The organism is Nonomuraea monospora (genome assembly GCF_039531895.1).
Lineage (GTDB): Bacteria > Actinomycetota > Actinomycetes > Streptosporangiales > Streptosporangiaceae > Nonomuraea > Nonomuraea monospora.
On record NZ_BAAAQX010000026.1, the window covers coordinates 1 to 57,290 of the forward strand.

A 57,290-nucleotide genomic window follows, 5' to 3' on the forward strand; every position below is an offset into this window, starting at 1 on the left:
GTGGGCGTGGTGGGTGGGCGTGGTGGGTGGGCGTGGTGGGTGGGCGTGGTGGGTGGGCGTGGTGGGTGGGCGTGGTGGGTGGGCGTGGTGGGTGGGCGTGGTGGGTGGGCGTGGTGGGTGGGCGTGGAAAAGGGTCGTGCCCGGGTTCAGGTGGAAACCCGGGCACGACCCGTGGGACTTCAGTAGTGCAGAACTAGCACTTGTTACGCAGCATCGCGGCATCCAGCTCGAACCGCAGCTTGTCGGCGGACTGCCCCCGCTTGGCGGCGGCGTCGCCGAGGGACTCAAGCCGCTTGGCGGCAGGCCCGTAGTTGGCGCTGCTCAGCGACTGCTTCTTGGCCAGCGCCGCCTGGGTGCCCAGGTTCACCTCGTCGGCGATGTCGCGGATCTTGCTCGGCCGGGCGAACGCCAAGTCGACCAACGCGGCCTGCACGGAGCGGGGCAGCTTGTCGAAGCTCTCGATGCCCCGGCGCGTGACCAGTTCCTTGGCCTCCTCGTACGAGGCGTCGAAGAGCGCGTTCACCTGCTCCTCGGTCAGCTCGCTCGCGCCCGCCTTGAGGTCGTCGAACGCCTTGCCGGACTTGACGTCGTCCAGCTCGGACGGCGCCGTGGTCTCCTTCAGGATGCCGTTGATGATGGTCCGCGCGTCGCCGCGGTCCAGGTCGAAGCCGATCCCGATGGTGACGCTGGTCCGGGTCTTGCCCTTCTTGGTCTTCACCGTGACGGTCTCGGCCTTCGTCCGCACGCCTTCACGCTTGATCAGCATCTGCTTGACGCTGCCCTTGTAGAGCGTGGTGAACGGGCAGCGGAGCTGCTCTTCGGTGAGGTCGGCCATGGTCTCCTCGGCGCCGGTCGCCGTCTCCTCCGTGCCTTCCTCGGTCTCGTCGGCGTCGTCGTCGGACGTCTCGGTGTCGTCGGTCTCCGTGGTGTCGTCGGTCTCGTCGGTGTCGGTCTTGTCCGTCACCTCGGTGCCGTCGGCCTGCTTCACGTCAGAGTCGGCGTCAGAGTCAGAGTCGGCGTCGGACTCCGTGGTGGTGGAGTCGTCGGACTCGGTGGTGGTGTCGTCCTCGCCGGTCTCCGAAGAGGTCTCCGAAGAGGTCTCCGAAGAGGTCTCCGAAGAAGTGTCGGAGGAGGTCTCCGAGGAGGAGTCGTCCGACTCGGCGGGGTCGTCGGCCTCGTCGGCGACGCTGATCTCCTCGGAATCCGCGTCCGCCGCCTCCGAGTCGGCGGCCTTGGTGGTGGTGGCCGCGGCCGAGGCGCTTTTCTTGGCCGCCGCCGCCTGAACCATGGCCAGATCCGGGTCGTCGGTCTGGAGCTGTGCCGTCGCGACCCCTATGGTGAGCCCCGTTCCGCCGAGCGCCAGCACGCCGGCCAGGGCGGCGTACGTGATGCGTCGCCTTGAGCGAATATGCATTTAGTGCCTCCGTGAGGGACTTGGTCCGTCGGACCTTCCTGAAGGCCTTGGTAGGGCCCCGCACGTTGACCAGCCAGGGGGTTTTGTCCGAGATCGTCCAGTGGTCGCCCATGGCGCTCCGCCACATGGCCAGAGGACGGCCGCCGGAAGCGTCCAGCCGCCGTACGACATGCGTGGACATCGCCGTACAGACGGGACAGCGCCGCTCTCCGCGGTCCCGTCAGGAACCGTGGGCGCCGGAGTGAGGGGTGTCCTGCTGAGAGGTCGGTGACGATCGCCCCGGCGGCGTGGAGCTGCCGCCACCAGGGGCGCCGGTCAGCCGTACGCCTTGGCGACGCCGTCGAGCAGGTGCTCCAGGGTGTCGTAGGACGGGATGTCGACCATGTCGATGAGGTCGGCCGCGACGCGTACGTCATGCTCCGCGGCCACCTCGGCGAAACGGGCGGCGTCACCCGAGCGGAACCCGTGCCCGGCGGCGAGCCGCTGCAGTTGCGGGTCGGTGCTCAGCAGGCGCCCGAGACGGTCGCCCGAGGGGCCGAACGGCACCAGCGTGTGCTTCGACAGCACCGTCGGCGACGGGTACAGCAGCACCATGCCCGGCTTGAGCTGCCCGCGCGCGGCGGCGTCCACGAACTGCGCCTCGTAGATCCAGACCAGCGGCGACGGGCCCATGCCGACCGTCAGGTACTCCTCGAACGGGCCCTCCGAGGTGTCGTCGGTGTATCCCTGGCCGGTGAAGAGCGGCGTCACCAGCGGCAGCACGGCCTTCTCCGCGGCGGCGCCGTGCACGACCTTGCCGCCGTTGGCGACGTAGCTGGTGGTGGCCAGGTACATGGCGGCGGAGTTGGAGGTGCGGGGGTCCGTGGTGGAGATCAGGATGTTCTTGTCCACCGGGTAGGTCGAGTTGCCCTTGAGCTGGTCCCACTTCTGGCCCGAGGTGACCAGGTCGAGGTGGCGGCTGACGTCGAACGTGGGGACCGGGGTCTGCTTGACGACGTTCGCCTTGGTGAGCAGGTCGGCGATCGGCTGGAACGTGGCGATCGCCATGGGTGAGGAGAACGGCGTGTACTTGGTGCCGGCCTTGCGGCTGCGCTGGATGTGCTCGGCCGCGGGGGCGCTGGAGGGGAAGGCGAAGTCGTAGCCGGTGAGGTCCATGGAGGTGGCGATCTGGCGGGAGCCCGCCGGCTGGATCTCGACCTTGAGGCCGTGGGCCGCGAGGGCCTTGACCACCTGCGGGTCCTCGAAGAAGGCCTGCTTCTCCGAGCCGATGACGCCTCGGACGGTGGTGAGGGGGGTGGCTGAGGTGGTCTCCTCCTGGCCGAGGTTCACGACGACGAGGACGGTGGCGAGCACGGCGACCGCGGCTACGGCGCCGACGGGGAGCAGCAGCTTGCGGCTGGGCGTTCCCGGTGCGGGTGTTTCCACCGTCGGCGCTTCTGCGGGCGCGTCGGGTTCCGCAGGCGGCTCGGCCGGTGCGGGGGCCTGGGTGAGTGCGGAGGCCTCGGTGAGTGCGGAGGCCTCGGTGAGTGCGGAGGCCTCGGTGAGTGCGGGGGCCTCGGTGAGTGCGGAGGCGCGCGTCGGGGCGTCCGTCTGTGGCGGGGCGCTCAGCTCGGCGCGGGCCAGGCGCTCCGCCAGGACGGGCACGAAGTCCCGGACGGGAAAACCGTCGAAACTGCGATATGCGGCCTGCATCACCCGCTCGACGTGCTCGGCGGGGTGGGTGTCCGCGAAAACCTCAACCAGGTGATCGGTGGTCCGGCGAATTGCCTGTTCCTCGCGGACGTTGTCGACACTCACAAATATCTCCCCGACGTCGCATTTGTCGTATTTCACGGCAAGCCATCAGGGCCTGCCCGAGCGCCGGGACCCCACCATATAGGCATTTTCGGTCATGTTGATAATCATGGCCACCCTTTATGTGAAGCCATAAAAGATGACATTGACTGTTCATAATCGGAAGCCATTTGTTCACGCCGACCTGTTGCCGCCTACGGTGAGGTGCGCGTGAGGGTGAACCAGTTGAGGTACCAGCCCGCCTCCCCCGCCGGCGCGGAGATGGTCAGGGTGTTCACGCCGGGCGCCAGCGTCAGCGCAGGTCCGGTCGTCACTCCCCAGCCGCCCTCGAACAGAGTGGTGGCGGGGTAGGTGGTGGAGCCGGCCCTGACGTGCACGCGGCCGGTGGCCGCGCCGCGCATGCGGGCCCGGTACGCGATCGTGTACTGCCCGCCGCGCGGCGCGAACACCTCGTACGTGACAGGCGTCCCCGGATGCCCGGCCGTGCCGGTGTCGTCGGCGAGCACCCGCCCCTCGGTCTGGTACGAGTTGTCCGCCCCCTTGTCGGCGCACTGGCTGGTGCCCCAGCCCCACATGCACTTGTGCACGTACGCGTGCGAGTCGACCTTGATCGTCGTCCCCTGGGTCAGGGTGGTGGCGGTGGTCGTGGTGTGCTCGGCCTCGATCGTGACGCGCTGTCCCTGCTCGACGGGCAGCACGGCCGGGGCCGGGTCGAACAGGGCGCCGGGGTCGGCGGTGACGAGCCACTGGTCCAGCTCGGCGTAGGCGTTGTCGCTGCGGCACGGCCCCTCGACGGGCGCGGCGCAGCTCGGCGCGACCCGCTGGCCGAGCCAGTAGAAGAAGCGGCCGGAGGCGTCGAAGCCGCCGAGCCGGGTGTCGGTGATCGACTCGCGGGACGGGTCGGCGGGGTTGGCGCCGACGGGCAGCCGGGAGCGTCCGGGGTCGGCGAAGGCGCCGATCGTGAAGGACATGGCGCGGCCCTGGCCGCTGGTGCGGATGGCGAGCATCTCGCCGCTCGCGCCGAGCGTGACGAGGTCGCCGTTGGCCGGGTTGTACGCGACGCCGGTGGCGGGGCCGGTCTCCGCGCCCTGGAGCAGGTCGTAGTCGGGCGGGCAGGTCAGGCCCCACACGGTGGTGCCGCCGGAGGTGGAGGTGTAGGCGTCCCAGGTCTTGGCGGGGTCGTAGGCGCAGCTCTGGCCGCCGATGTTGTGCTGCCCCGGCCGGCGGGCGTAGACGGCGAGCGGGCCGTTGCCGAAGCCGCGGCTGCGGCGGATCCACAGGTTGCCGTCGCCGTCGTAGGCGCTGGCACTGTAGCCCCAGAACTCGCCGCCGCCGCTGCGGTCGCCGGCGATGAGGGGCGCCGAGACGGGGGTGATCGTCCCGGTGGCGGCGTCGTAGCTGAACTCGATGACGGGGTTGTGCACGTTCCAGGCGTCGAAGACGGCGGTGAAGCGTTCGTCGCCGAGCGTGCCGGCGGGGTCGGCCTCGACGGCGAGCACCGACAGGTCGGCGTAGTCGTCCGGGGCGGCGGTCTGCGGGTTCGGGAAGCGGGGAAGCTGGTAGTGGCCGCGGATCCGGGCGGTGTACCGGCCGGCGGCGTCGGGCCCCTCCACGCGCAGGACGACGATGGCGCCGTTCTTGTTCTCGTCGCCGGTGCCGGAGGTGTACTGCGCGACCACGAGGTCCTGGGACGCGGGCAGGAGCGACATCTCGTTCATGCCGCGGCAGTAGGGTGCCGAGCCGCCGCACGCCGCCTGGCCGAGGGTGGCGCTGGAGTCGCGGAGCTGGGCCGCCGTCCACTGGTTGCCGTCCGCGACCTGCCAGTGCCCGCCGGTCTTGGTCAGGACGCCGAACGTCGGCCAGACGCCCTGCCCGTCGTGATCGCTCTGGTTGGGTGCGAAGACGGTGAACGCGATCGCCTCGCCGCCGTCGATGGCCTGCAGGTCGGCGATGGAGCTGCCGCCCGGCGAGGCGGGCGGGTACCTGCCGTGGGTGGCGCCGGTGGTGGAGCGGATCCGGATGTTCTCGTACGCGCGGCGCGCCGGGTCGAACGACATGATCACGCTGTCGTCAGCCGTCGGGAAGAAGAAGACCGCGTTGTGGTCGAGGCCCGCCGTGAAGATCGTCCCGTCGGCGGCGACGGCGGAGAAGAACGCGCTCTGCCCCGGCGGCACGTCCCATCCGGCGACCGGCGAGGCGCCGATGGGCTGGCCGGTCGGCGCCGTGCCGCCGTCGGTGAGCGTGCCGAACGTGCCGGGCGCGCCGTAGACCTGCACGGCCCGCGCGGGCGGGACCTGGCCGCAGCGCTGCGCGGCCTCGGTGATCTTGGCGGTGTAGACGAGCTTGCCCGCGAGGTTGAGGTGCAGGTTGTCGGTGTCGAACCAGGGCTGCGCGGCGTCGCGCTGATGCTGCTTCGCCTCGGCGGCGAAGTCGAGCAGGGTGAAGGAGTCGGAGCCGTCGGCGGCGGCGATCCAGCGCAGCACGTCGTTGAGCGGGGTGGCCGCGGCGGCATAGTTGGCGCTGTAGACGTTGCCGTGCTCGGGCGCGGTGATCGCGACCAGGCAGCCCGTGCCGGTGGTCATCTCGCCCAGCACGGCCAGGAGCTTGTCGTACACGGCCGCCCAGCGGGCGTCGCGCTCCTGCTGGGTGGCGCCCAGCGCGACGTGCAGGGCGTCGTTGGCGCCCAGCGCGACCACGAACCCGCTCGTCTCGTGCTCGGTGAGCCCGCGGAACTCGTCGAGCAGGTAGCTGCCCGCCTTCGCCAGGCCGGTGCCGCCGCCGTCGGTCCAGCGGCGCCCGCCCTGCCCCTCGACCTCCGCGAGCAGGCCCGCGGTGTTGAGGTTGCCCTCCACGTAGCCCTGAACGCCGTGGGCGGCGTTGTAGTCGGTGTCGTTGAGCTGCTGCACCAGGCTGTCCCCGAGCACCGCGATCCGCGGCCGGCCGGGCTGCCCGTGCGCGTTGGCGTACGGCGACAGGTAGATCTGGCAGCCCCCGTCGGGGGCGACCAGCCGCGGCGACAGGTACGTGGCGACCGGCTGGCCGCCGACGCCGGCGAGCGTGCCGGTGACCTGCTGGAACGGCGCCGCCTGCGGGGTGCTCGGCGGCCACTGGGCGGGGACGTTGTCCCAGCGCAGCTCCCACTGCGACCCGCCAGCGTCGGCCGTGCCTGAGCCGTCGGTCCTGGTCAGGCCGGTCACCCTGGCGAGCGGGCCGTAGACGGAGTCGGACACCGTCCACGCCGCCCGCCAGGTGACGCCGCCGGCCGTGCACGCGCTCGACCCCGCCGCCGTGTCCGCCCAGGCGGGAGCGGCTCCCGTGGCCAGGACGAGTAACAGGACGACTAAGGGCGCCAGGAATCGCGACGACATGGCCATCGACCGCCTCGGGACGGGGGTTTGACCGGGACTGTACGTCGCGTCCAATAGGTCGCCTAGACCTAACGGCGCCAAGCCCGCGTGTTGTACGGGGCGTAGGCGCGGTGGACGGCGGGCGAGAAGGCGCCGACGGCCGCGCCACGCGGGAGGGCCGTGCGGGAGGGCCGTGCGGGAGGGCCGTGCGGGACGAGCGTGCCGACGAGCGTGTGGGAAGGCCGCGTGAGAAGGGCGGGCGGGACGGGCTGCGGGACGGGCTGCGGGACGGGCAAGATCGGACGTGACCGTCCGCCTCCGGCAAGGGAGCCATGACCGTGACCGCCGCGTTCGACCCCGTCCGGCCCCTGATGGGGGTCGAGGAGGAGTACTTCGTCGTCGATCCCCGCACGCGCGAGGTGGCGCCGGGAGCCGGGCCGGTCGTCCGGCGGGCCGCCGGGGAGCTCGGCGACCTGGTGTGCACCGAGATCACCCAGTTCCAGGTGGAGGCCAAGACGCCGCCCACCGCCGGCCACGAAGGGCTGGGGCGGGAGCTGCGGCGCATGCGGGACGTGGTCGCCGCCGCCGCGCGGGCAGAAGGGCTGGCCGTGGTCGCGTCGGGCACGCCCGTGCTGGGCGACGCGGTGCCGCCGCCCATCACCGAGGACCCCCGCTACGACCTCGGCATCGAGAACTACCGGGCGCTCCACGACGAGCAGGCCATCTGCGCCGGTCATGTGCACGTGCACCTGCCGGAGCGGGAGCTGGCGCCGCTGGTCTGCAACCACGTGCGGCCCTGGCTGCCCGCGCTGATCGCGCTCATGGCCAACTCGCCGTTCTGGACGGGCCGCGACACCGGTTACGCGGGGTGGCGGGTGCTGTCCTGGAGCAAGTGGCCGGTGGCGGGGCCGCCGCCGTACCTGGAGAGCCTGGAGCACTACGAGAGCGTGGTCGCGGCGCTGAACGCGAGCGGCGCGCTGGTCGATCCGGCGACCGTCTTCTGGGACGTGCGGCCCTCGCCGCGGCTGCCGACCGTGGAGGTGCGGGTGACGGACGTGCCCGCCTCGGCGCGCGAGTCGCTGCTGCTGGCGCTGGTGGTCAGGGCGCTGGTCACGGTGTCGCTGGGGCGGGTGCGTGACGGGGATCCCGGGCCGCGGACGCCGGGCGAGCTGCTGCGGGTGGCGTACTGGCGGGCGGCCAGGGACGGGCTCGACGGGCACGGCGTCGATCCGCACACCGGGCGGGCGGTCCCCGTGGCGGAGATCGTGGCGGGGCTGCTGGAGCACGTGCGGCCCGCCCTGGTGGACAGCGGCGACCTGGAGACGGTCGCGCGGGAGTGGCGGTGGTTGCGCGAGGCCGGGAGCGGGGCCGCCCGGCAGCGCGCCGCGCTGAAGACGCGCGGCTCCTTCGAGGGCGTGGTGGACGATCTGGTGGAGCGTTTCCTCTCCTAGCCGGGCAGGTGCTCGGACAGGAAGGCGCGCAGCGGGGCGACGTGCCGTACCGGGTCCTGCCAGCGGGCTTGCAGATCCTCCAGCAGGTGCCGCTCGGCGATCTGCTCGCCGCGCCGCCAGACCCGGACGACGGGATGCAGGAAGGCGCACTCGTCGGCGCGGTCCGGCGTCGGGTGGCGTCGGATGGCGAACACGTCGGGGTGCCGGTCGCGCGGGCCCCAGCGCAGGGTGACGGTGAGCAGCAGGTCCTCGCCGGCGAAGCGGGAGACGGCGTAGTCCTCCGGCAGGTCCTCGTAGTGCCGCGCCGTCCGGCTCGCCGCGTCGATGACGTACGCGTCCGCCAGGTACTCGAACTGGGTCCACAGCGCCGAGCTGTGGTTGACCCGGCCGAGCACGTCGTCCGTGAGCGGGCCGGCGTCGGCGGGCAGGTCGCGCGAGCGCAGCGGCACCCCGTCGTAGCGTTCGCGCAGCAGCGCGGCCAGGGTGCGCAGGTTGTAGCGGAAGCCGTCGATGAACGCGGAGGAGGCGCGCTTGAAGTCGCGGGCCTGCATGAGGGTGCCCGCGAAGTACAGGCCGTCCACGTCGGCGGACTGGAAGTCGGGGCGGATGGCCGGGATGCGGCCGTTCGGCGCCAGCCCGGGCCGGCAGGACTCGCCGAACAGGCCGGTGTCCATGGTGAAGCCGGTGCAGCGCAGCACGGCGTCGTAGTCGAGCACCGCCTGCTCGCCGTCGGCCAGCGTGTACGTGATCGCGGCGCGGAAGCCGCCGTCCTCGCGCCAGATCCGGTCCACCGTGCACTCCAGCACGGCGTGCAAGGTCTTGAACCAGTAGCTGTCCAGCAGCGCGCCGTACTGGCCGCGCACGTGGCCGGGGTGCTTGCTGGTCCAGGTCAGCCGTACGGGGCTGGGGCTGGCCAGGTGGATGACCGACGCGTACGGCAGCAGCGCCTGGGCCGTCTCGAACGCCGAGTTGCCCTTGCCGACGATGAGCACCCGCTTCCCCGCGAAGCCCTCGCCGCCGGACGGGACGTCCTCGTAGCCGGTGGCCAGCTCGATGCCGGGGATGGCGGGCACGTGCGGGCCGCCGAACCCGGTCGCCACGATCACGCAGTCGGCGCGGTAGACGTCGCCGTCCGTGCGCACCGTGAAGCGGCCGTCCTGTTTCTCCACCCGCAGCACCGGCGTGGAGTAGCGCACCCGCAGGTCGTGCACGCGCTGGAAGTCGGCGAGGTAGCGCAGCAGGTCGTCGGCGTGCGGGAAGTACTCCTGCGAGTAGCTCGGGAACGTCAGCTCCGGGCCCTCGTTGAGCAGGGAGTTCCAGTCCCAGCGGAGCTGGATCTCGCGGTCCTTCTCGCCGGTGTGGACCTTGTTCAGCGAGATCAGCCGCCGATGGCGCGGGTAGCGGCGGAAGAAGCCGCCTGGCGACTCCTCCCGCTCCAGCGTGACGTAGTCGGCGCCGGCCCGCTGCAGGAAGTGGCTGAGCTGGAGCCCGCCGGGGCCCGCGCCGATGATCAGGTAGCGGTGGTCGTGCGTCACCCCAAGTGTCCCGCCTGCTGCGGGGCGGGCTGAGGGGCGGGGTGACCGTAGCCGTGCGTCACGATGCGCTCGGCGGAGGTGGCGTAGAAGGCCGGGTCGTCGGGGGCGTGCGTGGCCAGGCCGTCCACGTACCTGTTGAACATGCAGAACGCCGCCGCGATCAGCACCGTGTCGTGGAGCTCGCGGTCGGTGGCGCCCTCGGCCTTGGCCGCGTCCACCAGGTCGCCGGTGACCTCGCGGCCGCTCCTCTGCACGGCGGCGGCGATCGCCAGCAGCGTCTGGAGCTTGGGCGAGATCTCGGCGCCCGCCTCGCCGGCGCGTACCCGGTCGACCAGGTCCATGCCGCCGGGGAGCTGGGCGGCGGCGAACGCGGCGTGCGAGGCGGTGCAGTAGCGGCACTCGTTGAGCCCGGACACGTACGCGGCGATCAGCTCCCGCTCGCCGCGTGTCAGCGTGTTGTCGCCGCGCAGCAGCGCTTCGGCCAGGGCGTTGAGCGGTCCGGCCGTCTCGGGGCGGAAGGCGAAGAGGCCACGAATTCCGGGCTCACCAGAATCGATGGTGATGTGGGGCATTAATGCTCCTCATTTTCGGCCGGGTTGGGTCGGTCACCTCCTGCATGATCGGGTGGTCGCTCATCCACTGTCAACGTCCCCTTTTTCTCGATTTATGCGCCTATTCCGGACGCCTTCTTGTTTTGCGGATCTACGCAGCGTAGGGTCGCGAACGGCCCATAAGCCCTGTTTGCGATGGACGGAATCCATGACCGAACATTCCAGCATCACTGTCGCCAGCGGTTTCTACGACGCCCTCGCCAAGGGCGACTTGGACGTACTGCGAGACCTCCTCACCGACGACGTCGTCTTCCACGTCCCGGGCCGCGGCCCGATGGCCAAGGACTACCGGGGCAAGCAGGAGGTGCTCGGCTACCTGGCCCGGCTGGCCGAGGCCGCCTCGGGCGGGCTGCGGCTGGAGCCGGAGGACTTCCTGGCCGGCGGGGACCGCGTGGCCGCGGTGCTGTCGATCCGGGGTGAGCGGGACGGCCGCACCCTCAACGACCACGGTCTCCAGCTCTTCCGGTTGAGCGGCGGGAGGATCAGCGAGCGGACGAGCTACCCGTACGATCCGTACTCGGTGGACGAGTTCTTCGCCTGACGGAGGTCTCGGGCGCGGGCGCCGCACGGAGCCCGCGCCGCAGGTTTTCCCGGGGGTTCTCAGCAGGCCTCCTCCAGCGCGTCGTTCCAGGTGGCCACGTACCCGCCGGTCAGCCGGGCCCGCTCGGCGTAGTGCTCGGGGTCGTCGCAGGCCAGCGTGGCCAGGCCGTCCACGTACCGGTTGTACATGCAGAACGCCGCCGCGATCAGCACCGCGTCGTGGATCTCCTCGTCCGTGGCCCCCTCCTGCCTGGCCGCCGCCACGTGCTCGGGCGTCACCTCCTGCCCGCCGCGCTGGACGGCCGCCGCGATCGCCAGCAGCGCCTTGAGCTTGGCCGGGACGGGGGCGCCGCGCAGATCGTTCCGTACCTGGTCGACCAACTCCATGCCGCCGGGGACGCGGACCGCGGCGAAGGCGGCGTGCGTGTGGTAGCAGAACCGGCACTGGTTGAGCGACGACACGTAGGCGGCGATCAGCTCCCGTTCGCCCCTGGTCAGGGTGCCGTCGCCGCACAGGAGCACCTCGGAGAGCAGGTTCAGCGGTTGCGCGGCCTCCGGGCGGTAGCGGAACAGGCCTCGAATTCCCGGCTCGTCCGAACGTAACGTGATGTGAGCGGATCTGCCGCCGGCGTGATTGACGAATTCGCGCCAGCGCGGTGGCCCATTCACGGTATTGCGGTTATCCAAAAAAGTGACGTTCGTCATTTTGTGCCCTTCGTCGTCGGTCGGTGTCACGGCACTTTCAGTGTGCGGTGATCGGGGTGGCGGGTGTGGGGTGTGGGCGGCCAGCAAGGTGCAGGGCGGTGGCCGCTTCCTGCCAGGGCGCGGATCACGGCGGGCCAGGCGGTGGAGAGCGGGTCGATGAGGGCGAAGTGGCCGGCGTCGTCGATCTCGGTCAGCTCGGCACCCGCGCGGATCGCGAACCTGCGGCTCATGTCCACGGGCACGAGCCGGTCCCTAGCCCCGTGCACCAGCGCCACGCGCACCGCGAGGGCGGGCCGGTTTTGGGCGGGAGCGGGCCTTGCCGCAGGGGCGGGCCTCAGCGCAGGGGCGGGGCTCAGCGCAGGGGCGGGGCTCAGCGCAGGGGCGGGTCGGGGGGCGGGGGCGGGTGGCAGCAGGCGGGTGGGGTCGGTGCGGGCGAGAAGCTCCGGGCGGCCGTCCAGCAGGCGCGCCGCCGCACCGTCGCCCAGCCCGCGGGTGTACGCCTCCCCCAGGTCCGACAGCGCCGCCAGCCCCACCACCGCGTCGATGGCGGGCTCACCCTTCCACGGGCAGGAGGCGGGCAGCCGGTGGCGCAGCGCCGACCAGAGGGCCAGGTGCCCGCCCGCCGAATGCCCCGCCACGACGATCCCCCGCCGCTCCCGCACGACGAGATCAACGGCGGCGGCCACGTCGTCGAACGTGCCGGGGTAGCCGCCGCCCTCCTGCCCCAGCCTGCGGTACTCCGGCACGTACACGCGGTGCCCGAGGGCGGCCAGCGCGACGGCCATGGGGCGCGCGTGCGTCCTGTCGTACCGCGACAGCCAGAACCCGCCGTGCAGCAGGACCACCGCCGGCGCGGTCTCCCGTGGCGGGAGGTGCACGTCGATGACCTGGTCGGGGTGCGGGCCGAAGCGGATCACGCGGTCGGGGTCCCTGACGGTTCTGGTCAGCAGTTCGTGGAAGGACATGCGGCGAGCGTAGGTCGCGGCGGTGGCGTGGCGCCCTGGCCCGGCGTGGCAGGAAGGTGCCGTGCCGGTGCAGCAAGGGGACCTGGCGGGACGCTGCCCGGCGCGGCAAGGGTCGCGCACCATGGTCGGGAGCGTGAAGCCACGTCAGGGGAAGGCGCTGCCATGTCAGGATCTGGCACCTCAACGACGCCCGGGTGGGCGGTCCGCAAGGTCACGGTGATCGGGTGCGGGTTGATCGGCACGTCGGTGGCGCTCGCCCTGCGGCGGGCCGGCGTGCGCGTCGCGCTCGCCGACCGGGACCCGGGGGCGGTGGCGATGGCCGTGAACAGGGGCGCGGGGGTGCCACTGACGACGGGCGCTTTTGCACAGGCAGGCGCTTCGGCACAGGCAGGCGCTTTGGCACAGGCAGGCACGTGCGCGAAGGCAGGCAGGTGCGCGAGGACAGGGACGTGTGCAGAGGCAGGCAGGCGCACGGAGGCAGGCACGTGTGCGAAGGCAGGCGCGTGTGCGGAGGCGGGCGCCTCGCTGGAGGCGGGCGCGACCGTGCCTGCGGATGTGGTGGTGATCGCCACGCCGCCCTCCGCCGTCGTGCCCATGCTGCGGTGGGCGCAGGAGCGCAGGCTGGGCGTGCTCTACACGGACGTGGCCAGCGTCAAGGCGCGGCTGCTAGCCGAGGCCGAGGCCGCCGGATGCGACCTGGAGAGCTTCGTCCCGGGACACCCGATGGCCGGGCGCGAGTCGTCAGGGCCGGCCGCCGCCAGTGCCGACCTGTTCGAGGGGCGGCCGTGGGCGGTGTGCCACCATCCGGCGCTGTCACCGCACGCCGTCAGGGCCGTGACCACGCTGGTGACGGCGTGCGGCGCCCGGGTGGTGCCGATCGAGCCGGAGGATCACGACCGGGCCGCCGCCGCCGTGTCGCACGCCCCGCACGTGGTGTCGTCGACGCTGGCGGCGCGGTTCGCGGGGTCGGGTGAGGGGGCGCTGGTGCTCGCCGGGCGCGGTCTGCTGGACGTGACGCGGGTGGCGGGCGGGCCGTCCGGGCTGTGGCGCGACATCCTGGAGCACAACGCCGAGCCCGTCGCCGACGTGCTGGAGGCCGTCGCCGACGACCTCAACTCCGTGGTGGCGGCGCTCCGCTCGGCCGACCCGGCGCTCCTGGGCGCGCTCACCGACGTGCTGGGCGCGGGGAACGCGGGACGTTCGCGCATCGTCAGCTCGTGGCCGGGCACGGCGGGCGGGCCGCACGGCAGGCGCGAGACGGCCGCCACCGGTTGACGGGAAAGCACACGGGGCAACACACAGGGGAAGCAGCTTCGGCGCCCTCACACGTACAGCGTGTGCGGTGGCAGGCCGCACAGTGTGCGGCCGTACAGTTCGGCGCCCGTGGCCGGGTGGGTGAGGCTGTGCAGTGACAGCGTCCCCAGGTCGCGGGCGATCCGGTGCAGCGGCTCGTCGTCGCGCACGGACGTCTCGTCCCCCGCCGCCGCCAGCGTGTCGGCCGCCAGCCGCCCGAGCCTGCACACCTCCCCCGCCTCCGCCCGCGCCCTGGCCCGCTCGGCCAGGCTCCAGTCCTCGCCGCGCGCCGCCTTGCCGTCGAGGAGCCCGGCGAGGCGGCGCGTGTGGAACTCCGCCTCGTCGATCTTCATGGTGGCGTCGGCGACCCGCAGATGGGTGGTGGGCGCGGCGGCGCGGCTCTCGTAGTCGGTGTCGGCGAGCCTGCCGTACGTGACGCGCTCGGCGAACGCCTCACGGGCGGCGCGGGCCAGGCCGAGCGCGGCGCCGGCGGCGCAGACGGAGGCGAAGGGCACCAGCGGGGCGTGGGAGGCGGAGCCGCGCAGGGCGTCGCGCAGCGGGAGCACCCGGTGGGCCGGGACGAACAGGTGGTCCGCGACGATTCCGGCGCCGCCGCAGCCGCGCAGCCCGGGCGCGTCCCAGCCGTCCACGAGCTTGAGGTCGGACGTCCGCGCGAGGGCCAGGACGTGGGTGGGCCGGCCGTCGGCGCCCACCCGCATGGCGGCGATGAGCTGCCACTGGCTGTGGGCCGCGCCCGCGATCTGCCCCCACCGGCCGTTGACCTCGATGCCTTCGCCGGTCTCGAACGCCATCGCGGTGGGCCGCAGGGTGCCGCTCATGCGCACGTCGCCGCCGGAGAACACGTCCTCCTGCGCCTGGCCGGGGAACATCGCGCAGGCCCAGGCCGCGCTCCACGAGGCGGCGGCGGCCCAGGAGGCGGCGCCGTCGGCCCCGGCCAGCTCGGCCGCGACCGCCGCGACGGTGCCCGCGTCCGCCGCGTAGCCGCCGAAGCGGGCGGGCACGCACAGCCGGTACACACCGGCGAGCGTCATGGCGTCCAAAATCTCCGGGTGCAAGGTCTCGGGGTGCGGGCTCTTGGGGGGCGGGGTCTTGGAGTTGGGGGCGCTGTCGCGTTCGGCGCGGGCGGTCCTGCCGCGCAGGGCCCGCGCCAGGTCCGCGGCGCGGGCGACGAGCTCGGCTCCGCTGGGGGTCGGGAGCTTCAGCATCGCGCCTCCTCGCCGGGCGGCGTCCCCGTCGTCGACGGCGCCCGCCCGTCGTCAACGAGGCTCGCATCCCGCGCCCGCGGGGACATCTCCGAAATTGCTCTGTCCGGGGTGGGGCACGGCGCGAGAACTCCGCATTCCGGCAAGCGGTTACCGTCGCTGCAAGGGGAATCCGAACGGAGTTCATCATGCGACGTATTCGCGTTTCCAAGCCCACCAAGAAGCCCGCGCCCACCTCGCTCGACCTGCGCACACCGGCCGGCAAGAAGCTCCCTTTCTAGGCTGGCAAGAAACGGCGACAGGGAGGCAGCTTCCTGCCGCCGTACCACCTTTCGGCCGCATTCGCCCCAGGCGGATCATGAAGGAAAGCCGAGATAATACGGGTGAGCTGACATGACGATTGTTGCGGAATTCGAGCCTTATCCGATGCCGGACACGGGAGAGCTTCCCGGGAACACCCCGCCGTGGACGCCCGACCCCCGGCGCGCCGTGCTCCTGTTGCTCGACATGCGCACCAGCGTGCTGGACGCCTTCCCGCACGGCGAGGCCCCGCTGCGCGACCTGCTGAGGAACGTCGCCGAGTTGCGCGAGCAGTGCACGCGGCTGCGCGTCCCCGTGGCCTACGCGGCGCAGCCCGGTCTGATGACCGAGCGGCAGCAGGGCTTGCTCAAGGACTTCCAGGAGGAGCGCGGCCCGCGGCTCGACGCGGCGCAGCGGCGCTTCCCCGACTGCGTGGCGCCCAGGCCGCACGACTGGCTCATCGCCAAGCGGCGGCACAGCGCCTTCCACGAGTCCACGCTGCTGTGGCGGATGCGCGAGTCGGGCCGCGACCAGCTCATCGTCGCCGGCGTGTACGCGCACGCCGGCGTGCTGGCGACGGCGCACGACGCCTTCACCCACGACATCCAGCCCTACATCGTGGCCGACGCGATCGCGGACCGCACCGCCGCCGACCACCTGCAGACGCTCCGCTTCGTGGCCGGCTCGTGCGGGGTCACGATGACCACCAAGCAGCTGCTGTTCCAACTGCGCACGCTCTGAGATGCCGCGTACCGCGCCTCGATTCAGGCTGGGAAGAAAACTCCAGGTCAGAATCGAGGTACGCGCATGCGCACGGAAGCTCTGCCCACCGGTCTGAACGCGCGCCATCACAAGGCCGCGCTCACCGCGTTCATGGTCGTCGTGGTCGCCCACTGGGGCGAGCACCTCGCGCAGGCCGTGCAGGTCTACGCGCTCGGCTGGCCGCTGAAGGAGGCGCGCGGCCTGCTCGGCGTGCCGTTCCCGTGGCTGATCTCGTCGGAGTGGATGCACTACGGCTACGCGTTGCTCATGCTGACCGGGCTGATCATGCTGCGCGGCGGGTTCGTCGGCAGATCCCGTACGTGGTGGAACGTCTCGCTCGGCATCCAGGTCTGGCACCACCTGGAGCACCTGCTGCTGCTCGTGCAGGCGCTGGTGGGTGCGAACCTGCTGGGCCGTCCCGCGCCGACCAGCCTGATCCAGCTCCTCGTGCCGCGCATGGAGCTGCACCTGTTCTACAACGCGCTGGTGTTCGCGCCGATGGTGGTGGCGGTGATCCTGCACCGGCGTCCGCGCGTGTCCGAGGGCGCGCGCATGCGGTGCACCTGCGCTGTCGCGCCGAGTTGGTGATGACGCCCGCCAGGCGGGCCCGCCCGTCCGCCTTCTCCGTGGTGCTCACCCTCTTCGCGGGGCTGCTCGTCTATCTGGGGGCGCAGGACGCCGGTACGGTGCTGCGCGCGGCGTTCGCGGAGGGCGAGGCGGGCCGTTTCGTGCCGGTCGAGCTGAGCTGCGTCGAGCATCCCGGGCACGAGTCGTGCGTGTGGACCGGTGACTTCCGCGCCTCGGACGGGATGGTGCTGCGGCGCGGCGTGGAGTTGTACGGCAGCGACCGCGCCACCCAGCAGGCCGGGCGGTCGGTGCCCGCCGTGGACGTCGGCGCGCCCGCCCGGGTGTACAGCCCAGGCGGCTCCGGCGAGTGGATGTTCCGCGCGCTGCTGCTCGGCGCCGCCGCGGCCGTCCTGTGGTTCCTGTACGTGAGGCGGCCCCGCCGCGCCCCGGCCGCCTCTCGCTCATGACGAGGCCCCGCCGTCGTCCCGCCGCCACACCGTCGTGGCAGCAGGACGTGGCGGGGCCCCGGCGTCTCAGGCCGCCACGAGCAGGGCGTCGTCCGCCACGCGCGCCGTGCTGCGCCCCGGCAGCGCCCGCCGCTCGGCCACGGTGACCGTGCTCTCCCGCGTGATGACCGCCACCGCGGCGACGTACCCGTCACCGGGGTGCAGCGAGCGGAAGCGCACGTGCTCGGGGGGCACGTCGAGCGGCCAGCTCAGCAGCGCCGGCTCGGCGAACGGGCCGCTCACCTCCACCTCCGTCGGCGGGACCCGCAGGCCGTGACCGGTGGCCTTCAGCGCCGCCTCCTTGCGCACCCAGAGCCGGACGAACGCCTCGTAGCGCTCGTGGCGGGGCAGCGAGTCGAGCTGAGCCTGCTCCCACGGGGTGAGCGCGCAGCGCGCCAGGTCGTCCACCGGCTCGGCGGGAACGGCCTCCACGTCCACGCCCAGCGGCCCCTCCTCGGTCAGCGCCACCACGACCCGGTCGCCCGAGTGCGAGATCGACACGTGCAGGTGGGCGCCGTCACCCTTGAGCTCCGGCTTGCCGTGGTAGCGGTCGCAGTCCGGGCATGACCGGTCGACCGCCACGTCCTGCGGGCTGGTGCCCAGTTGGGCGGCGCTCGCCGTCCTCAGCAGCCAGGCTCCCGTGACGAAACGGCGGCGGTCGGCGGCGCGGCGGAACCTCGCCGCCCTGCCCAGCTCACGCTCGCTCAGCACCACGGCCATGCTCTCCTCGGTCCGGTCGTCCGGACCCGCCCACCAGATCTGGCACTGTCCCTGTGTCAGCACCGAAGCAATCATCTGTCGTCCTCCCTGGCGTTACGCGTGACAAGACGGTGGCAGCCCACCAGTTCCCAGCGGTCCACTTCCGGATTGGCGAGGATCTCCCGCACCCGCTCGCCCACCTGAGCGCTCGTGAGCGGCTCGTCGGGGCGCACGCGGATGACGATGGCGCCGGTGGCCTGGGCGAGGTCCTTGTGCCATCCGGAGGGCAGCAGCGCCATGATGCGGATGCCGTCCACCGGTGAGGCCGGCAGCGGCAGGCCGTGCGCCTGGCGCATCGTCAACTGGATCACCATGGCGGCATGTCCCTCCGGCCGTGGAGGAAAGTGCGCTTCATGTCGGGCCTCCCTGCTCCTGCGTCATGTCCTCACAGCTCCACTGTGCGGGGGCGGGGGGCGGCGATCGAGGCGTTGGGGAGGCAGGAAGCTGCATGCGGGGCACCGCATGTTGTCAGGGAGGGGCGGTGAGCACACGAAAAGCCCGGCCTCGGTCACGCCGAGGCCGGGCTGGGGGTGGGGGAAGGGCGGGGGCCGGTCGAGTGCGGGGTCAGGGGCGGGCTGAGCGAGGCTCAGGGGACGTCTTGAGGGGCTCAGAGGCGTCCCGAGGCGGGCTCAGGGAAGGGCTCCGGGAGGAGGGTCAGAGCGGGACGTTGCCGTGCTTGCGCGGCGCGCTGTGCTTGCGCTTGTCGCGGAGCATGGCCAGGCCGCGGGCGAGCGCCGCCCTGGTGTCGGCCGGGTCGATCACGTCGTCCACGAGCCCCCGCTCCGCCGTGTACGTGGGATGGATCAGCTCGCGCTTGTACCGTTCGAGCAGCTCGGCCCGCTCGGTGACGGGGTCGGCCGCCGCGGCGAGCTGCCGGCGGTAGATGATGTTGACGGCGCCCTCCGCGCCCATCACGGCGACCTCGTTGGTGGGCCAGGCGAGCGAGAGGTCGGTGCCGATGGAGCGCGAGTCCATGACGATGTACGCCCCGCCGTACGCCTTGCGCAGGATGACCGAGATGCGCGGCACCGTCGCCTCACAGTAGGCGTACAGCAGCTTGGCGCCGTGCCTGATGACGCCCTCGTACTCCTGGTCCTTGCCCGGCAGGAAGCCCGGCACGTCCACGAGCGTCACCAGCGGAATGGAGAAGGCATCACAGAATCTGACAAAACGCGCCGCCTTCTGGGCGGCCTTCGCGTCAAGCACGCCGGCGAGCACCGTCGGCTGGTTGGCCACCAGGCCGACCACCTCGCCGTCGATCCTGGCCAAGGCGCAGATCACGTTGCCCGCCCAGTTCCGGTGGGTCTCCAGGAAGTCCCCGTCGTCCACCAGCTCCGCCAGCACCTCCCGCATGTCGTACAACTTGTGCTGCTCAGCGGGGACGATCTCGGCGAGCCTGGGGCGCACGTCGGTGGCCGCGCCGCAGGTCGGCGCGGCGGGCGGCCTGCCCAGGTTGTTGCTCGGCAGCAGCGACAGCAGGTCCCGCACGGCGGCCAGGCACTCCTCCTCGTCGTCGTGCACGAACGTGGCCACGCCTGAACGGCTGCCGTGCACCTGGGCGCCGCCCAGCTCGGCGTGCGTCACCCGCTCGCCCGTGACGGCCTCCACCACGTCCGGCCCTGTCAGGTAGAGCTGCGCGGTGTCGCCGGCCATGAACGTGAAGTCGGCCAGCGCCGTGGAGTAGGCCGCGCCGCCGGCGCACGGGCCGAGCACCACGCTGATCTGCGGGATGACGCCCGACGCCTGCACGTAGCGCTGGAAGATGCCGCCGTAGCCGTTGAGCGACATGACGCCCTCCTGGATCCTGGCGCCGCCGCTGTCGTTCAGCCCGATGAACGGCGCGCCGGTCGACAGCGCCAGCTCCATCACCTTCTGGATCTTCAGGGCGTGCGCCTCGCCGAGCGAGCCGCCGTAGATGGTGAAGTCCTGCGCGTAGACGAACACGCGGCGGCCGTCCACGGTGCCGGAGCCGGTCACCACGCCGTCGGTGTGCGGCCGCTGCCGCTCCATGCCCAGGCCCTGCGCGCGGTGCCTGCGCAACATGTCCAGCTCGACGAACGAGCCCTCGTCCAGCAGCAGGTCCAGCCGCTCGCGGGCGGTGCGCTTGCCGAGCCTGCGCTGCCGCTCCACGCCCCGGTGGTCGCCGTCGGCGATGTCCTGGCGCAGCCTGCCGAGGTCGTCGCGGAGCCGGTCCATCGAGGGGGGCGCCGGCTGTACGGCCCGTTCGAGTTCTTCTGCGGTGATGTCCAGCTCAGAGATGCTCATCGTCTTCTCCTAACAGGCTTCTCCGATTCCTTCAGTGAAAGATCGGAGCCCGCTGGGTGTCACCTCTTGGTGTGCCGGACCGGGCCGTCAGATCCAGTTCTCCTCCTTCGCCCGCAGCGCCGCCTGGAAGCGGTTGGCCGCGCCCAGCCTGGCCATGAGGTCGGCCACGTAGCGGCGGTAGGTGCGTACGGAGATGTCCAGCTCGCGGGCGGCGATCTCGTCCTTGTCGGCCGTCGCCATCACGGTGAGGATGCGCTGCTCCATCTGCGACAGCGCCGGCTCCTCCTCCTGCGGGTCGAGGTGGCGGCGCAGGTCCACGGCGCCCTTCCACAGGCCCTCGAAGTAGATGTAGAGCTGCGAGATCAGGCCCGGCTCGCGCACCAGCAGCGCTCCGGCTGAGTGGTGCGAGGGGTCGATGGGCACGACGGCCACGCTGCGGTCGTACATCAGCATGCGGTCCATGTGCTCGTCGGTGATGCGGATCTCCGCGCCGAGGTTGACCAGCTCGCGCAGGTAGGACAGCATGCGCGGGTCCTCGATCGCCTTCGGGTGGAAGATCTGCTTGAGCGCCAGCCCGCGGCGCAGCGACCGCTGGTCGAGCGGCAGCGCCGACTCGATCATCACCTCGGTGAACGGGCCGCCGGGGTGCAGGCAGAGCGTCTCCTTGTAACAGAAGAACGCCAGGTCGTCCAGGCGCTGGCGGACGCGTGCGCCGTCCTCCACCCGCTCGATGTCGAGGACGGCGGCGCCCTTGTCGCCCTCCCGCTTGTCGTCCTGGAAGGAGGAGATGGCGTCGCGGGCGCTGAACACCCGTCTGATCTCCGCGTTCAGCTCCTCCAGTCGCTGCTCGACCAGGCGTTCGATGGCGACGCGCGGGTCGGTGGCGGTGACGCGGTAGCGGTCGGTGAGGTCGATCATGGACAGCCTGCTGAGCAGGTCCACGGCCTCCTCGACCGTGTCGGGGTCCATGCCGAGCGCCTCCGGCACGGAGCCGACGCCCTCGCCCTTGTGTTTGAGGAAGAAGCGGTATACCTGTTCCGCCTGCGGGGTGATGCCAATGACCGAGAGATCCATCGCGCACCTCCTGCCTGCACATGGAGCTCCTGGCACCATCATCGGTGGCCGGGGGCGGCGCGTCCCCTCGTATCGTGCGGTGTGTCAGGGGATCGGGCAGGGCAGCACGGTCGCCGATCGGGTGGCCCGGTAGCAGGCCGCGCCGGGGCAGACCACCTTGGCCACCTGGCCAGGCGTCCCCGGCTCCACCGCGACGGGCTCGTGGCCGAACCGGTGGGCGGCGATCTCCGGCCAGCTCGCCGGGCGCAGCCCGCCCAGCTCGTGCACCAGCGACGTGTCCGCCTCGACGGCCATGCCCTCCAGGTAGGCGGCGTAGTCGCCCTCGCGGTGCCACACCGCGAAGCGCCGCAGCGAGTCGGGCAGCGGCAGCGTGTGCCACGGCTGCGCCCTGGACGCCATGGCGAGCAGGAACGCCTCGCTCACCGCCGACTTCACGGTGCGGTCGGCGGCGACGGCCAGCGCGCCCGCGTCCCCGCCGACGGTCACCAGGGCGACGCTGGCGTCCTGCGCCGACAGCACGAACGCCGACACCCGCAGGCCCAGGCCCACCGCCGCGTCCATCACCCCCGGCGGCAGCAGCCGGTCGAGCTGCTCGGAGACGCGCAGCAGCGGGCGGTGCGGGCCGGCCCACCAGCGCGCGACCACGTCGTGGGCGAAGATCTCCGCGATCGCCTCCGGGACGCCGTGGCCGACCACCCCGCTGGTGGCCGGTTCGACGCCGGACTCCTGCCGGTCCAGCCAGACGACCTCGGCGGGCAGCAGGTAGCGGTTGCCGGTCAGCAGGCCCACGCCGGGCACCGTGCCGCCCGCGCTCCGGGGCGGGTCTTCGACGAAGTCGTCCAGCCGCAACTCCTTGGCGGCGGCACGCCCGCCCGCACTCCTGGACGTCCGTCCGGCCGGCTCGCACAGGGCGCGCATGGCCTCCGCGCGGGCTCGGGCGCGGGCGCGGGTGCGGGCCTCGTGACCGGAGAAGCCGGCCACGATCACCGCGACCTCCGCGCCCCCCTCGCCGGCGGCCTCCGCGTAGGCCAGGTGAACGGCGCCGCCCAGGCAGTCGACCACCTCGTCCACTCCGGCGGTCGACCACGAGCCTGCGGGCACGGACGCCATTGCCACTCCTCAGCCGGGAACAGGAAAGCCTGCGCCTTCAGTACAGGTGGCGCCCGCCACGGCAGTCAACGTGCCGCCCCTGATCGAGCAATCGCAGAGAAGCCCGCCGCTGACAGCAACCTGCCAGGCACGCCCAGCTTGCTGCCCGGCCCGAAGCTGTCCCCGCGCCGGTGCCCGCGTGCACCGTGGAGGCATGGACTCCTACAACATCACCACGCGGTTCCTCGGCGCGGGCCGGGCGGACGCGACCGCGCTCATCACCCGCGCGGGCCCGATCAGCTACGGCGAGCTGCGGTCGCTGGCCGCCCGGGCCGGGAACGCGCTGCGCGCGCTCGGCGTGCGGCGCGGCGACCGGGTCCTCATCGCGGCGGGCGACGGCGCCGAGTTCGTCGCCACCTGGTACGGCGCGCAGCAGATCGGCGCGATCACCGCCGAGGTCTACACCTATCTGCGCCCCAAGGACTACCGCTACTTCGTCGACTACACCAAGCCCAAGGTCGTCCTGGCCGACCCTGCCGTTCTGGACAACCTGCGCGCCGCCGGCGCGACCGACCTGCTGGTGACGGGTTACCCGCGCGGCGGGCTGCGCGCCGGTGAGCACCACTTCGACACGCTCGTCGGCGCCCAGTCCGACAGGCTCGACCCCGTCCACGTCGGGCCTGAGGACCCGGCGATCTGGAAGTTCACCACCGGCAGCACGGGCGCGCCGCGCGCCTGCGTGCTGCCCGCGCGCAGCCCGCACCGCAGCTTCGAGTGGTACGCGCGCGGCGTGCTGGGCATCGGCGAGGACGACGTCGTGCTGCCGGTGCCGAAGCTGTTCTTCGGCTACGCCCGCGACCTGGCCGCGCTGTTCCCGTTCGGCGCGGGCGCCGCGGGCGTGGTCTTCCCCGAGCGGAGCAGGGCCGAGACGATCTTCGAGCTGATCGCCGAGCACCGCCCGACGATCCTGGTGAACGTGCCGACCATGATGAGCGCGATGCTGGCCCACCCCGGCGCCGCCCGGCAGGACCTGAGCTGCCTGCGGCTGTGCACGTCGGCGGGCGAGCCGCTGCCTCCCGAGCTGCACCGGCGCTGGCTCGACACGTTCGGGGTGGAGGTGATCGACGGCATCGGCTCCTCGGAGGCGTACCACATCTATCTGTCCAACCGGCCCGGGCGCGTGCGGCCGGGCACGCTCGGCGAGCTGGTGCCCGGGTATCGGGCCAGGGTGGTGGACGAGCACGGCGCGCGGGTGGGCGACGGCGAGGTCGGCCGGTTGGAGGTGACGGGCGACACGGTCGCGACGGAATACTGGCAGGAGCCGGTCAAGTCGGCGGGCACGTTCGTCCGCGAGCGCACCGTCCTGTCCGGCGACCTGGTCAGCAGGGACGCCGACGGGTTCTACCGCTTCCACGGCAGGGCGGACGACATGCTGAAGGTGGGCGGGGTGTGGATCGCGCCCGCCGAGATCGAGAACTGCCTGCTGACGCACGAGGCGGTGGCGGAGTGCGTGGTGGTGGGCGAGCAGTCAGGGGGGTTGAGCAGGCCGCGCGCCTACGTGGTGGCCACCGCGCCGGTGTCGGCGGAGGAGTTGAAGGCGTACGTGCGGGGCAGGCTGGCGCCGCACAAGTATCCCAGGGAGATCACGCTCGTGCCCGGGCTGCCGCAGACGGCCAACGGCAAGGTCGATCGCCGTGCTCTGGCCGCCTAGAATCCGTCGGGGTGGCCGAGGAGGTCACCGCCGCCGAGCTCGACTCGATCTTCAAGGTGTCGGACGAGCACGACGGCCTTCAAGGTGTCGGACGAGCACGACGGCGACGTGGACGGGCGCATCTCACTGGCGGAGTTCCTGGTCGCCTGGCACAAGTGACGAGCGCCCGCCGCTGCGAGCGCGTCCCTCAGGCCGCGCTCCTGTGCGAGACCCGGCCGGGACGGACGCCTGTCAGGCCGCGCTCCTGCGCGGGAACTGGCCGGGACGCCGTCCGGCGCCCGCAGGGCCGCGGTAGGCCTGGGCGATGTCCAGCCACCGGTCGGCCTCCTCGCCCACCGCGGTGACCGCGACGTCGGCGCGGTGCCTGCGCCGGGTCACCAGCAGGCAGAAGTCCTCGGCGAGCCCGCTGACGCGCTGCTCCGCGTCCTCGGGCCCGTACGCCCACAGCTCGCCGCCAGGCCCGGTGATCTCGAAGCGGAACTCGGCGCCCGGCGGGGTCTCGCCCCTCGACAGGTAGCCGAAGTCCTTCGTGAGCACCGCGAACACCACCAGGTGCCGCAGGCTGTCGCCGCGCCGGAGTGACACCCCGAGCGCGTCGGCGATGTCCTGGCCGTGCGCGAACTGCTCCATGATGCCCGCGCACGCGAGCACGATCGGCGGCAGCGGGTTGACCAGCCACGGCACCGTCTGGTCCGCCGGCACCGAGGCGAGCCCGCTGACGGCGGCGGAGCGCTGGGCGCGCCACTTGGTCAGCAGAGTGGCGGGCGTGTCGTCGGCGAACGCCTTGAGCGCGGCGTTCACCGCGCCGTCGAAGTTGTGCTGCGCGTCCTTCGTCAGGTTCTCGAAGGCCGCCGCGTCCGTGGCCGCCGTGGCGGCCAGCCGGAACACGAACGTCAGGTGCGCGATCTGGTCGGCGATCGTCCACCCCGGCGCGGGGGTGGGCAACTGCCACTGGGCCGGTTCGAGGCCTGCCACCAGGCTGTCGAGCTGGTCGCCGTCCGAGGCCAGGTCGCCGAGTACGGCGTCGAGTTCGCTCACGGGTCCGTCCTTTCCACCGATGAAACGTTGACTGGGGTGAGCGCGGGGAGCCGGTCGGCGACGCGGCGCGCGGCCGACAGGCTCGCCCACGCGGTGAGCTCGATGAGCGCGCGGTCGTCGTGGCCGCCGCTCCGGGTGCTTCGGCAGGCCGCGATGGTGCCGTCGCCGACCTGGTAGGGGGCCAGCGCGGTCAGGAGGGCCAGCGTCGCGGCGGGGCGCTGGTCCGGCGGCAGGCCGGCCGCCGCCTCGGTGGCCCAGGCGCGGCTGGGAGGGCCGGCTGGCGGGCCGCCGTCCGAGGGCATGACGGGCGGGCCGCCGTCCCATGCCGCGAGACGTTCCGTGACCAGCTCTCGGACGGGGGCGGGCACCGAGCGCTGCCCTGCTCTCTCGATGGCGGCCGACGCTCTGGCGAACGCGTCGGCGAGGCGTCCTGTGCCCGTCCACGCCAGGAGGTCCGGCGGCGCGGGTGCGGCGGGCAGCAGCGGCAGCGACAGGCCGGGCGGCGGGGTCCTGCGGGCGGCCGGGCTCATGATCCGGCCGAACAGGCGCAGCGCGGGGCCGCGGGCGCGGCGGGGCAGCTCGGGCGGCAGCGGCGAGTCGCCGAGGAACACCGCCACCATGCGGTTGAGGTAGTGGAAGGTGACGGCCACGGCGACAAGGCTCGCGTCCGGTGCGAACGGCCGTCCCGCGTCCGGCGCGTGAGGCCGTCCCGCATCCAGCACGGGCGGCCGTCCCGCGTCCGGCGCGTGAGGCCGTCCCGCATCCAGCACGGGCGGCCGTCCCGCGTCCGGCGCGTGAGGCCGTCCCGCCGCCACTCCCCCGCCGCCCAGGGTGCGGGCCCAGGCCGCCACGGACGCGAGCCGGGGATCGTCGTGCCCCGGCAGGCCGCGCAGCGTGGCGCGGTGCACGTCCACGCAGTACGGGCAGGCGTTGGCGGCCGAGACCTCGCTCGCCACCACCTCCTTGACCACCCGCTCGGAGGCGCCCCCGCACAGCAGCGACTCGCGCAGCATCACCCAGCAGGCCGCCAGCACCTCGGGCGCGGGCGAGTGCAGCAGGACGGGCGGGGCGGCCATGCCGAAGTCCCGGACGAGCTGCGCGTACACCCGCGCCACGAGCCCGTGTGCCGCGCGCGGCGGCACCGGGGAGACGTGGCGCACCTGGGCGAGCACGCCGCGCGCCGTCGCGAGGGCGAGCATCCGGCCCACGTCACCCTCCCAGGGCGGGCACCAGCGGCGCGGTGCCGCGCCGGCCGGCGGTCGAGCCGCTGGGCGCGGGCGCGCCGTAGGTGACGTCCACCCCGCGTTCCCGGGCCGCGCGGACGATGGCGGGCACGGCACGTTCGGCGAGGGCGGAGATGGTCATGGCCGGGTTCACCGTGAGCGCGCCGGGCACGGCGGAGCCGTCGGTGACGAAGATGCCCGGGTGGCCGCGCAGCTCGTGCCGGTCGTCGAGGGCGGAGGTGCGCGGATCGTCGCCGATGCGGCAGGAGGCGAGCGGGTGCACGGTGTACGCGCCGACCAGGTCGTTGGTCCAGGGTGTGACGCTGGCCAGGCCGTCGCGTTCGAGGATGTCCTTGCACTCGGCGTCGGCCATCGCCCACGCGGCCTGCGTGTTGAGCGTCGGCTTGTAGCTGAGCGTGCCGAGGCCGAGCATCTGCTGGGAGACCCGGTCGGCGTTGCCGCGCGCGGGCGGTGGGCCGAAGACGCCCTCGTTGTCGTCCTCGATCATCTGGAAGATGATCAGCCACTTCTGCCAGTGGCTGAGCAGCTCCTTCTTCTCCAGGCCGAACCAGCGCGGGTCCTGGCCGCCGGTCAGCGCGAGGATGGTGCCGAGGCCGGGCGGGAAGTAGAGCTGTTCGAGGGAGAAGCGGGTGTATTCGGGCAGCGAGCCGTCCAGCCGGTCCCAGTTGGCCACCGTGGGCCCCTTGCCGATCTGGAACGCCGCCGGGTCGAGCTCCAGGCCGAGCACCTCGCGCACCCGGTCCTCGTTCAGCACGGCGGTGTTGAGGCGTTCGCCGTTGCCGGAGAAGTAGCGTCCGACGGCGTGCGGCATCGGGCCGAGCTCGGCGGCGCTGCGCTGCAGGATGACCGGCGTGGCGGCGGCGCCCGCCGCGAGCACGACGACCTTGGCGTCGATGCTGCCCTCGCCGGCCGTGATCCGGTAGTCCTCGGCGTCCACGAGCTTGTAGTGCACGCGGTAGCCGCCGTCCGGGCTCTTGGCGATGCTCTGCACCTCGTGCAGCGGCCTGATGCGCGCCCCGTGGGCGAGCGCGGCGGGCAGGTAGTTGAGCAGCAGCGACTGCTTGGCGTCGAAGCGGCAGCCGGCCATCATCCAGTTGCAGTTGACGCAGGCGGCGGTGTCCACGGCGGCGGGCACCGGGTTGGCGGTGCGGCCGGAGTGCCGGCAGGCGGCGGCCCACAGCCCGCCGGAGTAGGACACGTCGTCCCAGCCCTGCCGGGTGATCGCGATCGACTCGGCGACGCGGTCGTACCAGGGGTCGAGCGTGTCGCGGGTGATCGACGACGGCCACATGCGGCGGTTGATGCCGCCGCGCCGGTCGAAGACGAAGCGGGGCGCGCGCGGCATCGCGGCGAAGTAGACGACGCTGCCGCCGCCCACGCAGTTGCCGCCGAGCACGCTCATCCCGTCGCCGACCGTGAAGTCGAAGATCCGCGTGTAGGACGAGCCGAGCTTGAAGTCGTGGTCGTACTCGTCGGCGGTCAGCCACGGGCCGCGCTCCAGCATGACCACGTCGGCCCCGCCGGCGGCCAGGTGGTAGGCGGTGATCGCGCCGCCGAAGCCGGTGCCGACCACGAGCACGTCGGTGCGCTCGACGCTGTTCATGCGGGACTCCCTGTGTCGGTGGTGCCGGGGTGGAGGTCGGCGAGCTGCCTGCCGTAGGACCAGGCGCGGAAGCGCCACAGGCCGTCCGGGTCCGGCTTGGCCAGGCGCATGGAGGTCAGGCCCGGGTGGCCGGCCTCCAGCGCGGCGACGGTGCCGGTGTGCGCGGCCGAGTCGTAGGCCATGTAGCAGAACAGGGACAGCAGCACCCACAGCGCCTTGTCGGGGTGGCCGGGCGCGGTGAGCACGCGGACCAGGGCGGTGCGCTGCCCGAAGTCCAGCGCCACGAACGGCGGGACGTCCCCGTCCAGGTCGAGGCCGTGCTGCCCGGCGTGCTCGCGCGCGTGCTCGTTGAGTGCGCGGGCGTAGCCGTCCAGGCTCTGGCTGATGCCGGTGGCGTCCCAGGTGATCAGCTCCATCGCGCCCGCGGCCACCGCGCCGCCGGTGGGGCTCGCGCCGGCCACCGCCCTGTCCTGGCCGGAGCGCTTGGCGCCGGGAACGATCGTGTCGGCGAACGCCTCGAGCGTGGTGACCATCGTCTCGTGGTCCGTGGAGAGCTGTGCGCTCATGGGCCTTCCTTACGTGGATGAGGCGTCCAGCGCGTCCCTCAGGGTGTTCAGCGCGCGGACGGTCTGGCTGCGTACCGTGGATGACTCGTTGCCGAGGACCCGCGCGGTCTCCTCCACGCTGCGGTCCTCCCAGAAGCGCAGGAAGATGGTGGCGCGCTGGCGGGGGCCGAGCCTGGCCAGCGCGTCGCGCAGCATCATGCGCTGGCTCACCGGGACGTACGGGTCGTGGGCGGCGGCGGCCTCGGGCGGCACGCCGAACAGGACCTCCCTGGTCCACCGCGACGATCTGCGGTCGCTGATGAGCAGCCGCGTCATGACGCGGCGCGCGTAGGGCGCCATCCTGTCCCGCCGTTCGAGCTCCGGCCAGCGCAGGAAGATCGTCATGAGCGTCCGCTGGACCAGGTCGTCCGCCTCGTGCCAGTCGTCGGACAGCGCGTACGCGATGCGCCGCAGCGCGGGCCTGGTCCGCTGGACGAAGCGCGTGAATTCTTGTTCGCCCCGCCCTTCGGCCATAATGTTTCGCTCCCCGGTTTTCCGCCGTCGGTCGATATTCAGAGAATCGATCGGCGTACTTTGCGGCACAACCCCTATCCGCGCGCCCGGCGCCCTTATTCGAGGGGGCACCCCTATTCTCGGGCGCGGCACCCCTATTTCCGCCGCATCCCCGCCGGCTCGCGGCCGAGGCGCTCGTACGCTCGAAGGATGGCCGATTCCCTTGGTCGCCCGCGTGGCCCCCCGCGCGCTCCGGCCTCCTCACGACAGTTGACAACAATCAACAGGGTTTTGCAAGGAAAGCCGTCGCGACTTTTTTCGGAACAGTTTCGCGAACCGTGCAGCATTAACCCGGTCCCAGCACGTGTACCACCGAATGGAAATTTATCGACGGGGATCCGGAAAACGCGCATCGCCGGCCGATCCGGAAGCGGAGGGCCACATGGACGACGTCATCGAACGAGCGGTCATGCGAGTGATCGACGACATTCAGCAGAACTTCGGTGAGCAACTGACGATCGACGACATGGCGCACACCGCGATGTTCAGCAAGTTCCACTTCTCACGGGTGTTCCAGCGGGTCACGGGGCTGTCACCAGGCCGGTTCCTGTCGGCCGTGCGGCTGCGCGAGGCCAAGCGGCTGCTCGCCTCGACCTCGCTGAACATCGCCTACATCAGCCATCAGGTCGGCTACTCCAGCGTCGGCACGTTCAGCAGCCGGTTCACGCGGAGCGTCGGCCTGTCCCCCAGCCGGTACCGCCAGGTCCTGGGCGTGCCGAGGATGAGCCTGGCGGGCGGGGCCAGCAGGTCGCGGGGCGGCGGCACCGCCACCGTGCACGGCACGGTCACCTCGCCGCTGCCCGACCGGCCGGTCTTCGCCGGGATGTTCGTGGGGCAACTGCTGGAGGGCAAGCCCGCCAGCTACACCGTGCTCAGCCGGCCGGGCCCGTTCGTCATGGACGACGTGCCCGCGGGCCACTGGTACCTGCTGGCCCAGTCGGTGGCCGACGGCTGCGACGACGCCGTCAACCTGCCGCCCGCCAGCGACGTCTCGCTGTGCGTGGCGCGCCGCGGCCCCATCGCGGTCGGCGCCGGCGGCGGCAGCCACCGGGCCGACCTGGCGCTCAGGCCGATGGGCAGCTTCGACCCGCCGCACCTGCTCGCCCTGGGCGACGTGCTGGCCGCGTGGCAGGAGGACGACGGGTGGAAGCGGGAGGACACCGGGTGAAGGCGACCACGGACGCGCAGGGCCGCGAGCGGTGACAAATCACCGCTCGCGGCCCTTTTTTCCGCGCTTCCTACAGGACTTCGACGGTCATCGGCAGCCCGCCGCGCACCCGTAGCGACAGCATCGCCTCGGGCACCGCCGGCCGTCCCGGCAGGCTCGTCAGCCGCAGCTCGCGCGCCACCGACGCCAGCACGAACACGGCCTCCATCATCCCCAGGTGGCTGCCGACGCAGAACCTCGGCCCGGCGCCGAACGGGATGTAGGCGTACCTGGGCCGGTCCGAGCGCGCGCCCGGCGCGAACCGGCCGGGGTCGAACCGCTCAGGGTCCGGCCACCACGCCGGATGCCGGTGCAGCGTGTACGGGCTGATCAGCACGTCCGCCCCGGCGGGCACCCGGTACCCGCCCACCTCGTCGCCCGTCACCGCCACGCGGGTCAGCGCCCACACCGGCGGATAGAGCCGCATGACCTCCTCCAGCACCATGGTGGTGTAGGTGAGCCTGGGCAGGTCGTCCACGGCCGGCGGCCGGTCCCCCAGCACGGAGACGGCCTCCTCGCGCAGCCGCTCGCGCACGTCCGGATGGCGGTCCAGCAGGTGGAAGGCCCACGACAGCGTGCTGGCCGTCGTCTCGTGCCCCGCCAGCAGGATCGTGATCAGCTCGGCGCGCAGCCGGTCACGGCCCACCCGCGGGTCGGGCGCCCCACCGGCGGCGGCGATCAGGCGGGACAGCAGGTCGTCCCCGCCGGTCGGATGCTCGATCCGGTGGGCGACCAGCGCGTCCACGACCCGGTGCAGCTCGCGGCGCGACCGCCGGAAACGCAGGTGCAGCGGGAGCGGCAGCCACAGCGGCACCGCGCCCAGCGTCACCATCTCGAACATCGCCTGGTCCTGGACGCCCTCGAAGCCGTGCCCGATGGACTCGTACGCGCCGAGATCGGCCTCCAGCAGCGTCCGCCCCAGCACGCCGAGCGTCAGCGCGGTCATCTCGTGCGCCACGTCCACGGGCCCGCCGCCGGCGTGGGCCCGCAGCCTGGCCACCAGCCTGCCCGTCTCCTCGGCGACGGCCGTGTCCTGCCTGGCCAGCCGCTTGTTCTGGAACAGCGGCTGGATCGCCTTGCGCTGGTCGCGCCACACCTGGCCGTGGCTGGTCAGCAGCCCGTCGCCGAGCACCCGCCTGGCCTCGGACAGGCCGAGGCCCTTGCGGTAGCCGGCGTTGTTGTCGGCCAGCACGTGCTTGGCGTGGTCGGGATGGTTGAACAGGTAGAGGCTCTTCGGGCCGATGGTGAGCCTGACGGCGTCGCCGTACCTGGCGACGGCGTCGGACAGCATGCCCAGCCGGTCCGAGACGAGCTGCCTGAACAGGGCGGGCCCGGCCCACAGCGGCGGGCCCGGCGGCGTGGCACGCACGCGTGCCGGCGCCGCCGGTCGAGTCTGGACGGCCATCACGCCGCGACCTCTTCGAGCGAGGCGAACCTGCCCCGGTAGACCAGCAGCCCGTCGCTGCCCGGACGCTGCCGCATCGACAGCACCTTGCCGAGGAAGATCGTGTGGTCGCCGCCGTCGTAGGTGCGCCACAGCTCGCACTCGAAGCACACCGCGGCGTCCGCGATCAGCGGCACGTCCGTCAGCTCGCCGGGCACCACGTCCACCGCGGCGAACTGGGCGGCGCCCGTCTCGCGGTAGCGGTTGGCGAAGTGCCTGGCCTCGGCCTCCTGGTGGGCGGCCAGCACCGACACGCCGAAGAACGAGCCGCCGTCGAGGAACCGGTGCATGCTCGCCGACTTCGCCACGCAGATCAGCAGCAGCGGCGGGTCGAGCGAGACCGAGGTGAAGGAGTTGGCCGTCATGGCGTGAGGGACCGGGCCGCCCGTCGTCACCACCGTGACACCGGTGGCGAAGGCGCCGAACGCGTGACGCAGCGCCGCGGCGTCAGTCACACTTTCTGTCAGTGCGGTTGATGAGGAGACGTGCACGCTGACCTCCTGTGATCGGCGTCTAGGCGGCGTACGGTTCGAGCGCGCCCACCAGAGCGGGCGGCACCCTCGACGGGACGGTCCTGGTGTTCGGCCCCCGCATGCAGGCGACCCGCTGCCGGCCGCGGGCGACGAGCAACTCCCCGTCACCCGGGCCGACGCGCACGTAGTCGAAGCCGAACTCGAGCTGGGTCTGGGCGAGCTCGATCAGGCGCATCCTGATCGACAGCTCGTCGAAGGCTGTGATCTCGGCGAAGAACTCGCAGTCGACCTTCAGGGTGAACAGCTTGAGGTCGTCCTGGAGGTCGGCTAGCACCTCGGGGGCGCACTCCTTGAGGAAGATCTCCCTGCATCTGCCCTGCCAGCGCAGGTAGTTGACGTAGTAGACGTTGCCCACCAGGTTGGTCTCCTCGAAACCCACCGTGTGGCGATACTCGAAGTACTTGTCCATCTGTCATGACCGCCCTTCGGTGGTGAGAACCGCGACCACCACGGGGTCGTTCAGGCCCCGCACGGTGGTCGCGAGGGTCGCGATGCGGGCGCCGGCCGTGTCCAGCACCACCCAGCCGTCACCGGAGGCCGCACCCACTTCCGGCCCCGCCGCCGTGCTCGGGCTCGGTGCGCCCGCCGTGCTCGGGCTCGGTGCGCCCGCCGTGCTCGGGCTCGGTGCGCCCGCCGTGCTCGGGGCCGGTGCGGCGGCGGCGCTGAGGGTGGGGAGTCCGGCGTCGCGGAGGCAGGCCGCCGCGGCGCGGACGCGGGCGGTGGCGACGTCGCCGCTCTCCCCCGCCTGCGCGGCGATCCGCTCGGCGAGCGCCGTGTACGCAGCCTCCGCCGCGCCGCCGACCGGGGTGATGGCGCAGGCCACCGTCCCGGCACCGGCGACGCAGAGCGTCAGCCCCGGCACGTGGGCCAGCGCGCTGCCGCCGGCAGGGGCGTCGTGCAGCCGCTGCCGCGCCAGCTCCGTCAGCTCGTCGCCGGGTTCCGCGACGACCGCGACAGCGGCGCCGGCCAGATCCCCGAGCCGCCTCTCGACGTACGGCCCCAGCAGCGCCGCAGCCCACGGCCCGCGGCCGTCCTGCTTGCGCACGGCCTGCAGCCGCAGCCCCTCCCAGCGCTCCACGAGATCACCGGTCTTGGTGCGGACCGCGATGTCGTACACGTAGGTGTCACCGTCCCTGCTCCGCTCGGCCGCGCAGTACCGCACCTCGTCGAGGTCGTCCAGCGCGGCCCCGCCGGGGCGTACCCGGTCGATGCCGGTCGGCAGGAGCGTGGCGTCGGGCACGCACACCTGGTTGCCGTGCATGAGCGCGTCCCGCATGCCGGGGTCGCCGAGCAGCAGGTCGCCCGGCAGGTAGCCGGCGAACCAGGAGCCGTCCCGCTCCACGGCGAGGTCGGCGTCCACGTGGCGGGCCGCCGCCCGGTGGTAGCGGCGCAGCCGCTGGAAGCGGCTGCCCTGGAAGAGCACCTGCCCGTACAGGTCGGTGTCGGGGTCGAGGGCGACGGGGGGCAGCCCGTCCGGGATCTGGCCGGGCGGGCCCTCGGGGGCGGGCCCGGCGTCGAAGCGGAGGTCGGCGCTGAAGTGGTCGACCTCGAAGCCGGTCTCCGCGCTGCGGATGGTGACGGCGACCGTGTCGTCGCCGGTGGCGGCGGCGGCGATCCTGAGGGTGGTGCTCGACCCGGGCGGCACGATGATCGGCCGGGAGAACGCGGCCCGTTCGATGACGGGCGCCTCCTGGCGGCCGGTGGCGGCGCAGGCCACCTGGCTCATGGCCTCCATGCCGATCACGGCGGGGAACAGCAGGTTCCCGTCGAGCAGGTGGTCGGCCAGGTAGAGGTCGGTGCCTGCGTTCAGCTCGACCTCGCTGACCAGCTCGACCCCGTGGTAGCGGATCAGCGGGGTGCCGACGAAGCGCAGCAGCGGCAGCTCAGGCTCGTCGCGCCGGACGGTGCCGACGCCCTCGGTGCGCCCGCTGATCACCACGACGCCCTCGACGGCGGGGTCGGTGACGAGCCTGCGCATGATCCGCACGCCCTGCTCGACGGGGATCGGGGTGATGCCCTGCTCGGTCAGCTTGTCGACGACGGACAGGCGTTCGCCCATGCCGACCTCGGACCACACCGACCATTCCAGGCACAGGCACCTGGTGTCCGGGCTGGCCGCGCCCGCCTCGGCGGTGAGGTCGGCCAGCCACTCGTTGGCGGTGGCGTAGTGCGCCTCGCCCTGGAGTCCCGCCCTGCCGATGATGCTGCCCAGGGTGACCAGCAGCCGCAGCCTGCCGGGGTCCACGGCGGCGAGCACGTTGCGCAGGCCGTCCACCTTGGGGGCGAACGTGCGGGCGAAGGCTTCCTGGGTCAGGCTGCCGATGCCGGCGGGGGCGTTGTAGCCGGCGCCGTGCAGGATCGCGGTGACCTTGCCGAGCGCCCGCTCTCCCGCGGCGACGGCCTGGCGTACCTGGCCGGGGTCGGCGGCGTCGGCCCTGGCGTAGTGGACGGTCAGGCCGGAATCGGCCATCCGCCGCAGGTTGGCGGCCAGCTCCTCGTCCTGGGCGGGGTCGGAGCGGCCGAGCAGCAGCAGCTTGGCGGCATGGGGAACGTCTCCAGCCGGGCCGGTCGCGGTGCCGGCCGCCGCAGCGCCCGCCATGGCGATCGCGCACTCCGCCGTGATGCCCTTGCCGCCGCCGGTCACGAGCAGCACGTCGTCCGCCGTGAGCGGCTGCTCCTCGCGTTCCTGACCGGCGGGCATCGCGCGCAGGGTGGGCACCCGCCGCACCCCGGCGGCGTCGTAGTGCACCTCGGAGAAGTCCGAGGTGGCCGCCACCTCGGCGACCACCTGACCGATCAGCGTGCCGGTCAGCTCGGGCGCCTCCGGCAGGTGCACGACGGTAGTGCGCAGCCCGGCGGCCTCCAGGTGGAGCGTCTTGGCCAGCCCGGCCGCGCCCCTGCCGTGCTGGACGAGGACGAACCGGGCGCCGGACCCCGCCGAGAGCGCCGACTTGGCGCCGAGCAGTGCCTGCTCCAGATCCTCCACAGCGCAGCGCGGCGGTAGGCACACCAGCACACCTGAACCGACCTTCTCCTGTTCGAGAGCCTCCTTCAGCGGTCGGGCGAGCGCCGCTCCCGCGGGCGCGAACAGCTCCCACCGGCCCTGCCGCTCCTCGGCCGCCCGCCGGGGCACCGGCAGCTCGTCCAGGTCGACGGTGAACGGCCGCACCCAGGTGGCCGCGGCGGCGACGCCGTGGGCCCGCCGGTCGCGCGGCTGGGCCGCCAGCCGGTCGAGCGCCTCGCCCAGCTCGCCCAGGGTGGCGGTGGCCACGTTGGGCAGTTGCACGGCGGGCATGCCGAGGTGCTGGGTGGCCTGGTCGAGGATGTGCATGACGGTGACGGAGCTGAGGTGCAGGCCGTCCAGCGGCTTGCTGTCCGCGGTGACCAGCTCCAGCGGCAGCTCCACGCGTTCGGCGGCCAGGCGGCGCAGCAGGTCCGTGGTGGACTCGCCGTCGCGCTTGGCGCCCTCCTGCGGGGCCTGCCCGTTGGCGGTCTGCGCGGCGGGCTTGACGACCGCCTTGACGAAGGGCTTCGGCGCGGACTCCGCGGGGCTGGCGAAGAACGAGAACTCCGTCCCGATCTCCAGGGGGTGCACGAGGCGGCCGTGGAACAGCTCCTCGTGCGCGACGGGCACGCCGCTGACGTGGGCGGCGGCGACCACGGAGAGCAGCCCGGTGAGCGACTCGCCGTCGGTCTCCAGCGCGACCGCGGGCACGTCGGTCAGCTCCTCGGCCAGCCCGCTGAGCACCCGGCCTGGCCCCACCTCGACGAGCAGGTCGAGCCCGTCGGCGGCGGCCCGCACGGCCTGGGCGAACCGCACGGGCGCGGTGATCTGCCGCAGGAGCAGCGCGGTGACGTCGGTGCCGCCGTTCAGCTCGGCGCCGGTGACGGTGGAGACGACCCGGCGGGCGAGGGGGGTGAACCGCTCGCCGTCCAGGGCCTCGCCGAGCGCCTGCGCGGCGGGCGCCACCAGCGGCGAGTGGAAGGCGTGCGAGACGTTGAGCCTGGTCCAGGTCAGGCCCTGCCTGGCGGCGGCCTGCCCGACCTGCTCGATCGCGTCCACGGGGCCGGCCACGACGGTCTGGTTGGGCGAGTTGTAGCCGGCGATCACCACGGGCAGGTCGCCGATCAGCCGCTGGACGTCCTCGGGGCCGGCGCGCAGCCCGGCCATCGTGCCGGAGTCGCTGTGCCGTTCCATGGCCCGGCCGCGCTTGCCGGCCACGCGCAGGAGCGCGTCCTCGTCCATCGCGCCGGCCCAGCACAGGGCGGACAGCTCGCCGAGGCTGTGCCCGACGCCGACCTCCGCCTCGATGCCGAGCGCGGACAGCGCGCGCACCCCGGCCATGGAGCCGGTGGCGATGCGCGGCTGGGCCACCGAGGTGGCCACCATGTCGCCGGTGGCGGGCAGGTTCGCCGTCCGGTAGAGCTCGTCCACGCATTGCAGGCGCCTGCGCAGCGCGCCGCCGCCGGTGCCGCGGCCCGAGCCCTGGCCGGGGAAGAGGAAGCCGACGCGGGGCCTGGCCGAGGCGCGGCGCAGCCACGCCTTGCCGTCCGGGGTGAACAGCTCGTCCTCGCCGGAGTCCAGCGCGGTCAGCACGCGGCCGAGCTGCCGTTCGGCGTCCTCGGGCGAGGCGACGACGGCCGCCGCGCGGTACGGCAGGCCGCGCAGCCCGCCGCGCAGCGTCCCTGCCAGGTCGCCGAGCTGGGCGTAGGAGACGGCAGGCACGAACGCGGCCACCTCGGCCACGCGCCCGCGCAGCTCCTCGCGGGTGGCCGCGTCGAAGAGGAACAGCTCCGCGTCCTGCTGGGCGGTCGCCAGCGCCCTGGTCCTGCTGGACATCCTGCGTTTGGGCGCGTCGGCCTCCAGCACGACGTGCGTGTTGATGCCGCCGAACCCCATGGCGGTGACGCCGGCGCGCAGCGGCCGCCCTTCGGGCCACGGCTCCGCCTGGCGCAGCACGCGCAGCGCGGCGGGCTCCTCGGCGAGCACGGGGTGCGGGTCGACGCAGCCGATGGTCGGCGGCAGCACCTGCTCGTGGACGGCCATGGCGGCCTTGATGAGGCCCGCCACCCCGGCCGCCGCCTTGGCGTGGCCGATCATGCCCTTGATGGAGCCGACGGCCGCCGGCGGCGCCGACGGGTCGGCGGCGGCCCTGGACTGCGACAGCGCGGTCAGCTCCGTCGCGTCGCCGATGGCCGTCCCGGTGCCGTGGCCCTCGAACAGGGACACGGTCTCGATGCCGAACCCGGCCCGCTCGTACGCGCGGTCGAGCGCCAGCCGGTACCCCTTGATCTCGGGGCGCGTCATGCCGCCCTTGCCGTCGGAGGAGATGCCCCATCCGGCGACGGTGGCGAAGACACGGTGCCCTGCGGCCAGCGCGTCGGCCTCCCGCATCAGCACCACGATGCCGCAGCCCTCGCCGGGCCAGAACCCGTTGGAGTGCCGGTCGTAGAGCCGGAACTCGCCCTTGGCCAGCGCGCCGGTCTTGGCGAAGCCGATCACCTCGAACGGGTCGATGGACAGGTCGACGCCGCCGGCGATCGCCACGTCCAGCTCGCCGTCGGTGAGCGCCTTGGCGGCGGTGACCACCGACAGCAGCGAGGAGGAGCAGGCGCCGTCCACGATGTAGCCGCCGCCGTGCAGGTCGTAGTGGTTGCAGATGCGGCCGGCGATGGTGTTGGCCAGCCCGCCGGCGAGGGTGTCCTCGTCCACGGGCGGGAACGGGTCCTTGTAGACCTCCTCGTAGCCGGCCAGGAAGGTGGCCAGCCGGTCGTCGTCCCAGCCCTGCTCCTTCAGGGCGGCGGCGAGCGTGCGCCGCACGTACGGCCAGCGCAGCCGCATGACGTTGGCGCGGGTGAACTCGCCGGTCAGCGTGTTGCCGACGACGACGCCCGTGCGGGCGCGGGGCAGCCCGTCGCCGTCGGGGAAGCCGGCGTCGGCCAGGGCGCGGCCGGCCATGTCGAGGGCGAGCCAGTGGGTCAGGTCGGTGGAGCGGTAGGTGCTGCCCGCGATGCGGTGCGCCATCCGGTCGAAGGTGTAGCCCTCGATGACCGCGGCGGTCCTGGCGTAGAAGGTGTCGGGCGTGGCCGGGTCGGGGTCCCAGTAGTCCTCCAGCCGCATGCGGGCGTCGGGCAGCCGGCGGAAGGCCCTGCGCCCGGCGACGGCGTTCTCCCACAGCTCGCGGGGTGAGGCGGCGTCGGGGTAGCGGCAGGCCATGCCGACCATCGCGATCCTGGTCATGCCTTCGCGACCTCTCTGCCCGAGGCGGCGACCGCCTGCGCGGCCTCCGCGGTCACCCTGGCGGCGTCCAGCGCCCTGGCCTTCTCCACGATGTGCAGCGACCAGAGGAAGGCGCCGCGGATGAGGCAGACGGCCGCGGTGGCGAAGAAGATCCCGTACGGGATGTTCATGCCCATCAGCAGGCCGTACACGAGGGCGACGCCACCGCCGAAGGCCACCTGGGACAGCGGCCTGGACGGCGTGGTGCCGGGGTCGGTGATCATGTAGTTGGTGAAGAGGATGAACGCGACGCCGGTCATCATCGACAGGCCGCCCAGGATGGAGATGTCGTCGATGATGAGCCCGCGCACGACCGCCTGCAGCGCGTAGCCGCCGACCCAGGCGCCGATCAGCCACATCCGGTTGGTCAGCTTGCCGTTGAGCATGGTGCCGCCGACGATGATGATCGCGGGGATGATCCAGTCGATCGGGTTGTAGACGTTCTCTGTGAAGTGGTACGGCGGCGCGATGCTGGCCCACGGGAAGATGAGCAGGATCACCGCGATGCCGAGGTTGGAGGGGTTCATGAAGTGCCGAAGCCGGCCGCGGACGGGCGCTCTGAGCACCCACTTGGCGCCGACGGCGACGACGACGCCGAACATCATGACCAGCACCTGGTCGTTGACGTAGGTCAGCATGTTGAGGGCGATCGAGGTGATGTGCGCCGGCAGGAGGAACTCCATGAGGCCGCGCGGCCCGTTGCCGAGGAACCTGGGCGCCCTGCCCTCGGAGCGGGCGCCGATGACCTCCAGCACGATCTCCACGGTGTAGCCGGTGGCCAGCGCCACGAAGGGCCACGTCCACGGCTGCTCGAAGCCGAACCAGGTGTAGCCGAGGATGTTGAACACCGTGATGGAGATGGCGAACCTGCGCAGCGCGGTGATGACCTTGGGATCGTGACCCGGCTTGATGGTGACCGCCTTGTCTGCCATGTCGTCACTTCTCCTTCGCGGACGTGCCGAGCTGGACGGCGTGCCAGCCGGGGGTGAGCTGCAGATCCTGGCTGCGCGGCTGGCCGGTGCGGTCGCGCCAGGTCAGGTGCACCTTCAGCGGCCCTGTCACGTTCTGGCCCAGGCCGAGGTGGATGGCGTGCGCGCGCTTGCCGGAGTGGCCGCTGCCGCCGTCCACGCGGCCGATGTGGGTGCGCCCGTCGGGGGTGACGACGGTGGCCTGCGCGCCGATCACCGGCGAGCCGGTGCCGGACGCCGCAGCGGGATCCTCGTGGGTCAGCCGCAGCCCGAGGAAGGCGCCCTTGGAGGTGCTGGTGTTCCGGTAGAAGACGGGCGCGTCGAACTGCCGCGCCACGGCGAAGTCGAGCAGGCCGTCGCCGTCGGCGTCACCGGTCGCGATGCCGCGGGTGGGCACCGGCACGGCCAGCCCCAGCTCCTCGGACAGGTTGGCGTAGCGGCCGTTGCCGTCCGGCGCGAAGAACGCCAGGTACTGGCTGCCTGCGATGTCGCCGCCCTTGGTGACGTTGGGCCAGGACTTGGGGTTGCTGGTCACCTGGTCGTTGGAGGCGGCCAGCTCCTGCAGTGGCGGCCAGCGGTTGACGTCGCCCTTGACGAAGCCGGTGGCCTGGACGATCTCCAGCTCGCCGTCGTTGTCGAAGTCCTCGATCTTGGGGTCCCAGCCCCAGCCGGACCAGGCGGTGCGCAGCTCGGCGCTGAGGTCCTGCCAGGGCGCGGCGCCGTTCCTGAGCTGGGTCCGCAGCTCGGACTTGTCCTTGGCGGTGGAGATGAACTGGAAGTTGCTCTCCTGGATGCCGTACGGCGTGGTGATGTTGCTGACGAAGAAGTCGTAGATGCCGTCGTGGTTGAAGTCGCCGGCGTCGGAGCCCATGCCCTTGAACGAGTCGTTGCCGAGGATCTTCGACTTGGGCACGCCGGGGCCGCGGGCGGCCTGGACCCGGGTGAAGGAGATCGAGCCTGGCTTGGAGGTGTTGTAGAGCAGGTGATCGTGGCCGAAGTCGTTGTTCAGCATCAGCTCGGGCAGCGCGTCGCCGTCCAGGTCGACCGAGGTGGCGCCGAGCTCCCAGCCCGTGGACAGGTCGGGCGGCAGCACGTCGTCGAGCGTGGTGAAGCTCGCGGTGGGCTGGTCGCCGGAGGTGCCCGCCGTCCAGCGGAAGAAGTAGTTCCTGCCGCCGTTGACGGCGTTGGACAGCGAGTCGTTCATCTCCACGCCGCCGTCCACGCGGCTGTCGAGGATCGGGCTGCCGTCGGGGAAGTAGTTGCCGACGAAGATGTCGGGCCTGCCGTCGCCGTCGAAGTCGGCGACCGTCGCCACGTTGCTGTTCCACAGCTCACCGCGGCGGGAGGCGGGCACCAGCTCCGTGGCGTGGAAGGCGTCCGCGCCGAGCGTGGTCGCGGTCGAGCGCCGCAGGTGCAGCGTCGGCGTGCGGCCCCACCAGTACACCAGCAGGTCCGTCAGGCCGTCCTGGTTGTAGTCGGCGGGCACCGCGCCCATGGGCGCCATGGCCTCGCCGGTGGGCAGGGAGCCGTAGGTCAGCTCGAACGGCTGGTAGCGGGCGGCGCCCTGGCCGGGGACGGGGGTGACGACCACCTTGTCGGTGCGGGTGTCCACGATGACGAGGTCGTCGTCGCGGCCGTTGCCGTCGAGGTCGTTCATCGCGATCGCCGCGCCGACCGAGGAGATCCACGCGTCGATGTGCTTGTAGGCCTTGTTCACCTTGCGGATCGTCTGCTGGGGCGCCCCGCCCGGCATCGCGATGCTCATGGGCGCGAAGCCGTACGCGCCCGCCAGCTCCTCCCTGTCCGCCTGCGACGCGAAGGTCGGGCGGCCCACGAGGAACACGGCGATCATCAGGACCAGGGCGATCACGCCCGCGAGCTGCTTGCGCAGCCATGCGGCCACTACTGTCACGGGGTAACACCTCCAAGGGTGTGAAGACTGTCGGCGATGCGCGCGCGCCACGTCTCGTAGACCGGCAGGGCACCGGGTTGCTGGGCGGCCAGCTCCTGGGCGGAGGGCCTGGTCTCGCGGCAGAGTGTGGCCGCGCGCAGCGCGCTGGTGCCGCACAGCACCTGCGCGGCCAGCTCGTTGTGCGGGCACAGCAGGTCGGCGCGGATCCTGGCCTCGGCGGCGAAGGCGCTGCCCTGGGCGAGCTGGGGCGCGTGGTCGCCGGCCCGCCGGCGCAGCTCGCGCAGCTCGGACTCGGGGGCGCCGCCCGCGTAGGTGGCGGCCAGGCCGGTCCCGGCGTACAGGTCGGGCCTGCGGGCCGGGGGGAAGCCGTCGATCAGGGCGGTGACCCTGTCCACGTCGGTGCCGCCGACGAACCACAGCGCGCGGCCGATGCCCTGGTCCACGGCGCGGGCCGCGTAGCTCTCGTAGCCCGCGGGCCAGGAGAAGCGCGGCTCCTGGTACTGCTCGTGCACGTACCGCCGGGTGTGGAAGTAGGCCTGGTGGAAGCCGTAGCCGTCGTGCACGAGCCACAGCAGCAGCGGGTCGAGCCGCCGGCTCGACGGCCACAGGAAGCGCGGCAGCCGCGCCATGGCCCAGCCGATCCCGACGTAGATCATGTAGTTGTGCCTGTCGCCCGCGCCGCTCAGGAACTGCCGGGTCCTGCGCAGGTCGGAGAAGGCCATACAGTCGAGGACGGCCAAGCCCATGCCCGCGCCCTCGTAGGCGAAGCCCTTGAACCGCGCCGGCACCTGTTCGAGCCGCTGCTCGGCCTCGGCGAGGCTGCCGGACTCGACGGCGTGGGCGTAGCCGGCGAGAAAGCTCTCGCCGACGGTCTCCAGCAATTCTTTGGCCGCCGCGTTCTTCACCGGGAAACCACGCCTTTCGAGCGTGGTCTCCCGGATGTGGGGCGTCAGAATTCTCTTCCTCAGTGACCGCAACACACTGGCCAAAATCGCCCTCCAACCTTGTGGTCAGATAAACCCCTACTAATTAGCCCATCCGGTCCGACAGTCGGACAACTCCGGATTTGCTCAGCTCAGGGGGCGTTTTCAGCGCAGCGTCCAGCCACTCGTCCGGTCAGGAAGTGAGATGGGACGTGTTCAGCGACCGGCTTTCTCCGTGGCGAAATGCGCGCGGATACGATCGCGCCACACTTCGTATTGTTCATCCGCCGTACTGTCGGCCAGCGCGACCGTATCGGCCACGGAAAGGCCGGTGAGCACCGCGCCCGCCGCTTCACTGTGCGCCGGGAGGAATCCCGCGTAATGGCGTGCCTTCACCGCGAACACCGACCCCTGGGCCAGGTGCGCCCGGTGCTCGCCCGCCTCCTCGCGCAGCGCGTCCAGCCCGTCGCCGTCGCACCCGCCCGCGAACGTCGCGGCCAGGCCGACGCCGCTCCACAGGTCGGGCTGCCGGTGGGAGGCGAAGGCCCGCACCGCCGCCGACACGTCGGCCACCCGCCCGCCGTGGATGAACCACAGCGCGCGGCCGACGCCCTGGTCGGCCGCGCGGGTGAAGTAGCCGGCATCGCCCAGCCACGGGTACGGATCGGGCTGCCGCTGCCCCTCCACCCAGGTGCGGGTGTGGAAGTAGGCCAGGTCGAAGCCGTAGCCGTCCACGGCCAGCCAGCTCATCGTGGGATGGTACGGCGTGCCGGACAGGTCGGGCAGCACCTTCTTCCACAGCGGCCGGGGCAGGCGAGCCATGGCGAAGCCGATGCCGATGTAGGCCAGGAAGATGTGCGGCTGCCCGGGGCCGAGCAGCAGGTCGCGGGTGCGGTGGGCGCCCCCGCCCGGCATGACGTCGCGCACCGTGAACGCCATCGTGGCGCCCTCGTAGGCGAAGCCGCGCTGCTCCGGGTCCACCAGGGCCAGCCTGCGCTCCACCTCCCACTGGTCACGCGCGTCGATGCCCCATTCGAAGCCGCACACCACGGCCTGGGGGATGGCCTCCAGGCGGGCCGTCGCCGCCGAGGGCGCGCCGGGGAAGCCGCGCCCGGCGAAGCTCACCGCTTCCAGGGAAGGGGCGAGGACGAGCCTGCGCAGCGAGCCGAGCAACGTTGACATGGTCGTCTCCTTAGGACCACGGCGCTACGGGGTACCAGGGGATGATCTCCCTGCGGGCCAGCAGCCGCAGGTCCCAGTACAGGAAGGTGAACACGCCCGCCACGATCAGGGTGGCCGCGGTCACCGCGGCGACGCGGCCGGGCCTGGCCTGCAGCCAGCGCCGCAGGCCGCCGCCGAACCTCGCCACGAGCAGGAAGAGCACCGCCATCAGGACGACGTTGCCCAGGGACTGCAGGGTGAAGGCCGCCGCCCCGTACAGCGGGTTGCCGCTCTCCGCCGCGTGCCTGAACAGGTGGCGGAACAGCGGGAAGGGACGGCCGATGAGGAATCCGCCGATCAGCGCGCCCAGGAACACCAGGCGGGCGCGCGGCGCGCGGGCGAACGGGTCGGGCACCAGGCCGATCGCGGCCAGGCCCAGGTAGAGCATGGCCAGGCCGATGACGCCGAAGACGACCATCGACTGGACGCTGCGCGCCGACAGGACGCCGGCCACGTTCTGGGCGGTGGAGAACTGCGGCATCGCGACGCCGACGGCGCCGACGAGCGCGCCGTACAGCGCCGACACGGCGACCATGCCCAGCGCCAGCCAGCCGAGCGGCGTCAGCAGGCGCCTGGCCTGCCCGCCCTCCGACACCAGCGGCGCCACCGCGCCGAAGACCGCGATGTTGCAGGCGGTGAACGTGCCGGCCAGGCCGCTGACGAACGCGAACACCACGCCGCCCACCGCGCCCGCGATGGGCCGCTCGCCGGCGCCCTCGCCGAGCAGGGTGTCGGTCACGGTGCCGCCGATGGTGGTGTCGACGAAGCTCGCCGACCACACGACGGTGAGCAGGAACCCCGCCAGGCAGCTCATCGTGACCAGCAGCCATCTCCTGCGGGGCGCCTGCGCGCCCGTCTGCTGTACTTCGACCCTCGCCGTCTCGCTCATGCCGGACCTCCGCGGTTGTCGATCGTCACCCCCAATATGAGGCGGGAGGTGATCTCGGGCAACGGCGGCGATCACCACAGATCGCGCCCGGCTGACCAGCCGCTCAGCCGCCAGCCGTCAGGCCTGGCCGGGGGCAGCGGCCCGCGCGGCGACGGCCTTCCGGATTCGGCCCATCGGGTCTCCCTGTCGCCGCCGGCGCGTGCCAGGCAGCGGGCGATGGCCACGGCGACGGCCGCCATCTCGTCCGGGGTCGCCGTGCCCCGGACCACGGTCAGTTCCATACCATCGACGATCACCCGCGCGGGCGGGCGGCGGCAACTTCCCGCATGCCCTTGCGGATGATCACGGGGCTGGTCGCGCTCAGGGCCGGTTGCCGAACTCCTGGATCAGGGGGAGGTCGGCGCGGCCGGTGATGTGCAGCTTGCGATAGGTCCTGGTGAGGTGCTGCTCGACCGTGCTGACCGTGATGTACAGCTTGTCGGCGATCTCGTGGTTGGCGTACCCCGCCGCCGCCAGGGCCGCGACCCGCCGCTCGGCCTCGCTCAGCGCGTCGATCAGCGCCCCGGGCAGCGGGGCGGGCAGCGGCGCGGGCACGTCGTCCGCCTCCGTCGCCCGGCTCAGCGCGCTGATCATCGGGGTGGCCTGGCACTCCTCGGCCGCCGCCAGGGCACGGCCGGCGATCGTGCGGGAGCGCCTGCCGTCGCCCAGCGCGTCGTAGGCCTCCGCCAGGTCGGACAGCGCCCTGGCCAGCTCGTACTTGTCGCCGGCCAGTTGCAGGTACTCCGTGGCCTGCCTGAGCAGGGCGGGACGGCGCTGCGGCTCGGCCCCGGCGGCCCGCAGGCGCAGGCCGATGCCCCTGGCGCGGTGGGCGGCGTGGTCGCAGGCGGCCAGGTGCGCCTCGATGAGGTCCATGGCCTCCTCCGCCTGGCCCACCCGCAGGCACGCCTCCCCCGCGTCGGCCCGCCACGGGATCATCGACGGGTTGTCGAGCCCCCAGGTCGTCATCAGGTCGCCGCAGCGCAGGAAGTCGTGGATGGCCAGGGTGAAGCTCTCGGCGGCCAGGTTGTGCCGGCCCCTGGCGTGCAGGTAGTGCAGGCCGTACCTGGTCTGGAACATCGCCTTCGGCACCGGGCGGTCGAGGTACTCGCGCACGGCGTCGTGGCGGCCCATCGCCGTGAGCGCGTTGATCATGCTGGCCAGCGGGCCGCCGATCGCCACGCCCCAGCTGCTCATCGGGATCGTCTCCAGCGCGGTGCGGGCGTGCCGCTCGGCGGCGGGCAGGTCGCCCTGCCTGATCGCGATCTCGGCGCGGATCGCGGCCAGCCTGGCCTGGCGGCTCGGCGCCTGCCTGGCCGAGGCCTCCGCGCTGAACTGGTCGCACAGCGGGGCCGCCAGGCCGCAGCGGCCCGCGTAGGTGAGGGCGAGCAGCGAGTTCTCCACCACGTCCATGGACATCTCGTCCAGATGGGTGCTCTCCAGGATGCGCTCGACGGTGCTCAGGCTGGACTCGCGCGGGCCGCGCGTGACCACCTCGGCCAGGGCCAGGGTGGACTCCATCCGCCTGCTGACGGCGCCCGACACCATGCCGGCCAGCACGTCCGCCTTGCGCGGGTAACGCGTGCGGGCGACGAGCGGCGGGTGGGTGGCGCGCAGCCAGAGCTGGGTGACCAGGAGCTCGGCGCGGGTCTCGTGGTCGGCGGCGTCCATCTCGCTTATCAGCCGGTCGAGCACCTCGCGGGCCTCGTCGAAGCGCCCGTGCCAGAGCAGGGCGCGGGCCAGCACGATCGCGTCGCTGCCGCGCAGGCTGCCGTTCGTCATGGCCTCGGCGAGCAGGTCGAGGTGGCCCGCGGGCGCGGCGGGGTTGAGCCGCCACTGCGCGCGGACGAGCATCGTCATGATCTCGGCGCGGCGCGACTCGTCGGCGCACTGGCGCCAGGCGAGCTTCAGGTACGAGATGCCCTCCTCCACCCGGCCCTCGCGCAGGGCGATCATCGCGGCCTCCTCCAGCGTGGGCACCACCCAGGAGGCGTCGATGCCGGTGGCGTGCAGCAGCAGGTCCGCCACGACGCAGGGCGGCAGGCCCCTGGTGTAGGCCAGCTCGGCCGCGCCGCGATACAGCTCGCGGCGCCGGCCCAGCTCGGTGCCCGCCAGGACGGCCGACCTGACGGCCTCGTGCCGGAACGTGCCGGAGCCCAGCAGGCCGATGGCCGCCATCGCGTCCAGCTCCCTGCCGACGTCGAAGCCGGGCAGGCCGAGCAGCTCCTCCAGGCCCTCGCGCGTGCCGAGGATGGCCAGCCCCTGCGCCACCTGCGCCGTGCGCGGATGGGCGCGCCGCAGGCACTCGCGCACCGCCTGGTCGAACTGCTCGCCGACGACCAGCTCGGACGGCGGCGCGTCGGCGGTGCGCAGCCGCCCGCGGTGGTCCTCGGCCAGCGCGGCGGCCAGCAGCGGGTTGCCGCCGCTGAGCTTGTACCACTCGTCGATGAAGCGGTCCACGGCGCCCAGGCCGACCCGGCCCGCCATCAGCGCGGCCACGCCCCGGCGCGACAGCGGCGCCAGCCGCAGCCGCCGGCAGTGCGGCAGGCGCAGCACGTCGGTGCCGAACAGGTCGTCGTGGGCGTAGCCGTCGTTGTGCGCGAACACCGTCACGGCCTTGGCGCCCCTGACCCGGCGCGCCATGTAGGCCAGGCAGATGAGCGAGGCCCGGTCGGCGTGGTGCACGTCGTCCACAAGGATGACCAGCGGGTAGCGCTCCGACTGCTCGAGCAGCACGGTGATCAGCGCGTGCACGACCTGCTCCTCCAGGAGCAGCTCGCTGCCGGCGCGCTCGCCGGCGCTCCTGCGGCCCTCCTCCAGCAGGCGCTCCGCGCGCTCGCGCTCCGCCGGGACGAGCGGCGCGTCCTGGATGAGCTGGCGCAGCACGCCGAGCTGCAGGCCCTGTTCCATTCTGGACGCGGTCGCCGTGATCGCCAGGGCGCCCACGTCGATCGCCCGCTCGGCCAGGGCGTCGAGCAGCGCGCTCTTGCCCATCGCCGACGGGCCGCTGACGAGGGCGATCTTGCCCTCGCCCAGCGCCGCGCCCGCGATGAGCCTCTCAAGGCATGACAGCTCTTCCTGGCGCTCGATCAAGGCCATGGCCGGATTCCGATCTCTATCGTTTCGCCATCACGCGTCTGAGCCTGGCGGCCCCGAGACGCCGGGCCCGTTGCCCGTCGTCGCGCGCCCCTCCGGGGAGTCCGCCGGGGAGCAGGCCGTCGCGCCGCGCCCTGGCCATCGCGGAGCCGACGGCGGCCAGCGCCGCCGCGCAGACGTCCGGCTCGATCCCCACGCCCCAGACCGCGTCGCCGTCCAGGTCGCACTCGGCGTACACGGCGATCTCCTCGCCGCGCCGCACCGACGCGCCGCCCATGAGCCGCACCACCCGGGTCACCAGGCCGCGCCGGTCCATCGCCGTCCGGATCGCGGCGATGGTCGCCGCCCAGTCGGCGCCGTCGGGCTCGCCGTCGATGTGCAGGGTGGCGACCGCGCCCGGCGCCTCGAACGCGGGCACGCCGGGCACGACGTACTCGTCGGCGAACGCCTCCATGATCCGTTCGGGCGCCACCTCGCCGCCGTCGTCGGCCAGTGACTGGACGAGCTGGGCGAACTCGGCCTGCAGCCCTCTGGGCAGGTTCATCCCGTAGCGGGAGCTCATCACGTAGGCGGCGCCGCCCTTGCCCGACTGGCTGGTGACGCGCACCACGGCCTCGTAGGTCCTGCCCACGTCCTGCGGGTCGACCAGCAGGTACGGCACCGCCCACGGCAGCTCGGACCTGTCGCGCCCGGCGACCGCCGCCTGCGAGGCCATCGCGTCGAAGCCCTTCTTGATGGCGTCCTGGTGCCCGCCGGAGAAGGCGGTGTAGACGAGGTCGCCGCCGTAGGGGTGGCGCGGTGAGACGGCGATGCCGGTGCACTCCTCCACGATGCGGCGCACGCCGTCGAGGTCGCCGAAGTCGATGCCGGGGTCGATGCCCTGGGCCGCCAGGTTGAGGCCGAGCGTGACCAGGCAGACGTTGCCGGCGCGCTCGCCGTTGCCGAACAGGCAGCCCTCGACGCGTTCCGCGCCGGCCAGCATGGCCAGCTCCGCCGCCGCCACGCCGGTTCCTCTGTCGTTGTGCGGGTGGACCGACAGGCAGCGGTGGGGGCGGTGGCTCAGGTGGCGGTCCATCCACTCGATCTGGTCGGCGAACAGGTTGGGCGTGAAGCGCTCGACGGTGGTGGGGAAGTTGAGCGTGATCGGCCGGTCGGGTCCTGGCTGCCAGACGTCCATGACGGCCTCGCAGACCTCCAGGGAGAAGTCCAGCTCGGTGTCGTTGAAGTGCTCGGGTGAGTACTGGAAGCGCAGGTCGCACCCGTCGAGCAGCGAGTCGGCATATTTCATGACCAGGTGGGTGCCGTGGACGGCGAGGTCCTTGCACTCCTGGCGGTTGACGCCGAGCACCAGCCGCCTGGCGGCCGGCGAGGTGGCGTTGTAGAGGTGCAGCGTGGCCCTGGCGGCGCCGCGCAGGCTCGCCATCGTGGCCTCGATGAGCTCCTCGCGCGCAGGCGTGAGCACCGAGACGAGCACGTCGTCGGGGATGTGGCCGCGCTCGATGAGCAGGCGCACGAAGTCGTGCTCGTCCCGGCTCGCCGTGGGGAAGCCGATCTCGATCTCCTTGTAGCCCATGCCCACGAGCAGGTCGAACATGACGAGCTTGCGTTCGGGCGACATGGGCCTGGACAGCGCCTGGTTGCCGTCGCGCAGGTCGGTCGAGAGCCATCGGGGCGGCGCGCCGAGGGTGGCGTCCGGCCAGGAGCGGTCGTCGAGCGGGATCCGCGGTGGCGAGCTGTACCTGGAGGCCTTCATGTGGATCAGATCCTCGAACCGAAGTAAGTGGAATAGGAATACGGCGAGAGCCAGACCTGAATTTTGTACTCGCTCGCGTCTTGATCGCCCAGCATGCGGAACGTCACGCTTATCTCCGGATAAGCGGAGCTGAGCCCGAGCGCCCCGAAGTAGCGCTCGCCGAAAAAGACGATGCGATAGAGCCCGCGGCTCAGATCGAGCGTCAGCCATTCTTCGACATATCCTTCATGGCCGATCTCGGATTTCCCGTCGAGCACCCACTGGGTGTCGGCCATGCGTTCGAGGCGCACTTCCATGCCCGCGGCAGGGCGGCCGTAGACCGCGTCCTGCGCCTCTACCGAGATTCCCATGTCACCACACCCATCAGGGCTAGAGGACGATCTGCCGCGGGCACCTCGCCCGCGTGTTCTCCCCCACCATGCACAGCCCTGCTATCGCCGCCCCTTTCGTGTTCTATCGAACCGCTATCGCCGGGCGATAGCGAGCCGAAGGCGGGGCGATGGAATGCCATTGCGAAGCGATAGTCCCGCGCTTCTACCAGTGCCGATATCCGGGTGAAAGCCGCGCGATGCGAAGTGAATTGCGCCTGCTGTGAGCGTCGTCGCCGAACGCACAACCGGTGCGAAAACGACACACGGAGGTAGATCGAAATGAGCGCACGCTTCAGCAAGATGGCGGCCCTGATTCTCATCTCGATCGTCGCGATCTTCGGCTCCGTCGCCGGCCTGGCCTCCCCCGCCTCCGCCGCGACCGTCTCCGCGGCCGACAGCCCGTGGGAGATCGACAGCCCCTGGGAGCTGGACAGCCCGTGGGAGATCGACAGCCCGTGGGAGCTCGCCGACAGCCCCTGGGAGTAGCGGCGGGTCGCAAGCTAGAACCGCGAGGTAGCTGGTAACACATCGCCCAGCGATGTACGATCCTGGACAACCAAACCAGGGTCCGCCCAAAGGCAACAAGGTGTCACACTGCGAGCAGTCTGCCCTATCGCCTCGGCCGCCCCAATGGCGGGCGGCCGCACGGGGGGTGCTGGACCACTGGTCTTACATCGATTGTGAGCTTATTGGACCACGCACGTCAGAACGACGATCGTTGCGGACAATCTCTTCGAGGAGATATGCGTGGAATTTCGTGTCCTGGGGGCCCTCGAAGTATCCGCGGACGGTCGGCAACTCGGCCCTGGCGGAGCGCGACAACAAATCGTGCTCGCGGTCCTGCTGCTCAACGCCAATCGTTCGGTCACGCTTGACCGCCTGGTCGAGGCGATCTATGACGATGATCCGCCAGCGACGGCGCGGGCGCAAGTGCAGATCTGTATTTCGGCGCTGCGCCGGCTGATCAACAGAGACGGTCACGCGGAAATGATCGTCACGACGAGGCAGGGATACACGTTACGCGCGCCGATGGAGTCCATCGACGCGCACCGCTTCGACAATCTCGTCGGCAGGGCGCGCAAGGCGCGCGACCAGCGGCAGCCGGAAGAGGCCATCAGCCACTACCGCAGCGCCCTGTCGCTGTGGCGTGGCCCCGCGCTCGACGGCATCGAGAGCAGGTACGTGCAGGCGCTGGGAAGCTGGCTCACCGAGCAGCGGATCACCGCCAACGAGGAGTGCGTCCAGCTCGAGCTGGACCTCGGCCGCCATCAGGAGCTGGTCGGCGAGCTGAGCCGGCTGGTCAAGGAGAACCCGCTGCGCGAGGGGCTCATCGCCCAGCTCATGACAGCGTTGTACCGTTCCGGCCGGCAGGCCGAGTCGCTGCAGGTCTACCGCGACGCCAGGCGCAGCATGGTCGACGAACTGGGCATCGAGCCGAACGAGCGGCTCCAGCAGCTCGAGGCCGCCATCCTCGGCTCCGACGACAGCCTCGCCGCGCCCGCCCCGCCGACGGTGGCGGCGGCGCCGGCCGCCGAGCCCGTCGTGGTCACGCCCATCCCCGCCGTGCCGCGCATGCTGCCCGCCGACATCGCGGACTTCGTCGGCAGGCAGGACCAGATCGACCGGATCAGCAGGCGGCTGACCATGCCGCTGGACGGCGACGCCCGCTTCGCCGTGCCCATCGTGGCCATCGCGGGGCGTCCCGGCATCGGCAAGACGACCATCGCCATCCACGCGGCGCACACCATCGCCGAGCACTTCCCCGACGGCCAGTTGTTCGCCAACCTGCACGGCGCCCTGGCCAGGCCGGTCAGCCCCATGCAGGTGCTCGACCGGTTCCTGCGCGCCTTCGGCGTGCGCGGCTCCGAGCTGCCCGAGACGCTGGTGGAGCGGGCGGAGATGTTCCGCATGCTGCTGGCCGACCGCAAGGTGCTGATCGTGCTCGACGACGCCGAGTCGGAGAGCCAGGTGCTGCCGCTGATGCCGGGCAACCCGCCGTCGGCCGTCATCGTGACCAGCCGGCACCGGCTCGGCGGCCTGGCCGGCACGACCCAGGTGGGCGTGGCCGAGTTCGACGTCTCGCACGCCGTGGAGCTGCTGTCGCACATCGCGGGCGAGGAGCGGGTGCTCTCCGAGCCGGAGTCCGCCGCCGCGCTGGCCGAGCTGTGCTGCTGCCTGCCGCTCGCGCTGCGCATCGCGGGCGCGCGGCTGGCCGTGCGCATGCACTGGGGTGTGGACCACCTGGTCGACCGCCTCAGGGACGAGGCCCGCAGGCTCGACGAGCTGAGCCACGGCGACATGGGCATCAGGGCCAGCCTGTCGCTGACCTACGAGAACATCAGCGCGCCGGCCCGCTGCCTGTTCAGGCGGCTGGCCCTGCTCGACTCGCCCGTCTTCTCCGCCTGGGCGGGCGCCGCGGTGCTCGCCCAGCCGCTGACCAGCGCGCAGGACCTGTTCGACGACCTGGCCGACGCCCACCTCGTGGAGGTCATCGGCACCGGCGGCGCCTCCCGGGTGCAGTACCGCTTCCACGACCTCATCAGGGTCTACGCCCGCGAGCGGCTGGCCGCCGAGGAGGACCCGGCGGAGCGCACCGCGGCGCTGAGCCGGGTGCTGAACGCGCTGCACTGCCTGCTGAAGGCGGCGCACGACCGCGAGTACGGCGCCTCCGACCAGACGCGCGAGAAGGTCGGCATCGACTCCTGGCTGCCCGAGGCGCTGGTGGACAGGCTGGTCTCCAACCCGATCGGCTGGTTCGAGCGCGAGCGTCACCTGCTCGTCTCCGGCATCCGGCAGGCCGCCCAGGCGGGCCTGATCGAGCTGTGCTGGCGGATGGCCAGCAACGCCGAGCCCTTCTTCGAGCTGCGCGGCTACCTCGACGACTGGCGCGAGTCGCACGAGATCGCCCTCGACGCCGCCCGTCAGGGCCGCGACGAGCGCGGCCAGGCGGAGATGCTCATCGTGCGCGCCTCGCTGGCGCAGACCGAGCAGCGCTTCGACGACGCCAGGCGCGACTTCGAGGCCGCGCTGACCATCTTCGAGCGCATCGGCGACGTGCCGCTGGTCGCCCGCTCCACCCGCAACCTGGCCTTCCTCAAGCGCATCGACGGCCAGTTGCACGAGGCGATGCACCACCTGGAGCAGGCGCTGATCATCTTCACCGACATCGGCGACCAGCTCGAAGCGGCGATCACGCTGCAGAACCTGGCGGCGATCAGGGCGGAATGCGGCGACATCGACGAGGCCAAGATCCTGCTGGCCGAGGCGCTGGTACGCGGGCGCGACGGCGGCAGCAGGCGCATCGTCTCCCAGGTGCTGCACCGGATGGGCCGCATCCACCTCCAGGCCAACGAGTTCGGCCTGGCGGCGGGCGCGTTCGAGGAGTCGCTCACGATCGTGCAGGAGATCGGCGACACCACGGGCGAGGCGTACGCGCTGCACGGGCTCGGCGTCGCCAACGTGCGGCGCGGCCGGCTGGCCGACGCCGACACCCTGCTGGACAAGGCGCTGGCGCTGGCCAGGCGGTCGCGGCACAAGCTCGTCGAGGCGCACGCGCTGGCGGGGCTGGGCGAGCTGGCCGTGGCCGCCGACCGGCCCCGCGACGGTGTGGAGCACCTGCGCAAGGCTGCGCTGCTGTACCGGCAGACGCGGATCCCGCTGCTGGAGGCGCGCACGCTGATCAAGCTGAGCGACGCGCTCTGGTCGATCGGCGACACGACCGCGTCGGACCGGGCGGTGACGCGGGTGATGGAGCTGGTGGAGCATGTGGACGAGCGGACGGGCAAGCTGGTGCTCGACCACCTGGCCTCGGTCAGCCACCGGGCGGGCCCCGCGGACCTCCCGATCACCGAGGCCACCTCCTGACCGCGACCGTCAAGCGACGAGGCCGCGTCCGGCACGCCATCAAGCGACGAGCCAGCGTCCGACGCGTCGTCAGGCGACGAGGCGGCGTCCCGCGCGGGAGATCGACTCCTTGATGATCCCGCAGACGGCCGCCACGTCGCCCGGTGCCACGGTGGGCCCGGTCGGCAGCGAGAGCACCCGGCGGGCCAGCGCCTCCGCGCGCGGCAGCGGCAGCGGGATGTGCCGCTCGGGCGCCGACCGGTACGGCTCGACCTGGTGGCAGATCGGCGAGAAGTAACGCCGGGCGTGCACGTCGTACCGCAGCAGGTCCTCCAGCACCGTCTCGGGCGGGATCCCGGCCACCTCCTCGTCCACCTCGATCACCAGGTACTGGAAGTTGGCGCGCTCGCCGGGCGCCTGCCCGCGCACGTGCACGCCAGGCACGCCGGCCAGGTGCTCCTCGTAGACGGCCTGGTTGCGCCGGTTGGCCGCGACGATCGAGTCGATGGCGTCGAGCGAGGTCAGGCCCATGGCGGCGCAGAACTCGTTCATCCTGGCGACGGTGCCGGGGCCGGCGATCCGCCCGGCCGGGTCGATGCCCTGGTTGCGCAGGGCCCTGACGCGGGCGGCGTAGGCGTCGTCGTCGGTGGTGATGACGCCGCCCTCGACGCTGTTGACGAACTTGGTGGCGTGGAAGCTGAAGATCTCCGCCGTGCCGAACCCGCCGACCGGCCTGCCGCGGTAGGTGCAGCCGAGCGCGTGCGCGGCGTCGAACAGCAGGGTCAGGCCGTGCTCGGCGGCCAGCCGGGTCAGCGCGTCCACCTCGCACGGCCGGCCGAAGACGTGCACGGCGAGGATGCCGCGGGTCCTGGGCCCGATCAGCCGGGCGACGTGCTCGGGGTCGGCGTTGGCGGTGACCTCGTCCACGTCGCAGAAGACGGGGACGATGCCGATCCACTCCAGCGCGTGCGCCGTGGCGACCCAGGTGAAGGACGGGACGATGACCTCGTCGCCGGGCCTGATGCCGGCGGCCCTGGCGGCGATCTGGATGCCGGTGGTGGCGTTGCAGGTGGCGACGGCGTGCCTGGTGCCGGCCACCGCGGCGATGCGTTCCTCGAACTCGCGCACCAGCGGCCCGTTGTTGGTCAGCCAGAGCCGGTCCAGCACGCCGTCGAGGCGGCGCATCAGCCGGTCGCGCTCGCCGACGTTGGGCCGCCCGACGACCAGGGTGTCCCAGGACGCCATCACGCCACCCCGTCGAGCATGCCGACGAAGAGCCCGGGGCTGTTGGGGCGGCCGTTGGCGAGCTGGAAGCCGGGCAGGAACTCGGTGCGGCAGCCGGCCGCCCGGAACGCCGCGGTGTACTGCTCGCGGGTGAACAGGCTGGAGTGCAGCACCTCGGAGAAGTCCTTGAACCCGGCGGCGTCGGCGACGCGGAAGCGCACCTCCAGCCGGCTCTTGCCGCCCTCGCGGCGCGAGTGCGTCATCCTGGACACGACGCGGTCCTCCTCGACGAGCAGGTGCCCGCCGACGTGGCCGTCCAGGAAGTTGTCGGGGAAGTACCACGGCTCGACGACCAGCACGCCGCCCGGCGCGAGGTGCGCGGCCATGGTGCCGATGGCGGCCCGCAGGTCCTCGGGCGAGCCCAGCTCGCCGACCGCGTTGCCCATGCAGGTGATGGCGTCGAAGACGCGGCCGAGGTCGAAGTCGCGCATGTCGCCGGGGTGCACGCGGACGCCGGGCAGCCGCTGCCCGGCCACCGCCCGCATGTCGGGCGACAGCTCCAGGCCCTCGACGTGGTCGAAGATCTTGGCGAACGTCTCCAGGTGCGCGCCCGTGCCGCAGGCCACGTCCAGCAGGGACGCCGCGCGCGGCGCGCGGGAGCGGACGATCGCGGCGAGGTCTTTCGCCTCGCCCTCGAAGTCCTTGCCGCGGCTGCGGAAGATGAGGTCGTAGTACTCGGCGTGATCGGACCCGTATTCCATTCGGACGGCCTCCTTCAGGCCACTGCCGCGGCCGGCTCGGCGGCGACGACTCTCGGCTGCGGGATGGGGATGATGAACCGCCCGCCCCGCCGCAGGAAGTCCGCCTCCTTGGACAGGATCTCCGCGGCGTAGTTCCACGCCAGCAGGAGGTAGTAGTCGGGCTGCTCGGCGCGCGCCTGCTCGGGCGAGTACACCGGGATGCGGGTGCCCGGCAGCAGCCTGCCGTGCTTGAGGCTGGTGGTGTCGCTGCAGAAGCGCAGCTCGGCGGGCCCGAGGCCGCAGAACTGCAGCAGCGTGGTGCCCTTGGACGGCGCGCCGTACCCGGCGACGACCTTGCCGTCGGCGGCCAGGCCGCGCACCAGGTCGCGGACCTGCGCGATCACCTCGTGCGCGCGGGCGCCGAACTCCAGGAAGACCTCGTCGGACTCCAGCCCGAGCTGGCGCTCCAGCGAGTGCATGCGCGCCACGACCTGCGCCGGCTCGCGCCGGGCGGTCTCCCTGGCGGCGAAGACCACGATCGAGCCGCCGTGCACGGCGGCCCGTTCGACGTCGATCAGCCGCAGGCCGTGCCGGGCGAACAGGCGTCCCAGCGTGTGGACGGAGTAGTACGACAGGTGCTCGTGGTAGATCGTGTCGAACTGGTTCTCCTGCAGCAGGTCCACCAGGTAGGGCACCTCGATGGCGAGCACGCCGTCCGGCGCCAGCACGGCCGTCACCCCGTCGAGCACGTTGTGCACGTCGTCGATGTGCGCGAAGCACTGGCGGCCCAGCACCAGCTTGGCCTGGCCCAGCTCGGCGGCCACGCGCCTGCCCTGGTCGCCGCCGAAGAACTCGGGCAGCGTGCGGACGCCGCGGGCGTTAGCGATCCCGGCGAGGTTCTCGGCCGGGTCGACGCCCACCACCCGCTGGCCGCGCTCCTGGAACATCGCGAGCTGGAGGCCGACGTTGCTGCCGAGCTCCACCACCAGGTCGCCGGGCGCCAGCCCGGCGCGGCGCTCGCACCACCTGACGATGCGGCTCATGTGGTCGGTCATCTGGTCGGACTCGGAGGTGACGTACACGTAGTGGCGGAACAACACGTCGGGCCGGATCACGTGCCTGATGGCCATCAGCCTGCACCCGCGGCACACGATCACATCAACGGGGTAGGCGGGTTCGTGCGCGGGCAGGTCGGCGGGGTCGAGGAAGCCGTTGGCGAGCGGCACCTGCCCGAAGGAGGTGACCTCCAGCCAGTCGTCCCCGCCGCAGACCCGGCAGGTGTCAAGTCGTCGGACGATGTCCTGCATGACTACTCCTAGTGATCTTCAGCGGATGGCGGCCGCGAGCTCGCGGTGCTTCAGCGGCTCCCACCAGGACCGGTTGTTCCTGTACCACTCGACGGTCGCGGCCAGCCCGTCGGCGAACGCGACCGCGGGCGCGTAGCCCAGCTCCCGCTGGATCTTGGAGATGTCCAGGGAGTAGCGCAGGTCGTGGCCGGGCCGGTCGGGCACGTGCTGGACCAGGTCCCAGTCGGCGCCGCACGCGTCGAGCAGCAGGGCGGTCAGCTCCAGGTTGGTCAGCTCGCAGCCGCCGCCGATGTGGTAGACCCCGCCGGGGCGCCCGCGTTCGAGCACCAGGCGGATGGCCCGGCAGTGGTCGGAGACGTGCAGCCAGTCGCGCCGGTTGTCGCCGTCGCCGTAGAGCGGCACCGGGCGGCCCTCCAGCAGGTTGGTCACGAACAGCGGGATCACTTTCTCCGGGAACTGGTAGTGGCCGTAGTTGTTGGTGCACCGGGTGACCACCACGTCCAGGCCGAGCGTCCGGTGGAAGGCCAGGGCGAGCAGGTCGGAGCCGGCTTTGGATGCCGCGTAGGGCACGTTGGGCGCCAGCGGCGTCTCCTCGGTCCACGAGCCGCGTTCGATGGAGCCGTACACCT

The 57,290-nt window shown here is 72.4% G+C and carries 45 protein-coding genes (1 of these 45 running past the window's edge); 10 read left to right on the top strand and 35 right to left on the bottom strand.

The window, feature by feature from the left end:
• Window positions 1-193 precede the first annotated feature (193 nt).
• The 3 genes from ABD331_RS38625 to ABD331_RS38635 all read right to left on the bottom strand — a co-directional run bounded on the left by ABD331_RS38625 (window position 194) and on the right by ABD331_RS38635 (window position 6,576).
• Window positions 194-1,414, bottom strand: a complete 1,221-nt coding sequence (locus ABD331_RS38625) for a lysozyme family protein (protein ID WP_344486650.1) — start codon at window positions 1,412-1,414, stop codon at window positions 194-196.
• Between the two features lie 315 nt (window positions 1,415-1,729).
• Window positions 1,730-3,211 carry a three-helix bundle dimerization domain-containing protein gene (locus ABD331_RS38630; RefSeq protein ID WP_344486653.1) on the bottom strand — a complete coding sequence of 494 codons (1,482 nt, stop codon included), beginning with the start codon at window positions 3,209-3,211 and terminating at the stop codon, window positions 1,730-1,732.
• A 191-nt stretch (window positions 3,212-3,402) separates the two neighbouring features.
• On the bottom strand, window positions 3,403-6,576 hold the full coding sequence (locus ABD331_RS38635; RefSeq protein ID WP_344486656.1) for a hypothetical protein: 3,174 nt from the start codon (window positions 6,574-6,576) through the stop codon (window positions 3,403-3,405).
• 311 nt (window positions 6,577-6,887) lie between these two features.
• Here ABD331_RS38635 and ABD331_RS38640 point away from each other — a divergent pair, with 311 nt between their 5' ends.
• Window positions 6,888-8,006, top strand: a complete 1,119-nt coding sequence (locus ABD331_RS38640) for a carboxylate-amine ligase (protein WP_344486659.1) — start codon at window positions 6,888-6,890, stop codon at window positions 8,004-8,006.
• Here the strand turns inward: ABD331_RS38640 and ABD331_RS38645 are convergent.
• Together ABD331_RS38645 and ABD331_RS38650 are read right to left on the bottom strand one after the other, a co-directional pair.
• Window positions 8,003-9,541, bottom strand: a complete 1,539-nt coding sequence (locus ABD331_RS38645; RefSeq protein WP_344486662.1) for an NAD(P)-binding domain-containing protein — start codon at window positions 9,539-9,541, stop codon at window positions 8,003-8,005. The genes ABD331_RS38640 and ABD331_RS38645 overlap by 4 nt on opposite strands.
• Entirely contained in the window at window positions 9,538-10,113 is a 576-nt protein-coding gene (locus tag ABD331_RS38650) for a carboxymuconolactone decarboxylase family protein (RefSeq protein WP_344486665.1), read from the bottom strand. Before ABD331_RS38650 ends, ABD331_RS38645 begins: the two co-directional genes overlap by 4 nt.
• A 187-nt stretch (window positions 10,114-10,300) precedes the next feature.
• Here ABD331_RS38650 and ABD331_RS38655 point away from each other — a divergent pair, with 187 nt between their 5' ends.
• A complete protein-coding gene (locus ABD331_RS38655) occupies window positions 10,301-10,693 on the top strand; it encodes a nuclear transport factor 2 family protein (RefSeq protein ID WP_344486668.1) in 393 nt (130 codons plus the stop codon).
• 59 nt (window positions 10,694-10,752) lie between these two features.
• Here the strand turns inward: ABD331_RS38655 and ABD331_RS38660 are convergent, their stop codons facing one another.
• Entirely contained in the window at window positions 10,753-11,361 is a 609-nt protein-coding gene (locus ABD331_RS38660) for a carboxymuconolactone decarboxylase family protein (RefSeq protein ID WP_344486671.1), read from the bottom strand.
• Between the two features lie 62 nt (window positions 11,362-11,423).
• Window positions 11,424-12,362 carry an alpha/beta hydrolase gene (locus ABD331_RS38665; RefSeq protein ID WP_344486674.1) on the bottom strand — a complete coding sequence of 313 codons (939 nt, stop codon included), beginning with the start codon at window positions 12,360-12,362 and terminating at the stop codon, window positions 11,424-11,426.
• 315 nt (window positions 12,363-12,677) lie between these two features.
• Between ABD331_RS38665 and ABD331_RS38670 the strand changes: the two genes are divergently transcribed.
• Window positions 12,678-13,637: a prephenate dehydrogenase/arogenate dehydrogenase family protein gene (locus tag ABD331_RS38670; protein WP_344487054.1), complete on the top strand. Its 960-nt coding sequence runs from the start codon at window positions 12,678-12,680 to the stop codon at window positions 13,635-13,637.
• Window positions 13,638-13,684: 47 nt separating this feature from the next.
• On the opposite strand, the gene ABD331_RS38675 is transcribed toward ABD331_RS38670, so the two are convergent.
• The gene (locus tag ABD331_RS38675) at window positions 13,685-14,881 is read right to left on the bottom strand and encodes an acyl-CoA dehydrogenase family protein (protein ID WP_344486677.1); all 1,197 of its coding nucleotides are present in this window, start codon (window positions 14,879-14,881) and stop codon (window positions 13,685-13,687) included.
• A 423-nt stretch (window positions 14,882-15,304) separates the two neighbouring features.
• Here ABD331_RS38675 and ABD331_RS38680 point away from each other — a divergent pair, with 423 nt between their 5' ends.
• The 3 genes from ABD331_RS38680 (at window position 15,305) to ABD331_RS38690 (ending at window position 16,974) form a co-directional block, all read left to right on the top strand.
• Window positions 15,305-15,919 (top strand): isochorismatase family protein, encoded by a 615-nt coding sequence (locus ABD331_RS38680; protein WP_344486680.1) that lies wholly within the window; start codon window positions 15,305-15,307, stop codon window positions 15,917-15,919.
• A 66-nt stretch (window positions 15,920-15,985) separates the two neighbouring features.
• Complete coding sequence (locus ABD331_RS38685) at window positions 15,986-16,528, top strand: hypothetical protein (protein WP_344486683.1); 543 nt, start codon at window positions 15,986-15,988, stop codon at window positions 16,526-16,528.
• On the top strand, window positions 16,528-16,974 hold the full coding sequence (locus ABD331_RS38690) for a hypothetical protein (protein ID WP_344486686.1): 447 nt from the start codon (window positions 16,528-16,530) through the stop codon (window positions 16,972-16,974). The genes ABD331_RS38685 and ABD331_RS38690 overlap by 1 nt, the downstream gene beginning before the upstream one ends.
• Before the next feature lie 66 nt (window positions 16,975-17,040).
• On the opposite strand, the gene ABD331_RS38695 is transcribed toward ABD331_RS38690, so the two are convergent.
• The 5 genes from ABD331_RS38695 to ABD331_RS38715 form a co-directional block, all read right to left on the bottom strand.
• Window positions 17,041-17,796 carry a 4'-phosphopantetheinyl transferase family protein gene (locus ABD331_RS38695; RefSeq protein WP_344486688.1) on the bottom strand — a complete coding sequence of 252 codons (756 nt, stop codon included), beginning with the start codon at window positions 17,794-17,796 and terminating at the stop codon, window positions 17,041-17,043.
• Between the two features lie 8 nt (window positions 17,797-17,804).
• Complete coding sequence (locus ABD331_RS38700) at window positions 17,805-18,086, bottom strand: hypothetical protein (protein WP_148432621.1); 282 nt, start codon at window positions 18,084-18,086, stop codon at window positions 17,805-17,807.
• Between the two features lie 340 nt (window positions 18,087-18,426).
• Window positions 18,427-20,037, bottom strand: a complete 1,611-nt coding sequence (locus ABD331_RS38705) for an acyl-CoA carboxylase subunit beta (protein WP_344486694.1) — start codon at window positions 20,035-20,037, stop codon at window positions 18,427-18,429.
• An 87-nt stretch (window positions 20,038-20,124) separates the two neighbouring features.
• Entirely contained in the window at window positions 20,125-21,111 is a 987-nt protein-coding gene (locus ABD331_RS38710; protein ID WP_344486696.1) for a LuxR C-terminal-related transcriptional regulator, read from the bottom strand.
• A gap of 84 nt (window positions 21,112-21,195) precedes the next feature.
• Complete coding sequence (locus ABD331_RS38715) at window positions 21,196-22,221, bottom strand: YcaO-like family protein (protein WP_344486698.1); 1,026 nt, start codon at window positions 22,219-22,221, stop codon at window positions 21,196-21,198.
• Window positions 22,222-22,414: 193 nt separating this feature from the next.
• Between ABD331_RS38715 and ABD331_RS38720 the strand changes: the two genes are divergently transcribed.
• Window positions 22,415-23,911: a benzoate-CoA ligase family protein gene (locus ABD331_RS38720; protein ID WP_344486701.1), complete on the top strand. Its 1,497-nt coding sequence runs from the start codon at window positions 22,415-22,417 to the stop codon at window positions 23,909-23,911.
• A 231-nt stretch (window positions 23,912-24,142) separates the two neighbouring features.
• On the opposite strand, the gene ABD331_RS38725 is transcribed toward ABD331_RS38720, so the two are convergent.
• Genes ABD331_RS38725 through ABD331_RS38745 form a run of 5 tightly spaced genes read right to left on the bottom strand, consistent with a single transcriptional unit; the run spans window position 24,143 to window position 28,875 of the window.
• Entirely contained in the window at window positions 24,143-24,949 is an 807-nt protein-coding gene (locus tag ABD331_RS38725; RefSeq protein WP_344486704.1) for a TIGR03084 family metal-binding protein, read from the bottom strand.
• A complete protein-coding gene (locus ABD331_RS38730) occupies window positions 24,946-26,148 on the bottom strand; it encodes a carboxymuconolactone decarboxylase family protein (RefSeq protein WP_344487056.1) in 1,203 nt (400 codons plus the stop codon). Before ABD331_RS38730 ends, ABD331_RS38725 begins: the two co-directional genes overlap by 4 nt.
• Window positions 26,149-26,158: 10 nt before the next feature.
• Window positions 26,159-27,796, bottom strand: a complete 1,638-nt coding sequence (locus ABD331_RS38735; RefSeq protein ID WP_344486706.1) for a GMC family oxidoreductase N-terminal domain-containing protein — start codon at window positions 27,794-27,796, stop codon at window positions 26,159-26,161.
• Window positions 27,793-28,362 (bottom strand): DUF5987 family protein, encoded by a 570-nt coding sequence (locus ABD331_RS38740; protein ID WP_344486709.1) that lies wholly within the window; start codon window positions 28,360-28,362, stop codon window positions 27,793-27,795. Before ABD331_RS38740 ends, ABD331_RS38735 begins: the two co-directional genes overlap by 4 nt.
• Before the next feature lie 9 nt (window positions 28,363-28,371).
• Window positions 28,372-28,875 carry a SigE family RNA polymerase sigma factor gene (locus ABD331_RS38745; RefSeq protein WP_344486712.1) on the bottom strand — a complete coding sequence of 168 codons (504 nt, stop codon included), beginning with the start codon at window positions 28,873-28,875 and terminating at the stop codon, window positions 28,372-28,374.
• A 421-nt stretch (window positions 28,876-29,296) separates the two neighbouring features.
• Between ABD331_RS38745 and ABD331_RS38750 the strand changes: the two genes are divergently transcribed.
• A complete protein-coding gene (locus ABD331_RS38750) occupies window positions 29,297-30,082 on the top strand; it encodes a helix-turn-helix domain-containing protein (protein ID WP_344486715.1) in 786 nt (261 codons plus the stop codon).
• Between the two features lie 70 nt (window positions 30,083-30,152).
• Here the strand turns inward: ABD331_RS38750 and ABD331_RS38755 are convergent, their stop codons facing one another.
• The 13 genes from ABD331_RS38755 to ABD331_RS38815 all read right to left on the bottom strand — a co-directional run bounded on the left by ABD331_RS38755 (window position 30,153) and on the right by ABD331_RS38815 (window position 49,526).
• A complete protein-coding gene (locus ABD331_RS38755) occupies window positions 30,153-31,526 on the bottom strand; it encodes a cytochrome P450 (RefSeq protein ID WP_344486718.1) in 1,374 nt (457 codons plus the stop codon).
• Window positions 31,526-32,020: a flavin reductase family protein gene (locus tag ABD331_RS38760; protein ID WP_344486721.1), complete on the bottom strand. Its 495-nt coding sequence runs from the start codon at window positions 32,018-32,020 to the stop codon at window positions 31,526-31,528. Before ABD331_RS38760 ends, ABD331_RS38755 begins: the two co-directional genes overlap by 1 nt.
• A 58-nt stretch (window positions 32,021-32,078) precedes the next feature.
• Window positions 32,079-32,507 (bottom strand): acyl-CoA thioesterase, encoded by a 429-nt coding sequence (locus tag ABD331_RS38765; protein WP_148432702.1) that lies wholly within the window; start codon window positions 32,505-32,507, stop codon window positions 32,079-32,081.
• A 3-nt stretch (window positions 32,508-32,510) separates the two neighbouring features.
• Complete coding sequence (locus ABD331_RS38770) at window positions 32,511-38,339, bottom strand: type I polyketide synthase (protein WP_344486726.1); 5,829 nt, start codon at window positions 38,337-38,339, stop codon at window positions 32,511-32,513.
• A complete protein-coding gene (locus ABD331_RS38775; RefSeq protein ID WP_344486729.1) occupies window positions 38,336-39,310 on the bottom strand; it encodes an enediyne biosynthesis protein in 975 nt (324 codons plus the stop codon). The genes ABD331_RS38770 and ABD331_RS38775 overlap by 4 nt, the downstream gene beginning before the upstream one ends.
• Before the next feature lie 4 nt (window positions 39,311-39,314).
• Window positions 39,315-41,258 carry a CRTAC1 family protein gene (locus ABD331_RS38780; RefSeq protein WP_344486732.1) on the bottom strand — a complete coding sequence of 648 codons (1,944 nt, stop codon included), beginning with the start codon at window positions 41,256-41,258 and terminating at the stop codon, window positions 39,315-39,317.
• A complete protein-coding gene (locus ABD331_RS38785; protein WP_344486735.1) occupies window positions 41,255-42,238 on the bottom strand; it encodes a DUF1702 family protein in 984 nt (327 codons plus the stop codon). The genes ABD331_RS38780 and ABD331_RS38785 overlap by 4 nt, the downstream gene beginning before the upstream one ends.
• Window positions 42,239-42,397: 159 nt before the next feature.
• Window positions 42,398-43,363, bottom strand: a complete 966-nt coding sequence (locus ABD331_RS38790; RefSeq protein WP_344486738.1) for a DUF1702 family protein — start codon at window positions 43,361-43,363, stop codon at window positions 42,398-42,400.
• Between the two features lie 10 nt (window positions 43,364-43,373).
• Window positions 43,374-44,291: a hypothetical protein gene (locus tag ABD331_RS38795; protein WP_344486741.1), complete on the bottom strand. Its 918-nt coding sequence runs from the start codon at window positions 44,289-44,291 to the stop codon at window positions 43,374-43,376.
• A 71-nt stretch (window positions 44,292-44,362) separates the two neighbouring features.
• Window positions 44,363-44,572 carry a hypothetical protein gene (locus tag ABD331_RS38800; protein WP_344486744.1) on the bottom strand — a complete coding sequence of 70 codons (210 nt, stop codon included), beginning with the start codon at window positions 44,570-44,572 and terminating at the stop codon, window positions 44,363-44,365.
• Between the two features lie 79 nt (window positions 44,573-44,651).
• The gene (locus ABD331_RS38805) at window positions 44,652-47,426 is read right to left on the bottom strand and encodes a helix-turn-helix transcriptional regulator (protein ID WP_344486747.1); all 2,775 of its coding nucleotides are present in this window, start codon (window positions 47,424-47,426) and stop codon (window positions 44,652-44,654) included.
• 16 nt (window positions 47,427-47,442) lie between these two features.
• Window positions 47,443-49,176, bottom strand: coding sequence for a 2-isopropylmalate synthase (locus tag ABD331_RS38810; protein ID WP_344486750.1), 1,734 nt, complete (start codon window positions 49,174-49,176; stop codon window positions 47,443-47,445).
• 5 nt (window positions 49,177-49,181) lie between these two features.
• The gene (locus ABD331_RS38815; RefSeq protein WP_344486752.1) at window positions 49,182-49,526 is read right to left on the bottom strand and encodes a hydroxyisourate hydrolase; all 345 of its coding nucleotides are present in this window, start codon (window positions 49,524-49,526) and stop codon (window positions 49,182-49,184) included.
• A gap of 300 nt (window positions 49,527-49,826) precedes the next feature.
• On the opposite strand from ABD331_RS38815, the gene ABD331_RS38820 reads away from it, so the two are divergent.
• The gene (locus ABD331_RS38820; RefSeq protein WP_344486754.1) at window positions 49,827-50,033 is read left to right on the top strand and encodes a hypothetical protein; all 207 of its coding nucleotides are present in this window, start codon (window positions 49,827-49,829) and stop codon (window positions 50,031-50,033) included.
• Between the two features lie 261 nt (window positions 50,034-50,294).
• Entirely contained in the window at window positions 50,295-53,411 is a 3,117-nt protein-coding gene (locus tag ABD331_RS38825; RefSeq protein WP_344486756.1) for an AfsR/SARP family transcriptional regulator, read from the top strand.
• Window positions 53,412-53,480: 69 nt separating this feature from the next.
• Here the strand turns inward: ABD331_RS38825 and ABD331_RS38830 are convergent, their stop codons facing one another.
• The 4 genes in view from ABD331_RS38830 to rfbB are tightly spaced (at most 18 nt apart) and all read right to left on the bottom strand, a layout consistent with a single transcriptional unit that may run on beyond the window.
• Complete coding sequence (locus ABD331_RS38830) at window positions 53,481-54,635, bottom strand: aminotransferase class I/II-fold pyridoxal phosphate-dependent enzyme (RefSeq protein WP_344486759.1); 1,155 nt, start codon at window positions 54,633-54,635, stop codon at window positions 53,481-53,483.
• On the bottom strand, window positions 54,635-55,375 hold the full coding sequence (locus tag ABD331_RS38835) for a class I SAM-dependent methyltransferase (RefSeq protein ID WP_344486762.1): 741 nt from the start codon (window positions 55,373-55,375) through the stop codon (window positions 54,635-54,637). Before ABD331_RS38835 ends, ABD331_RS38830 begins: the two co-directional genes overlap by 1 nt.
• 14 nt (window positions 55,376-55,389) lie before the next feature.
• A complete protein-coding gene (locus ABD331_RS38840) occupies window positions 55,390-56,661 on the bottom strand; it encodes a class I SAM-dependent methyltransferase (protein ID WP_344486765.1) in 1,272 nt (423 codons plus the stop codon).
• Between the two features lie 18 nt (window positions 56,662-56,679).
• On the bottom strand, window positions 56,680-57,290 hold the 3' portion of the coding sequence (rfbB, locus tag ABD331_RS38845; RefSeq protein WP_344486768.1) for a dTDP-glucose 4,6-dehydratase. Its footprint extends 373 nt past the window's final position; only the last 611 of its 984 coding nucleotides appear in the window; its start codon lies off the right edge, out of view; the stop codon is at window positions 56,680-56,682.

Excerpts from the sequence above, each read along its gene's own strand:
- ABD331_RS38625 (WP_344486650.1), bottom strand. The coding sequence starts at position 1,414 with ATGCATATTCGCTCAAGGCGACGCATCACGTACGCCGCCCTGGCCGGC.
- ABD331_RS38635 (WP_344486656.1), bottom strand. The coding sequence starts at position 6,576 with ATGTCGTCGCGATTCCTGGCGCCCTTAGTCGTCCTGTTACTCGTCCTG.
- ABD331_RS38640 (WP_344486659.1), top strand. The coding sequence starts at position 6,888 with ATGACCGTGACCGCCGCGTTCGACCCCGTCCGGCCCCTGATGGGGGTC.
- ABD331_RS38650 (WP_344486665.1), bottom strand. The coding sequence starts at position 10,113 with ATGCCCCACATCACCATCGATTCTGGTGAGCCCGGAATTCGTGGCCTC.
- ABD331_RS38655 (WP_344486668.1), top strand. The coding sequence starts at position 10,301 with ATGACCGAACATTCCAGCATCACTGTCGCCAGCGGTTTCTACGACGCC.
- ABD331_RS38665 (WP_344486674.1), bottom strand. The coding sequence starts at position 12,362 with ATGTCCTTCCACGAACTGCTGACCAGAACCGTCAGGGACCCCGACCGC.
- ABD331_RS38670 (WP_344487054.1), top strand. The coding sequence starts at position 12,678 with ATGGCCGTGAACAGGGGCGCGGGGGTGCCACTGACGACGGGCGCTTTT.
- ABD331_RS38675 (WP_344486677.1), bottom strand. The coding sequence starts at position 14,881 with ATGCTGAAGCTCCCGACCCCCAGCGGAGCCGAGCTCGTCGCCCGCGCC.
- ABD331_RS38680 (WP_344486680.1), top strand. The coding sequence starts at position 15,305 with ATGCCGGACACGGGAGAGCTTCCCGGGAACACCCCGCCGTGGACGCCC.
- ABD331_RS38685 (WP_344486683.1), top strand. The coding sequence starts at position 15,986 with ATGCGCACGGAAGCTCTGCCCACCGGTCTGAACGCGCGCCATCACAAG.
- ABD331_RS38690 (WP_344486686.1), top strand. The coding sequence starts at position 16,528 with ATGACGCCCGCCAGGCGGGCCCGCCCGTCCGCCTTCTCCGTGGTGCTC.
- ABD331_RS38700 (WP_148432621.1), bottom strand. The coding sequence starts at position 18,086 with ATGGTGATCCAGTTGACGATGCGCCAGGCGCACGGCCTGCCGCTGCCG.
- ABD331_RS38705 (WP_344486694.1), bottom strand. The coding sequence starts at position 20,037 with ATGAGCATCTCTGAGCTGGACATCACCGCAGAAGAACTCGAACGGGCC.
- ABD331_RS38710 (WP_344486696.1), bottom strand. The coding sequence starts at position 21,111 with ATGGATCTCTCGGTCATTGGCATCACCCCGCAGGCGGAACAGGTATAC.
- ABD331_RS38715 (WP_344486698.1), bottom strand. The coding sequence starts at position 22,221 with ATGGCGTCCGTGCCCGCAGGCTCGTGGTCGACCGCCGGAGTGGACGAG.
- ABD331_RS38720 (WP_344486701.1), top strand. The coding sequence starts at position 22,415 with ATGGACTCCTACAACATCACCACGCGGTTCCTCGGCGCGGGCCGGGCG.
- ABD331_RS38730 (WP_344487056.1), bottom strand. The coding sequence starts at position 26,148 with ATGCTCGCCCTCGCGACGGCGCGCGGCGTGCTCGCCCAGGTGCGCCAC.
- ABD331_RS38735 (WP_344486706.1), bottom strand. The coding sequence starts at position 27,796 with ATGAACAGCGTCGAGCGCACCGACGTGCTCGTGGTCGGCACCGGCTTC.
- ABD331_RS38740 (WP_344486709.1), bottom strand. The coding sequence starts at position 28,362 with ATGAGCGCACAGCTCTCCACGGACCACGAGACGATGGTCACCACGCTC.
- ABD331_RS38745 (WP_344486712.1), bottom strand. The coding sequence starts at position 28,875 with ATGGCCGAAGGGCGGGGCGAACAAGAATTCACGCGCTTCGTCCAGCGG.
- ABD331_RS38750 (WP_344486715.1), top strand. The coding sequence starts at position 29,297 with ATGGACGACGTCATCGAACGAGCGGTCATGCGAGTGATCGACGACATT.
- ABD331_RS38755 (WP_344486718.1), bottom strand. The coding sequence starts at position 31,526 with ATGGCCGTCCAGACTCGACCGGCGGCGCCGGCACGCGTGCGTGCCACG.
- ABD331_RS38765 (WP_148432702.1), bottom strand. The coding sequence starts at position 32,507 with ATGGACAAGTACTTCGAGTATCGCCACACGGTGGGTTTCGAGGAGACC.
- ABD331_RS38770 (WP_344486726.1), bottom strand. The coding sequence starts at position 38,339 with ATGACCAGGATCGCGATGGTCGGCATGGCCTGCCGCTACCCCGACGCC.
- ABD331_RS38775 (WP_344486729.1), bottom strand. The coding sequence starts at position 39,310 with ATGGCAGACAAGGCGGTCACCATCAAGCCGGGTCACGATCCCAAGGTC.
- ABD331_RS38790 (WP_344486738.1), bottom strand. The coding sequence starts at position 43,363 with ATGTCAACGTTGCTCGGCTCGCTGCGCAGGCTCGTCCTCGCCCCTTCC.
- ABD331_RS38795 (WP_344486741.1), bottom strand. The coding sequence starts at position 44,291 with ATGAGCGAGACGGCGAGGGTCGAAGTACAGCAGACGGGCGCGCAGGCG.
- ABD331_RS38800 (WP_344486744.1), bottom strand. The coding sequence starts at position 44,572 with ATGGAACTGACCGTGGTCCGGGGCACGGCGACCCCGGACGAGATGGCG.
- ABD331_RS38805 (WP_344486747.1), bottom strand. The coding sequence starts at position 47,426 with ATGGCCTTGATCGAGCGCCAGGAAGAGCTGTCATGCCTTGAGAGGCTC.
- ABD331_RS38810 (WP_344486750.1), bottom strand. The coding sequence starts at position 49,176 with ATGAAGGCCTCCAGGTACAGCTCGCCACCGCGGATCCCGCTCGACGAC.
- ABD331_RS38815 (WP_344486752.1), bottom strand. The coding sequence starts at position 49,526 with ATGGGAATCTCGGTAGAGGCGCAGGACGCGGTCTACGGCCGCCCTGCC.
- ABD331_RS38820 (WP_344486754.1), top strand. The coding sequence starts at position 49,827 with ATGAGCGCACGCTTCAGCAAGATGGCGGCCCTGATTCTCATCTCGATC.
- ABD331_RS38830 (WP_344486759.1), bottom strand. The coding sequence starts at position 54,635 with ATGGCGTCCTGGGACACCCTGGTCGTCGGGCGGCCCAACGTCGGCGAG.
- ABD331_RS38835 (WP_344486762.1), bottom strand. The coding sequence starts at position 55,375 with ATGGAATACGGGTCCGATCACGCCGAGTACTACGACCTCATCTTCCGC.
- ABD331_RS38840 (WP_344486765.1), bottom strand. The coding sequence starts at position 56,661 with ATGCAGGACATCGTCCGACGACTTGACACCTGCCGGGTCTGCGGCGGG.